General features: G+C 71.6%; 49 protein-coding genes and 2 pseudogenes (1 of these 51 only partly in view). 12 read left to right on the forward strand and 39 right to left on the reverse strand.

What is annotated here, in order from left to right:
- Positions 1-234 precede the first annotated feature (234 nt).
- On the reverse strand, positions 235-690 hold the full coding sequence (locus ABZT04_RS28085) for a PPOX class F420-dependent oxidoreductase (RefSeq protein ID WP_356059766.1): 456 nt from the start codon (positions 688-690) through the stop codon (positions 235-237).
- A gap of 74 nt (positions 691-764) precedes the next feature.
- Between ABZT04_RS28085 and ABZT04_RS28090 the strand changes: the two genes are divergently transcribed.
- The 3 genes and pseudogenes from ABZT04_RS28090 (at position 765) to ABZT04_RS28100 (ending at position 4,001) form a co-directional block, all read left to right on the forward strand.
- Positions 765-1,352 (forward strand): TetR/AcrR family transcriptional regulator, encoded by a 588-nt coding sequence (locus ABZT04_RS28090; protein WP_356059767.1) that lies wholly within the window; start codon positions 765-767, stop codon positions 1,350-1,352.
- Positions 1,349-2,706, forward strand: a pseudogene (locus ABZT04_RS28095) (MFS transporter). The gene ABZT04_RS28090 and the pseudogene ABZT04_RS28095 overlap by 4 nt, the downstream one beginning before the upstream one ends.
- A gap of 65 nt (positions 2,707-2,771) precedes the next feature.
- On the forward strand, positions 2,772-4,001 hold the full coding sequence (locus tag ABZT04_RS28100; protein ID WP_356059768.1) for a serine hydrolase domain-containing protein: 1,230 nt from the start codon (positions 2,772-2,774) through the stop codon (positions 3,999-4,001).
- A gap of 15 nt (positions 4,002-4,016) precedes the next feature.
- On the opposite strand, the gene ABZT04_RS28105 is transcribed toward ABZT04_RS28100, so the two are convergent.
- Genes ABZT04_RS28105 through ribA form a run of 5 tightly spaced genes read right to left on the reverse strand, consistent with a single transcriptional unit; the run spans position 4,017 to position 9,036 of the window.
- On the reverse strand, positions 4,017-5,171 hold the full coding sequence (locus ABZT04_RS28105) for a saccharopine dehydrogenase family protein (RefSeq protein ID WP_356059769.1): 1,155 nt from the start codon (positions 5,169-5,171) through the stop codon (positions 4,017-4,019).
- Positions 5,164-6,231: a saccharopine dehydrogenase gene (locus ABZT04_RS28110; protein WP_356059770.1), complete on the reverse strand. Its 1,068-nt coding sequence runs from the start codon at positions 6,229-6,231 to the stop codon at positions 5,164-5,166. Before ABZT04_RS28110 ends, ABZT04_RS28105 begins: the two co-directional genes overlap by 8 nt.
- A complete protein-coding gene (locus ABZT04_RS28115; protein WP_356059771.1) occupies positions 6,228-7,373 on the reverse strand; it encodes an FAD-binding oxidoreductase in 1,146 nt (381 codons plus the stop codon). Before ABZT04_RS28115 ends, ABZT04_RS28110 begins: the two co-directional genes overlap by 4 nt.
- Positions 7,357-8,340: an ornithine cyclodeaminase family protein gene (locus ABZT04_RS28120; RefSeq protein ID WP_356059772.1), complete on the reverse strand. Its 984-nt coding sequence runs from the start codon at positions 8,338-8,340 to the stop codon at positions 7,357-7,359. The genes ABZT04_RS28115 and ABZT04_RS28120 overlap by 17 nt, the downstream gene beginning before the upstream one ends.
- Before the next feature lie 33 nt (positions 8,341-8,373).
- Positions 8,374-9,036 carry a GTP cyclohydrolase II gene (ribA, locus tag ABZT04_RS28125; RefSeq protein ID WP_356059773.1) on the reverse strand — a complete coding sequence of 221 codons (663 nt, stop codon included), beginning with the start codon at positions 9,034-9,036 and terminating at the stop codon, positions 8,374-8,376.
- A 38-nt stretch (positions 9,037-9,074) separates the two neighbouring features.
- Here ribA and ABZT04_RS28130 point away from each other — a divergent pair, with 38 nt between their 5' ends.
- A complete protein-coding gene (locus tag ABZT04_RS28130; RefSeq protein WP_356059774.1) occupies positions 9,075-9,830 on the forward strand; it encodes a creatininase family protein in 756 nt (251 codons plus the stop codon).
- A 152-nt stretch (positions 9,831-9,982) separates the two neighbouring features.
- Here ABZT04_RS28130 and ABZT04_RS28135 read toward each other — a convergent pair.
- The 5 genes and pseudogenes from ABZT04_RS28135 to ABZT04_RS28155 form a co-directional block, all read right to left on the reverse strand.
- A pseudogene (locus ABZT04_RS28135) lies at positions 9,983-11,059 on the reverse strand (lysylphosphatidylglycerol synthase transmembrane domain-containing protein); the annotation flags it as partial.
- On the reverse strand, positions 11,056-11,991 hold the full coding sequence (locus ABZT04_RS28140) for a trans-aconitate methyltransferase (RefSeq protein WP_356059870.1): 936 nt from the start codon (positions 11,989-11,991) through the stop codon (positions 11,056-11,058). The gene ABZT04_RS28140 and the pseudogene ABZT04_RS28135, both read right to left, overlap by 4 nt.
- A 641-nt stretch (positions 11,992-12,632) precedes the next feature.
- On the reverse strand, positions 12,633-13,817 hold the full coding sequence (locus ABZT04_RS28145) for a glycosyltransferase family 4 protein (protein ID WP_356059775.1): 1,185 nt from the start codon (positions 13,815-13,817) through the stop codon (positions 12,633-12,635).
- A complete protein-coding gene (locus ABZT04_RS28150; RefSeq protein ID WP_355921855.1) occupies positions 13,814-14,212 on the reverse strand; it encodes a 6-carboxytetrahydropterin synthase in 399 nt (132 codons plus the stop codon). The genes ABZT04_RS28145 and ABZT04_RS28150 overlap by 4 nt, the downstream gene beginning before the upstream one ends.
- Positions 14,213-14,375: 163 nt before the next feature.
- Positions 14,376-15,356, reverse strand: a complete 981-nt coding sequence (locus ABZT04_RS28155; protein WP_356059776.1) for a dehydrogenase — start codon at positions 15,354-15,356, stop codon at positions 14,376-14,378.
- Positions 15,357-15,461: 105 nt separating this feature from the next.
- On the opposite strand from ABZT04_RS28155, the gene ABZT04_RS28160 reads away from it, so the two are divergent.
- Positions 15,462-16,223, forward strand: coding sequence for a CDP-alcohol phosphatidyltransferase family protein (locus ABZT04_RS28160; protein ID WP_356059777.1), 762 nt, complete (start codon positions 15,462-15,464; stop codon positions 16,221-16,223).
- Positions 16,224-16,301: 78 nt separating this feature from the next.
- Here the strand turns inward: ABZT04_RS28160 and ABZT04_RS28165 are convergent, their stop codons facing one another.
- From ABZT04_RS28165 to ABZT04_RS28190, 6 genes are all read right to left on the reverse strand, one after another.
- On the reverse strand, positions 16,302-17,042 hold the full coding sequence (locus ABZT04_RS28165; RefSeq protein ID WP_356059778.1) for a YcnI family protein: 741 nt from the start codon (positions 17,040-17,042) through the stop codon (positions 16,302-16,304).
- Positions 17,043-17,081: 39 nt separating this feature from the next.
- Positions 17,082-17,687 (reverse strand): hypothetical protein, encoded by a 606-nt coding sequence (locus ABZT04_RS28170; protein WP_356059779.1) that lies wholly within the window; start codon positions 17,685-17,687, stop codon positions 17,082-17,084.
- Positions 17,688-17,833: 146 nt separating this feature from the next.
- Positions 17,834-19,060, reverse strand: a complete 1,227-nt coding sequence (locus ABZT04_RS28175) for an MFS transporter (RefSeq protein ID WP_356059780.1) — start codon at positions 19,058-19,060, stop codon at positions 17,834-17,836.
- Entirely contained in the window at positions 19,057-20,796 is a 1,740-nt protein-coding gene (locus ABZT04_RS28180; protein ID WP_356059781.1) for an ABC transporter permease subunit, read from the reverse strand. The genes ABZT04_RS28175 and ABZT04_RS28180 overlap by 4 nt, the downstream gene beginning before the upstream one ends.
- 3 nt (positions 20,797-20,799) lie before the next feature.
- Entirely contained in the window at positions 20,800-22,308 is a 1,509-nt protein-coding gene (locus ABZT04_RS28185; protein WP_356059782.1) for an ABC transporter substrate-binding protein, read from the reverse strand.
- Positions 22,309-22,313: 5 nt separating this feature from the next.
- Positions 22,314-22,850: a GNAT family N-acetyltransferase gene (locus ABZT04_RS28190; RefSeq protein ID WP_356059783.1), complete on the reverse strand. Its 537-nt coding sequence runs from the start codon at positions 22,848-22,850 to the stop codon at positions 22,314-22,316.
- A gap of 124 nt (positions 22,851-22,974) precedes the next feature.
- Between ABZT04_RS28190 and ABZT04_RS28195 the strand changes: the two genes are divergently transcribed.
- Together ABZT04_RS28195 and ABZT04_RS28200 are read left to right on the forward strand one after the other, a co-directional pair.
- Positions 22,975-23,931, forward strand: coding sequence for an ATP-binding protein (locus tag ABZT04_RS28195; RefSeq protein WP_356059784.1), 957 nt, complete (start codon positions 22,975-22,977; stop codon positions 23,929-23,931).
- 52 nt (positions 23,932-23,983) lie between these two features.
- Positions 23,984-24,376, forward strand: a complete 393-nt coding sequence (locus tag ABZT04_RS28200; protein WP_356059785.1) for an SCO5389 family protein — start codon at positions 23,984-23,986, stop codon at positions 24,374-24,376.
- 50 nt (positions 24,377-24,426) lie between these two features.
- On the opposite strand, the gene ABZT04_RS28205 is transcribed toward ABZT04_RS28200, so the two are convergent.
- The 5 genes from ABZT04_RS28205 to ABZT04_RS28225 all read right to left on the reverse strand — a co-directional run bounded on the left by ABZT04_RS28205 (position 24,427) and on the right by ABZT04_RS28225 (position 30,991).
- The gene (locus ABZT04_RS28205; RefSeq protein ID WP_356059786.1) at positions 24,427-26,292 is read right to left on the reverse strand and encodes a discoidin domain-containing protein; all 1,866 of its coding nucleotides are present in this window, start codon (positions 26,290-26,292) and stop codon (positions 24,427-24,429) included.
- A gap of 128 nt (positions 26,293-26,420) precedes the next feature.
- Positions 26,421-27,779 carry a GH1 family beta-glucosidase gene (locus ABZT04_RS28210; RefSeq protein WP_356059787.1) on the reverse strand — a complete coding sequence of 453 codons (1,359 nt, stop codon included), beginning with the start codon at positions 27,777-27,779 and terminating at the stop codon, positions 26,421-26,423.
- Positions 27,780-27,817: 38 nt separating this feature from the next.
- Positions 27,818-28,678, reverse strand: coding sequence for a carbohydrate ABC transporter permease (locus ABZT04_RS28215; protein ID WP_356059788.1), 861 nt, complete (start codon positions 28,676-28,678; stop codon positions 27,818-27,820).
- Positions 28,671-29,666, reverse strand: a complete 996-nt coding sequence (locus tag ABZT04_RS28220; protein WP_356059789.1) for a sugar ABC transporter permease — start codon at positions 29,664-29,666, stop codon at positions 28,671-28,673. Before ABZT04_RS28220 ends, ABZT04_RS28215 begins: the two co-directional genes overlap by 8 nt.
- A gap of 8 nt (positions 29,667-29,674) precedes the next feature.
- Entirely contained in the window at positions 29,675-30,991 is a 1,317-nt protein-coding gene (locus tag ABZT04_RS28225; protein ID WP_356059790.1) for a sugar ABC transporter substrate-binding protein, read from the reverse strand.
- A 210-nt stretch (positions 30,992-31,201) separates the two neighbouring features.
- Here ABZT04_RS28225 and ABZT04_RS28230 point away from each other — a divergent pair, with 210 nt between their 5' ends.
- Positions 31,202-32,968, forward strand: a complete 1,767-nt coding sequence (locus ABZT04_RS28230) for a coagulation factor 5/8 type domain-containing protein (RefSeq protein WP_356059791.1) — start codon at positions 31,202-31,204, stop codon at positions 32,966-32,968.
- Between the two features lie 52 nt (positions 32,969-33,020).
- On the opposite strand, the gene ABZT04_RS28235 is transcribed toward ABZT04_RS28230, so the two are convergent.
- The 10 genes from ABZT04_RS28235 to ABZT04_RS28280 form a co-directional block, all read right to left on the reverse strand.
- On the reverse strand, positions 33,021-33,347 hold the full coding sequence (locus tag ABZT04_RS28235) for a putative quinol monooxygenase (protein ID WP_356059792.1): 327 nt from the start codon (positions 33,345-33,347) through the stop codon (positions 33,021-33,023).
- Positions 33,348-33,523: 176 nt separating this feature from the next.
- Positions 33,524-35,581: an elongation factor G gene (gene fusA, locus ABZT04_RS28240; protein WP_356059793.1), complete on the reverse strand. Its 2,058-nt coding sequence runs from the start codon at positions 35,579-35,581 to the stop codon at positions 33,524-33,526.
- Positions 35,582-35,828: 247 nt separating this feature from the next.
- Positions 35,829-36,671, reverse strand: a complete 843-nt coding sequence (locus ABZT04_RS28245) for an NlpC/P60 family protein (protein ID WP_356059794.1) — start codon at positions 36,669-36,671, stop codon at positions 35,829-35,831.
- Between the two features lie 155 nt (positions 36,672-36,826).
- Positions 36,827-40,633: a helix-turn-helix domain-containing protein gene (locus ABZT04_RS28250; RefSeq protein ID WP_356059795.1), complete on the reverse strand. Its 3,807-nt coding sequence runs from the start codon at positions 40,631-40,633 to the stop codon at positions 36,827-36,829.
- A gap of 237 nt (positions 40,634-40,870) precedes the next feature.
- The gene (locus ABZT04_RS28255; protein WP_356059796.1) at positions 40,871-41,248 is read right to left on the reverse strand and encodes a hypothetical protein; all 378 of its coding nucleotides are present in this window, start codon (positions 41,246-41,248) and stop codon (positions 40,871-40,873) included.
- A gap of 335 nt (positions 41,249-41,583) precedes the next feature.
- Positions 41,584-42,708: a lactonase family protein gene (locus ABZT04_RS28260; protein ID WP_356059797.1), complete on the reverse strand. Its 1,125-nt coding sequence runs from the start codon at positions 42,706-42,708 to the stop codon at positions 41,584-41,586.
- A 153-nt stretch (positions 42,709-42,861) separates the two neighbouring features.
- Positions 42,862-43,551 carry a response regulator transcription factor gene (locus ABZT04_RS28265; RefSeq protein ID WP_356059798.1) on the reverse strand — a complete coding sequence of 230 codons (690 nt, stop codon included), beginning with the start codon at positions 43,549-43,551 and terminating at the stop codon, positions 42,862-42,864.
- On the reverse strand, positions 43,548-44,864 hold the full coding sequence (locus ABZT04_RS28270; RefSeq protein WP_356059799.1) for a sensor histidine kinase: 1,317 nt from the start codon (positions 44,862-44,864) through the stop codon (positions 43,548-43,550). Before ABZT04_RS28270 ends, ABZT04_RS28265 begins: the two co-directional genes overlap by 4 nt.
- A gap of 78 nt (positions 44,865-44,942) precedes the next feature.
- Entirely contained in the window at positions 44,943-45,788 is an 846-nt protein-coding gene (locus tag ABZT04_RS28275; RefSeq protein ID WP_356059800.1) for an ABC transporter permease, read from the reverse strand.
- Positions 45,785-46,720: an ATP-binding cassette domain-containing protein gene (locus tag ABZT04_RS28280; RefSeq protein WP_356059871.1), complete on the reverse strand. Its 936-nt coding sequence runs from the start codon at positions 46,718-46,720 to the stop codon at positions 45,785-45,787. The genes ABZT04_RS28275 and ABZT04_RS28280 overlap by 4 nt, the downstream gene beginning before the upstream one ends.
- 297 nt (positions 46,721-47,017) lie before the next feature.
- On the opposite strand from ABZT04_RS28280, the gene ABZT04_RS28285 reads away from it, so the two are divergent.
- Complete coding sequence (locus ABZT04_RS28285; protein ID WP_356059801.1) at positions 47,018-48,130, forward strand: glycosyl hydrolase 53 family protein; 1,113 nt, start codon at positions 47,018-47,020, stop codon at positions 48,128-48,130.
- Between the two features lie 70 nt (positions 48,131-48,200).
- Here ABZT04_RS28285 and ABZT04_RS28290 read toward each other — a convergent pair whose 3' ends face one another.
- Positions 48,201-49,214 (reverse strand): glycosyl hydrolase, encoded by a 1,014-nt coding sequence (locus tag ABZT04_RS28290; RefSeq protein WP_356059802.1) that lies wholly within the window; start codon positions 49,212-49,214, stop codon positions 48,201-48,203.
- 317 nt (positions 49,215-49,531) lie between these two features.
- Here ABZT04_RS28290 and ABZT04_RS28295 point away from each other — a divergent pair, with 317 nt between their 5' ends.
- The gene (locus ABZT04_RS28295; RefSeq protein ID WP_356059803.1) at positions 49,532-50,509 is read left to right on the forward strand and encodes a phosphotriesterase-related protein; all 978 of its coding nucleotides are present in this window, start codon (positions 49,532-49,534) and stop codon (positions 50,507-50,509) included.
- A 156-nt stretch (positions 50,510-50,665) separates the two neighbouring features.
- Positions 50,666-50,836 (forward strand): hypothetical protein, encoded by a 171-nt coding sequence (locus tag ABZT04_RS28300; protein ID WP_356059804.1) that lies wholly within the window; start codon positions 50,666-50,668, stop codon positions 50,834-50,836.
- Here the strand turns inward: ABZT04_RS28300 and ABZT04_RS28305 are convergent.
- A complete protein-coding gene (locus tag ABZT04_RS28305; RefSeq protein WP_356059805.1) occupies positions 50,812-51,753 on the reverse strand; it encodes an AraC family transcriptional regulator in 942 nt (313 codons plus the stop codon). The two genes, ABZT04_RS28300 and ABZT04_RS28305, sit on opposite strands and share 25 nt — an antisense overlap.
- 188 nt (positions 51,754-51,941) lie before the next feature.
- On the opposite strand from ABZT04_RS28305, the gene ABZT04_RS28310 reads away from it, so the two are divergent.
- On the forward strand, positions 51,942-52,088 hold the full coding sequence (locus ABZT04_RS28310; RefSeq protein ID WP_356059806.1) for a hypothetical protein: 147 nt from the start codon (positions 51,942-51,944) through the stop codon (positions 52,086-52,088).
- Positions 52,089-52,118: 30 nt separating this feature from the next.
- On the opposite strand, the gene ABZT04_RS28315 is transcribed toward ABZT04_RS28310, so the two are convergent.
- The 5 genes from ABZT04_RS28315 to ABZT04_RS28335 all read right to left on the reverse strand — a co-directional run.
- Entirely contained in the window at positions 52,119-52,970 is an 852-nt protein-coding gene (locus ABZT04_RS28315) for a GNAT family N-acetyltransferase (protein ID WP_356059807.1), read from the reverse strand.
- A gap of 128 nt (positions 52,971-53,098) precedes the next feature.
- Positions 53,099-53,788 (reverse strand): alpha/beta hydrolase, encoded by a 690-nt coding sequence (locus tag ABZT04_RS28320; RefSeq protein WP_356059808.1) that lies wholly within the window; start codon positions 53,786-53,788, stop codon positions 53,099-53,101.
- A gap of 83 nt (positions 53,789-53,871) precedes the next feature.
- Positions 53,872-54,765, reverse strand: coding sequence for an alpha/beta hydrolase (locus ABZT04_RS28325; protein WP_356059809.1), 894 nt, complete (start codon positions 54,763-54,765; stop codon positions 53,872-53,874).
- 85 nt (positions 54,766-54,850) lie between these two features.
- Complete coding sequence (locus ABZT04_RS28330; RefSeq protein ID WP_356059810.1) at positions 54,851-55,819, reverse strand: sigma-70 family RNA polymerase sigma factor; 969 nt, start codon at positions 55,817-55,819, stop codon at positions 54,851-54,853.
- A gap of 217 nt (positions 55,820-56,036) precedes the next feature.
- Positions 56,037-56,745, reverse strand: the 3' portion of a protein-coding gene (locus ABZT04_RS28335; RefSeq protein WP_356059811.1) for a LacI family DNA-binding transcriptional regulator. It continues 305 nt past the right edge of the window; only the last 709 of its 1,014 coding nucleotides appear in the window; its start codon lies off the right edge, out of view — the gene reads right to left on this strand; it ends in the stop codon at positions 56,037-56,039.

The following is a 56,745-nucleotide window of genomic DNA, read 5'->3' on the forward strand; positions in this document are numbered from 1 at the left end:
CTGGTCCCACAGGACCGGGTCCGCGACACGCTCGGGCCGGCGGAACGGGGCGACCGGGACCGAGCGCAGCTCGGCCGATTTCAGGGGCGGCCGGTGCGCGCGGGCCCGGGGCCGACTGTCGTTGCCCGAACACTCCACGACGACTTCAGCGAGCTTCGGCGGTCAACTCCGGGCAGTTTCCGGCCTGCGCCCGACCTCCGAACTCCCCATCGAACGGCTGGCGCCAAGCGCGGCTCAGCCCCGGTTCTCCCCCGCCGGGATCCCGTACGCCCGCTCCACCCGCAGCCTCAGCACCAGCCGCCGGTCCCGCACCATCGCCGCCCGGTACTCGTCCCAGTCCGGATGCTCGCCGACGATGTCGCGGTAGAGCCGGACGAGTTCCTCCACCGTGTCGTCGTGCGGGTCCCGCGCGACCGGCGTGAGCTCGGCCGTGCCCTCGGCGACCGTGTAGGCGCGGCGGTCGGGGCTGGTCACGTGGTACGAGGCGCGGGGGTCGCGGCGCAGGTTGCGGGTCTTGGCGCGGTCGTCGGTGATCGAGACGCGGATGACGCGCTCGTCGGGGTAGTAGGCGTGGCCGACGTTCGACAACTGGGGCCGGCCGTCGCTCTTGAGGGTGACCAGCACTCCGCCGTGGCCGTCGGACAGCAGCCGGAGGAGTGGCGCGTCGTCCTGTGTCGTGTTCTGGGTCATAACCACGACAACGGGTACGAGACATCCACCATTCCCGGTAGACACTGTCTACGACCACCTGGTAGACAGTGTCTATGAGTGATGCGGAAGCAGTCGCGGGACTGCGGGACCGGCTCGTCGACGTCGGTGTGGAGCTGGTGGCGGGGGAAGGGGCGCAGGCCCTCACGCTGCGGGAGATCGCCCGGCGGGCCGGTGTCTCGCACGGGGCACCGCGCCGCTATTTCCCCACCCACCTGGAGCTGCTGTCCGCCATCGCGCGGCGCGGCTTCGCCGAGCTGGGTGAGCGGGCGGCGGGGGTGATCAGGGACGGTACGGCGAGCCCCCGGGAGCAGGTGGCGGCGCTGGGGCGGGTCTATCTGGAGTTCGCGCTCGGCAACCCCGGGATGTACGAGTTGATGTTCCGTCATGATCTGCTGGAGAGCGGGCATTTGGGGCTTCGGGACAGCAGCCTGCCGTTGTTCGGGGTCCTGGTGGATCTCGTCGGGCGGGCCCGTCCCGGCGCGGACGCCCGCCCGGTCGCGGGCGCGCTGTGGGCGAACCTGCACGGCATCGCCCAGCTCTGGAGCTGGGGCAGCCTCCAACTGGCCACCGGCGCCGAGGACTTCGTACCCCTGCTGCGGTCCGCTCTCGACGCGCACCTCGGTCCGGAGGGCGCCCTGTGACCGCGCGTCGGCGGTTGATCCTGGCGAGCAGTGCGGCGGGGGCGGCGATCGTCGCGCTGGACGGGACCGTACTCACCGTCGTACAGCCCACGGTGCAGGGGAGTTGGGGGCCTCGCTCGCCCAGGTCCAGTGGACCGGTACCGCGTATCTGGTCGCGGTGGCAAGTCTGTTGGTGTCGGCCGGGCGGATCGGCGACCGGTACGGGCATCAGCGGGTGTTCGGGCTCGGCATGCTCGGCTTCGGGGCCGCCTCGGCCGGGATCGGCCTCGCGCCGAACGTCGGGTGGATGATCGGACTCCGTGCCGTCCAGGGGGTGTTCGGCGCGCTGCTCCAGCCGGCCACGCTCGGCATGCTGCGTGCCGCGTTCCCGCCGGACCGACTCGGCATGCCGATCGCCGTACGGACGAGCGTGATCGGTCTCGCGGCGGCCGCCGGACCGTTGGTGGGCGGGGCGTTGGTGGGCGCGGTGGGGTGGCGGGCCGTGTTCTTCCTCCATGTCGTGCCCTCGCTGGTGTTCGGCGTACTGGCCCTGACAGTGCGGGGGCCCGAGGCGCGGGAGTCGCACGACGTGCGGCTGGATCTGCCCGGGGCCCTGCTGCTCGCGCTGTCCCTGGCCGCGCTCGTCCAGGCGCTGGTGGATCTGCCCGGCTCGGCCGGTGGGCTCATGGTGTCCGTGCTCGCCGGTGCCGCCTTCGTCCGGCACGAGCGCCGTACCGCGCATCCGCTGCTGCCACCGGACGTCGTCGGGTCGGCGGCGGTCCGCGGTGCGCTCGGCATGCTCCTCGCGGCCTCGGCCGCGTTCTCCGGGACGCTGTTCGTCGTCACCTACGTCCTCCAGGGTTCGTTCGGGCTCAGCCCCTTCCAAAGCGCCCTGCGGGGGCTGCCGTTGGCGGCGGCGATGGTCCTCGCCGCACCCGGCAGCGCGATCCTGCTGCGCAGGGCGGGGGCCCGTCGTACGGCCGGAGCGGCGACGGTGGTCCTGACCCTCGGGGTGCTCGTGCTGACGCGGGCCTCGGGCACGGTCGCGGTGTGCTCCGGATTCGCCCTGCTGGGGGCCGGGTTCGGGACGGTGATGGTGGCGACGACCCAGGTGGTGGTGCGGGCGGCCGCCGTGGAGTCGGCCGGAGTGGCGGGCGGGCTCAAGCAGACCGTGGCGAACGTGGGTCCGGCGCTCGGCGTCGCCGTAGGGAGCGCTCTCATGGCCGCGAGCGGCCGGGAGTGGGCGCTCGGGGTGCTCGCCGCGACGGCTCTGACCGGCGTTCTCGCGGGGCGCGCGCTGCCGGGCCGGACAGTCGCGTCGCTCACACATCCCCCGGTTACAGGAGACCGCGCAGGTGTTCCTGAGCGACGATGAGTTCCGAGGTGTCCGGGGCCGGGTATGCGGGACCCCACCTCGTGAACGTACTTCGGAGGAGAGCCATGGCACAGCTGCGACAAGAGGTCGACCCGGACGAGGTCGGACTGGATCACAAGGCGTTGGACCGCCTGGACCAGCACTTCGCCCACTATGTCGACGTGGAGCGCCTGCCGGGGTTCCTGGTGTCCGTGGCCCGCGGCGGCCGTGTCGCCCACCTCACCGCCCACGGGCACCGCGATGTCGCCGCCCAACTGCCGGTCACATCGGACACGTTGTACCGGATCTACTCCATGACCAAGCCGGTCACCGCGGTCGCCGCCCTGCTCCTGGTCGAGGAGGGCAGGCTCTCCCTTGACGACCCGGTCGGCGACCATCTTCCGGCCTTCGCCGACATGCGGGTCTACGACAGCGGCTCGGGCGCCGACGTGAAGACCCGGCCGGTGGAGCAGCCGATGCTGATCCGGCATCTGATGACCCACACCTCGGGCCTGACCTTCGCCTTCTACCACTCGCACCCGGTCGACGCCCTCTACCGGGAGGCGCACCTGGAGTCGTCGGTGCCGCCCGGCGCGAACCTGGCAGAGGCGATCGACGTGTACGCGTCTCTGCCGCTCCAGTTCGAGCCGGGCACGCAGTGGAACTACTCCGTCGCGTCCAATGTGCTGGGCCGGGTCGTCGAGGTGGTGTCCGGGCAGCGGCTCGACGAGTTCTTCGCTGAGCGGATCTTCCAACCGCTCGGCATGCGGGACGCCGGCTTCCAGGTCCCGGACGAGAAGGCCGACCGGCTCTCCGAGCTGTACGGCGACGCCGACGGCGGCGGGATCGAGCCGATCGCCGGGCTGCCGCTGCGGGGCGGCCGGCCGCGGTTCCTGTCGGGCAGCGGCGGGATGGCGGCGAGCCCGTACGACGTGCACCGGTTCGCCGAGTTCCTGCGGCGCCGGGGCGAACTCGACGGTACTCGGCTGCTCGCGCCCGAGACCGTCGACCTGATGACCAGCAACCACCTCCCCGGCGGCGCCGACATGCGCGCCTTCGGCAGCCCCGCGCACCAGGAACCCGGCAACGACGGCATCGGTTTCGGCCTCAGCGTCTCCGTCGTCATCGACCCCGAGCGCACCCAATCCCCCACGGGGCTGGGCACGTTCGGCTGGAGCGGGGCGGCGACGACGACGTTCTGGGTGGACCCGGGCCGCGATCTCACCGTGCAGTTCATGACCCAGCTACGGCCCAAGTCCTCCCTGAAGATCATCCCGGAGCTGAAGCAGTTGGTGCACGAGGCGATCGTCGACTGACCCCCGAGGGGCGGACTACGCGTCCACCCTCAACGTGAACTCCAGCCCCTCCCCCGCCAGTTCGCTCAGCCACTCCCTCGACCGCTCCGCCGTCTCCGCCGCCCGGTTCAGACCGGACGGCAGGTCGTCGGAGAGGATGTGGCGGACGGCGAGGGACAGGGGACGCGAGACACAGCGGGCCATCGCGCTCTCCTCCTCGTCGCCGACCAGGTCGAGGAGGTAGCCGCCGGACCACGTGCCACCCGAGTCGCTCCGGACATCCAGGGACACCGCGAGGACGACCCGGTCGTGGTCGGCCTCCGTGGTCGGGTAGGTGGCGGCCAACTCCCTTGCCAGCGCGGCGATCCGGGTGTCGTCGCCCGCCTTCAGCTCCTCGAACACCGCGTCCCAGGCCCGCAGCCAGCCCTCCAGGCGCAGCGTGCCACGCACGAACGTCCGCGGTGTCCAGGCCGCCGGCAGCCCGTACTGCTCGATGAACGGCACGCTGTCCCGGTTCGGATAGACCTCGAAGGTCTCACCGTCGACGACATGCGTCCGGGTCGCCTCCCACGGGCGTACGGCGACCGTCTCCGCCCCGTCCTCCAGGTAGCGGGCCGGCGAGCGCAGCGCGCCCAGCACTCCGGCCGGGGCCCAACTGAAGCGGTACCGGAAGTCGTTGGGCACCGCGGGGACGCCGCCGCAGTACGAGGTGAGGCTGTAGGAGGCCGCCGTGTCCGCGCCGATCGCCTCCCGCGCCCGGGCGACGAGGCTGTGCGCGAAGAGGTGGTCGATGCCGGGGTCGAGTCCGGCCTCCGTGAGGACGACGATGCCCGCCTCGGCTGCCGCCGGTACCTGTTCCAGTACGGCGTCCGAGACATAGCTGGAACAGGCGAAGTGCGCCCGCCTCCGCACACAGACCGCCAGCAGCGCGGCGTGTTCGGGCGCGGGCAGCATGGAGACGACGATGTCTCCGGGCGCCAGTTCGGCGGTGAGCGCGGCGAGTTCGAAGGCGCGCGGTTCGGCGCGCCCGGTCAGGCCCAGGTGATCGAGGGCCAGTGCCGCGCGCTCCTCGGTGCGGTGCCACAGCCGCACCCGCCGGGCGGCGTCGCAGAGCAGGGCGAGCCCGCTGCCGGTGGACAGCCCGGCGCCGATCCAGTGGACGGTACCGCTCGCGCGCACCACCTCAGACATGGTCCGACTCCCCTTCCGCTACTGCGATACCGAGTGCACGGGACGTCGTACGGAACAGGTCGAGGCAGCGCCCCCACGCCCCGCCGGTCCCGAAGTCCAGGAGTTGGGGCAGGAGCGCGGCCGAGAAGTCGGTGCTGGACTCCCTCGGCAGCAGGGACGGCAGGTTGTCGATCGCGATGAGGTCGAGCGGGGGCCGCCCGCGCAACTGCCGTACGGGGGACGTCCATTCGGTCGTACGGTCGTAGACCGGCAGCACGTTGAGGGGTGAGCCCACGTCGCAGGTGACGTCCGAGACAGTGCGCAGGCGGCGGGCGGGGTCGTCGAGGTCCTCGTCGCGGAGGAAGGGCGGGACGGGGCTGGTCGCAAGAACGCAGTTGACCAGTGCGTCGTGGGCCAACAGGGCGGGGCGGTCCAGGTTCTGGGTCTCGGCCAGGTCCCAACAGGTCGGGGCGATGCCGGCCGTGGCGAACGCGGCCTGTGCTCCCCGGCCGCTGCGGCCCAGCGCGCCGATCACCAGCGCGCTGAACTCCGCGTCCCCGGCGGTGGGTTGGAGCGTCTCGTCCAGCTCCTCCTTCGAGGTGGGGGTCAGCGGTGCGAGCAGTCGGCCCCGGTGCTGGAGCACGGCCAGGGCCGCGCCCAGGTAGCCGGCCCAGAAGCCGAACGCGGCGAGGCGGCGGCCGTCGTCGTCCACCAGGTATTCGAGGTCGAGCAGCGCACCGCCCCCGGCGCCGAAGCGTCGCAGCAGGTCCGTCGCTCCCGGCTGGTCCTTGTAGACGTGCCCGAAGAAGATATGACGGTGTCGCAACTCGGCGGGTTCGTCCGGGAGTTCCTTCAGGCCGAGGATCACCGCGTCGTCCGGCGCCGACACCCAGGAACCCGCGGGTGCCACTTTGGCGCCGACCGCCTCGTACTCCTCGATCGGGAAGATCCGCTGCGGGGACTCCTCGACGGTCAGGGCCACCCCGCTCTCGACGAGCCGGCGGGCGTCGGAGGGGACGACCGGGGTGCGGCGTTCGGTCGTGCGGGCCTCGTGGCGCAGCCACAGATGCAGCTCGGTCATACCAGGTTGTCCTCCGGGCGCGGGGCGTCGGCCGCGAACCGGCCGGCGCTCAGGGGGCTGACGTCCACGAAGGGTACGTGGCCGAGGTACAGGTCGCGGAGCACCTCGCCGACGGCCGGCCCCTGGAGGAAACCGTGGCCGGAGAAGCCGGTGGCGTAGAGGAAGCGGGAGACCGAAGTCGCCTCGCCGATCAGGGCGTTGTGGTCCGGGGTGTTCTCGTACAGCCCCGCCCAGCCGCCGGTGCGGCGCAGGTCCAGGAGGCCGGGGGCGCGCCGGCGCATGGCCTCGGCCAGGCGCGGGATCCAGCGGTCGTGGGTGTCGGTGGCGAAGCCGGGACGCTCGTCGGGGTCGGACATGCCGACGAGGAGGCCGGGGCCCTCGGTGTGGAAGTAGAGGCTGGTGGTGAAGTCGATCGTCATGGGGAGCGTGGGCGGCAGTCCCGGCACGGGTTCGGTGACCGCGATCTGGCGGCGCAGTGGCTGCACGGGCAGGTCCACGCCGACCATCGCGCCGATGCCCTTGGACCAGGCGCCGGCCGCGCAGATCACCGTGCCGGTGTCGATGCGGCCCAGGGTCGTCAGCACGGCGGTGATGCGGTCGCCGTGGGTCTCGATGCCGGTGACATCGGTGTGGCGCAGGATCGTCGCACCGTGGGCGCGGGCGGCGGAGGCGTAGCCGTGGACGACGGCTTCGGGGGTGCAGTGGCCGTCGTCGGGCGAGTAGGCGGCGGCGAGGAGGCCCTCGGTGCTGATGAGCGGGGAGAGGCGGCGGGCCTCCGCCGGGTCGATCATGCGGCTGGGCACACCGAGGGAGTTCTGCAGCCGGACGCCCTTCTCGAAGGAGGCGACCTCCTCGGGCGTCGACAGCAGGAACAGATAGCCGACGCGATGTAAGTCGATGTCGTACCCGGTGTCCTCCTCGAAGCGTTCGAAGGCCTCCAGGCTGCGGGCGCCCAGTCGCACGTTGAGCCCGTCGGAGAACTGGGCCCGCACTCCGCCGGCCGCCTTCGAGGTGGACCCGGCGCCGAGTTCGTCCCGTTCGACCAGGACCACGTCTCTGACGCCGGCGCGGGCCAGGTGGTAGGTGATGCTGGTCCCGATGACCCCGCCGCCGATGACGACGACCTCAGCCTGACGCTTCACGGGCGCTCCTTCTTGCCGCGTCGACGACGGCCCAGGCCGCGGCCGCGTCCTGGATGCCGAGTCCGACGCTGTTGTAGTGGACGATGTCGTCCGGTCGGGTGCGGGCGCGGCGGCGTCCGGTGAGTACGGCGCCGAGCGGGACCAGGTCGTCGGCGCCGAGCAGTCCCTCGCGCAGGGCGTCGATGATCGGTCCGGCGTGTCCGGCGGCGGTCTCCGGGTCGTCGACCACGACGGCCGCGGACCGCCGTAGGACCTCGGGGTCGACCTCGCTGCGGGTGGGTTCGAAGGAGCCCACGCTGACGACGGTGCAGCCGGGCGCCAGCCAGGCGCCGTGCACCACGGGTGTGGTGCTGAGGGTGCAGGTCGCGACCAGGGACGCGCCGGTGACGGCCGCCTGCGCGGTGTCCACCGCCTCGACGGGGAAGGGCAGTTCGGCGGCCAGCATCGCGGCGGCGCGGGTGCGGCGCTCGGGGTGCGGGCTCCACAGGCGTACGGACTTCAGGTCCCGGACCCGGGCGATCGCGCGGACGTGGGCGAGGGCCTGGGTGCCGGAGCCGAGGACGGCGAGGTGGGCGGCGTCGGGGGCGGCCAGGGCGTCGACGGCTACGGCGCTGCCCGCGGCCGTGCGCAGGGTGGTCACCGCCGTGCCGTCCATGACCGCCACCAGCTCGCCGGTGACCGGGTCCAGCGCACTGATCACCGCGTGCACGGTGGGCAGCCCGGCTCGGGCGTTGGCGGGGTTGACGCTGCCGAACTTCGCCACCGCCCCGGTGCCCGCCGACAGCCGGGAGACATAGGCGAAGACAACGCTGTCGTCGAAGCGGCTCGGGTACATGATCTTGCCGGGCACGTCGGCTTCGCCGTCGCCGAGCGCGGTGAAGGCCGCGCGCTGCGAGGTGATGGCCGCGTCGGTGTCGAGCAGGCGCCCGACCCGGTCGCCGGAGAGGAAGAGGACGTCGTCGGTCATTCCCTCTTCCTATCCGGACTCCGCCCGCCGGAATCAGGACCAGTGCGCCACCGCGTCCAGATGGGGCAGGCGGTGGTCGAGGCGTTCCCGCTTGGTGCGCAGGTAGGTGATGTTGTTCTCGCACGGCGGGATCAACAGCGGTACCTCTTCGACCACTTTGATGCCGTGGTCCAGCAACGCCTCGCGTTTGCGCGGGTTGTTGGACATCAGGCGGACGCTCGCCACGCCCAGGTCGCGCAGGATCTCGGCGGCGACGCCGTAGTCGCGGGCGTCGACCGGCAGGCCGAGGGCCAGGTTCGCCTCGACGGTGTCCAGGCCCTCCGCCTGCAATGCCATCGCGCGCAGCTTGGCGAGCAGGCCGATGCCGCGGCCCTCGTGCCCTCTCAAGTAGACGACTATGCCCCGGCCTTCGGCGACCACAGCCCGCATCGCGGCGTCCAACTGGTCGCCGCACTCGCAGTGCTGGGAGCCGAAGGCGTCGCCCGTCAGGCACTCCGAGTGCAGCCGGGTGAGTACGTCGTCCGTGCCGATGTCGCCGTGAACCAGGGCCACTTGCTCGTCACCGCGGTCGTGGTCCAGGTAGCCGATCGCCTGGAATGTGCCGTACACGGTGGGCAAGGGAGCATTCACGACGCGTTCCACGCCCGTGGGCTGTGGAGACTTCTTCTTGCCGAGTACGCCAATGTTTTCTGTCATGATCTGGTTCCTAAGCAGAGACGAAAGGCCGTGAAACAATGAATGGTTCGGGCTCACGGACGGCGGCAAACGGACTGGTGCCGGCGGACACCACACAGGACGTACGGGTCAGGGGGGCAGGTGTCTCAACGCAGGTCGCCGTCCTTCCGGTCGGCAGTTTCGAGCAGCACGGCCCGTATCTCCCGCTGGCGACCGACACGCTCGTCGCCTGTGCCGTCGCGCGGGAGATCGCCGCGGCGTACCCGGTGCATCTCCTCCCGCCGGTGACCATGTCCTGTTCGCACGAGCACGCGGCCTGGCCGGGGACCGTCAGCATCTCTTCCGTGACCCTTCATGCGGTGGTGCGGGACATCGCGGACTCGCTCCGCCGGTCGGGGGTCGAGACCCTGGTGGTGGTCAACGGTCACGGCGGAAACTACGTACTGGGCAACGTCGTTCAGGAGTCCTCCGCGCGCGGGGAGCGGATGGCGCTGTTCCCGGCCGCCGAGGACTGGGAGACGGCCCTGGAGCGGGCCGGGGTGCTGACCTCGCCGCTCACCGATATGCATGCGGGGGAAATCGAGACCTCCATTCTTCTGCACGCTCATCCCGAATTGATCCGTCCCGGATATGAGACCTCCGATTTCGTCGCCGACGACCGTCGCCATCTCCTGACGCTCGGAATGTCCGGCTATACCGAGTCGGGCGTCATCGGGCGGCCTTCCCTGGGTTCCGCAGAAAAGGGGAAGGCCTTGCTGGCGAGCCTCGCCGATTCCTTCGGCGCGTATTTCTCGCTGCTGACCGCCGACGAATGAGCGGCTGCCGGGTCCGGTACGGCGGTGCCGGGCCCGGTGGTGCGCAGTCCCGCGTACCAGCGGGCGACCAGGACCAGCAGGCCGGGCGCGGCGGCGGCGAAGCTGAGCACGCCGTAGATGACGGCGACGGACAGTCCGCTGCTCGCGCCGAGGCCGGCGGCGCCGAACGCCCAGGCGGTGACGCCCTCGCGGGGCCCCCAGCCGCCGACGTTCAGCGGCAGGCCCATGGCGACCAGCGCGAGGACCGCGATCGGCAGCAACTGGGCGACGGAGGCGGCCGATCCGGCGGCGTGCGCGGCGACCACGAACATCGCGAGGTGGCCCGCCAGGATGACCAGCGAGGAGAGGGCGACGCCGGGCCAGTTGGCGCGGGAGAACAGTCCGGCGCGGACCTCGTCGAGGGTGGTGCGCAGGGCACGGCTCCGACGGGTGGCGGTGGGCGGACGGTTCATCCGTACGGCGGCCACGACCGCGAGCGCTCCGACGGCGGCGAGCAGGACCAGCGGGGCGATGCTGCGCGCGTCGGACATCACCGGGGAGTCCAGGCCCAGCAGGACCGCCACCCCCACGACGGCCAGCGCGATCTGCCCCGCGACGCGTTCCAGGACGACGGCCCGTACGGCGCGGCCCATGTCGCCGGCGCTCTGTCCGTGGCGGACCGCGCGGTGCACGTCGCCGAGGATGCCGCCGGGCAGGGCCGCGTTGAGGAACAGGGCGCGGTAGTAGTCGGCGACGGCGGGGCCGAGCGGCAGCTTGATGCGCAGCCCGCGGGCCACCAGGGCCCAGCGCCAGGCGCTGAAGACGGTGGTGACCAGGCCGATGCCGAGCCCGATCAGCAGGGTCGGTACGTCGATGCGGCGCAGACCGTCCAGGAAGACGCCGGTGCCCAGGCGCCAGAGGAGGACGCCGAGGATGGTGATGCCGGCGACCGTGCCGAAGTGGGTGCGTACCGCGCGGGAGTTCACCCGGTTCAGGATCGCGCGCAGGACGCGGCGGGCGCGGGAGGCGGGCTCTGCGGCGGGGCGCGGGGCGGCGACGATCACCCCGATGCGGTCGCCGGAGACGGCCGCGCTGTGCAGCGGTGGGGTGTGCGCGGGGCGTTGGCGCACCTCCTCCACGGGGGCCTGGGCGCGCAGTTCGAGGGCGACCGGCGCGGGCCGGTCGACGCGCGCCCGGCGGGTCCTGGTGCCGGGTCGCGGTGCGACCGTCCGCATCGTCTCGACGCTCATGACGTCCCCCCTGTGGGCCGGGCCAGCGCCAGCAGATCGCTGTGGTGGACCAGCACGGTCAACTCCCCTGCCGCGCAGGCCGCGAGGCGCCGCGCGAGATAGCGGTCGGCGCGCTCCTTCAGTTCGGGGCGCTCCTCGACGGCCGCGCCGACCCAGCCGCGCAGCCACTCGGCGGTCAGCGCGAGATGGTCCGGGCCGAGCCGCCAGGTGCTGGGGTGGACGCGGACCGTCGCGCCGTGCGCGGCGAAGGCCTCGCAGGTGACGGTGACGGCGTCCGGGCCGAGGAGTCCGTCGCGCCGCTGGTGGGCGTTGAACGCGTCGGCGATCTCGGCGTCCATCGGGTCGGACGGAGTGAGTTCGACCCGCCCGGCGACGGAGAGGGTGAGCAGCGCGGGGCAGCCGGCGCCGACACAGGCGGCGACGAGGGCGTCGACCTCCTCGCGGGTGAGGACGTCGAGCAGGGCGGAGGCCGTCACCAGCGAGGCGCCGACCAGCGCGTCCGGGGTCAGCCGGGCCACGTCGCCGCGCCGGGTCTCGACCGTGACGCGGCTGCCGTCGGCGGCGGCGCGCGGGGAGGCCACGGCGGCGAAGTGCAGGAGGTAGGGGTCGCGGTCGTGCAGGATCCAGTGCTGGGCGCCGTCGAGGCGGGGGGCGAGCCACCGCCCCATCGAGCCGGTGCCGCAGCCCAGGTCGTGGATGACGACCCCGGACCGCCCCGGCAGATTGGCCAGCCGAATCCGCAGCGGGTCGAGCAGCTCGGGCGCCCGCGCAGCGGCGTCGGCCCCTTCCCTCAACTCCAGCCACTCGGGCGCGTACCGGGGCGGATCGTCGGGCCCGACGTCCCGCAGCCGTACGGTGGCCCGCTCACCGGACGGGTTCGCGGGACCGGCACCGGGGATCACGGCACCGGACGCGGCATCCGTCGACGGCACGGATCCGGCCTCCGCAGAAGCCTTCGCTGCCGCGGGCCCCGCTTCACTGGCGGCCGACGGATCTGGCGTGGCCGCCGAGGTCGGCACGACCGTTGCGTCAACCGCCGACACCACGGATCCGGCCTCCACAGAAGCCTTCGCTGCCGCGTGCCCCGCCTCACCGGCGGCCACCGCGGCCGGTACCGCCGGCCCACCAACCGCCGACACGACGGATCCGACCTCCGCAGAAGCCTTCGCCACCGGGCGCCTCGCCTCACTGGCGGCCACCGCGGCCGGAGTTGCGGGCCCGCCGACCGTCGGCAGCGCGGATCCGGTCTCGGCCGGTGTCTTCGCCGCCACCCCGTGTCCCGCCTCACCGGCAACCACCGGATCCGGCGCGGCCACCGCGGCCGGCGCCGTCGGCCCGCCGAGCGTCGGCAGAGCGGACCCTGCCGAGGCCGGAGTCTTCGCCGCCGCGGCCACCGCGACCGCCTCGTCCGCCGGCGCGGGGTTCGCCATCACGTCCTCCGGTCCCGGCTGCTGGGCCGTCGTGTCCATCGGTGCGGGCTGCGTCGGGGGCACCAGCATGCCCAGGGGGACGCCCCTGGGTCCCGGCTGCGCCGGAATGCGCCGGCCCTCGACCTGGGTGGTCGTCGTCTTCCTCATGCCGCCCTCCGGGATTCGCTGGGAAGCCGGGTGAGTACGCCGGCGAGGCTGCGGGCCGTGGTGGCCCAGCCGTCGAGGGCCGCGCGGCGGCCCCGGGCCGCCGCCTTCAGACGTCGGCGCACGTCGGCCTCGCCGAACCAGCCGCGCAGTTCGGCGGCGAGGGCGGCGGGGTCCTCCGGCGGGACGAGGATGCCGGGCACCCCGCCGTCGGGGGCGCGGCCGACCGCCTCGGGGAGGCCTCCGACGTCCGTGGCCAGCACGGGGATCCCGCGCGCGAGGGCCTCGGTGACGGCCATGCCGTAGGTCTCGGCGTACGACATGAGGACCATGAGGTCGGCGGAGGCGTAGCTGGCGTCGAGTTCGGCGCCGGCCTGCGGGCCCGCGAGGTGCAGCCGGTCCTGGAGGCCGTACTGCCTGATGAGGCCGCGCAGGTGGTCTACGTACTCCGGGTCGTGGCCGAGGCCGCCGACGCAGACGCAGGTCCACGGCAGGTCGGCGGCCGCGGCGAGGGCCTCGATCAGCCGGTGCTGGCCCTTGCGCGGGGTGACGGCGGCGACGCACAGGAGGTGGGAGACGCCGTCGGTGCCGGAGGCGAGCGGGGCGATGTCGGCGCCGGGGGTGGCGACATGGACGCGCTCGGGGGCGAGGCCGTGGTGGGAGACGAGGCGGCGGACCGCCCAGTCGCTGGTGCCGATGACCGCGGACACCGCGCGCAGGACGGTGCGCTCCTTGGCGTCCAGCTCCGCGGCGACGGCGGCGTCCAGGCCGGTCTCGTCGCCGAGCGGGAGGTGGACGAGGACGGCGAGGCCTAGCCGGTCGGCCTCGGGGACGACGATCTCGGGGACGCCGCAGGCCACGATCCCGTCGAGGAGCACGGCGGCGCCGTCCGGCAACTCGCGCAGCGTCCGGGCGAGTTCCGCGCGGGCGGCGGCGTCCGGCCGGGGCCACTCGCCGTCCACGGCGTGCTTGTGGACCTGCCAGCCGAAGCCGGGCAGGTCCAGGCTGACGCGCCGGTCGTAGGCGTTGCCGCCGCTCGGCGCGGCCGGGTCGTCGACACCGCCGGGCATCACGAAGTGCACGGTGCGCAGGGACATGGGGATGATCTCGGTATTCCGGGAGGCCGCGCGCTGCGCGGGCAGGAATCCCAGCGAGGGGGCGCGGTCGATGGTCACGTCGCTCACAGGGCACGCTCGTAACTCGCCCAGGCGACGTGCGACTCGTGCAGGGTGACCTGGAGGGCGGCCAGGCCGCGGGCGCCCTCGCCCAGCGCGCCCTTGTCGATCCGCTCGGCGAGCCGGTCGGCGATGACCTTCGCGAGGAACTCCGTCGAGGTGTTGACACCGGCGAAGTCGGGCTCGTTGTCGAGGTTTCTGTAGTTCAACTCGCTGACCACTGCGCCCAGTTCCTGGGTGGCCAGTCCGATGTCGACGACGATGTTGTCGTCGTCCAGCTCTGCGCGGCGGAAGGTGGCGTCCACGAGGAACGTGGCTCCGTGCAACCGCTGCGCGGGCCCGAACACTTCGCCGTGGAAGCTGTGGGCGATCATGATGTGATCGCGGACGGTGATGCTGAACAACGGACGACCCTCCAGGTGCGGCGCGTCTGGTCCCCTGGCTGATCCCTGCCGGGGGATGCCGTGTAGTACGGCTGCACGCCTCCCCCTGTTCAGCCCTCTCTCACTCTTTTCTCAGGTCAGACGCTCTTGTCGTAGGGACTGGTGGTACGGAATTGAACGTTTCTCAGCCGAGGTCGGTGTAGCGGACCCGGTGGCACAGGGCCGGAAGCTCTCCTGAGGCGAGTCTCGGCAGCAGCTGAGGCAGCTCCTCGAAGTCGCTCTCGCCGGTGACCAACGCGTCGAGCGCGGGGTCGGCGAGCAGGTCCAGGGCGAGGGCGAGCCGGTCGGCGTAGCTGCGGCCGGCCCGGTTCGGGGAGACGGTGCCGACCTGGCTGCTGCGGATGACCAGGCGGCGGGAGTGGAAGGCCTCGCCGAGCGGGAGGCTGACCTTCCGGTCGCCGTACCAGCTCAGTTCGAGGACCGTGCCCTCCGCGCTGAGGAGTTCCAGTGCGCGGGCGAGGCCCTGTTCGGTGGCGCTGGCGTGGACGACGAGGTCGCACTCGCCGAGCGCGTCCCCGGGCAGCGCGAAGCCGACGCCGAGGGCCTCGGCGGTCTTGGCGCGCTCCGGGTCGGCGTCCACCAACTGGACGCGTACGCCGGGGAAGCGGGCCAGCAGCGCGGCCACCGAGCAGCCGACCATGCCGCCGCCGACCACGGCGATCCGGTCGCCGATCAGCGGCCTCGCGTCCCACAGGGCGTTGACGGCGGTCTCCACGGTTCCGGCGAGGACGGCCCGCCCGGCGGGCACGGAGTCGGGCACCGGTGTCACGGCGCTCGCGGGGACGACGTAGCGCGTCTGGTGCGGGTAGAGGCAGAAGACGGTGCGGCCGAGCAGCGCGTCCGGGCCCTCCTCCACCACCCCCACATTGAGGTAGCCGTACTTCACCGGGCCCGGGAAGTCGCCCTCCTGGAAGGGGGCCCGCATCGCCGCGTGCTGGCTCTCGGGCACGCCCCCGCGGAAGACCAGGGTCTCGGTGCCGCGGCTCACGCCCGACCACAGGGAACGGACCAGCACCTCGCCCTCGGCGGGGTCCGGCAGGTCCACCTCGCGGACCTCGCCGTGACCCGGAGCGCCGATCCAGAACGCCCGTGCGGTGCGCTTCATCGGAATCCTCCTGAACGATCGGGAAGCTGTTCACGTACGGGTAACCACAGGCCGCGCACAGTACGCGGCGTTGATCGACTCTGTCATCTGGCCGGAGGGTGTGCGGTGGCCCTGAACAACACATACGAAGCAAGGCTGGTCCAGCAGGAGACCGCTGTGGGAGCGGGCGTGCAGATCCTGTTGCTGGCTTTGCTCGGCACGGCGATCGGGATGGGCCCGGCGGGCTGGCTGACCGGCCTGGCGTTCGCGATCGCCACCTGGGCCGTGCTCTCCCAGGCGCTGCACCGGACCCGGACCCGTTCCTTCGGCCCGGCCAACCGGGTGACGCTCGGCCGGGCCATCCTGGTCGGCGGGGTGACCGCGCTGGTCGCGGACTCCTTCGAGAGTTCGCCGCCGGTCACGCTGCTCGTCGGACTGACGGCGGTGGCCCTGATCCTGGACGGCGTCGACGGCAAGGTCGCCCGGCGCACGGGTACCTCGACCGCGCTGGGGGCGCGCTTCGACATGGAGGTCGACGCGTTCCTGATCCTCGTGCTCAGCGTCTACGTCTCGACGCGGCTCGGCCCGTGGGTCCTGCTGATCGGCGCCATGCGCTACGGCTTCGTCGCGGCGGCCCGCGTCTGGCTGTGGCTCAACGCCCCGCTCCCGCCGAGCACGGCCCGCAAGACGGTCGCCGCGATCCAGGGCATCCTGCTGCTCCTCGCGGGCGCGAACCTGCTGCCGCAGGCGGCCAACATCGGCGTGGTCGCGCTCGCGCTGGGCACGCTGGTGTGGTCGTTCGGCCGCGACATCCTGTGGCTGTGGCGGACCTCGCGGGTCGAGGAGATCCCGGCGGAGGAGAAAGTGCTGGAGTTGGTCGCGCAGTAGGGGCGATCGCCCCGAAGGGCCCGGACCACCAGGCGGTGGATCCGGGCCCTTCGTCATGCCGTACGTACTCCTTCGGTGCTACGACCGCGGCGACCGGCTGCGGACGACCGCGAACGCGCCCGCCGCGAGGCCGAGTACGCCCACGATCAGCCCGGCGATGCCGAGCCCCCGGGCGGTGGAGTCGCTGCTCGACGCGGAGGCGGCGGAGGTCGACTTCGTGGCGGTGGCCGCCGTCGAGGCCGAGGCGGTCGGGGTCTCGTCGCCGTCCTCGCTCTCCTTCGCGGTGAGCTTGAGGACGGGCGCCGGGTTCTCCGGCTCGTCGCCGCCGGCCGTGGTCTCCTCGATCCAGCGGACGACATCGCCGTTCGAGTAGGTCTGGAGCGTCTTGAAGGACAACTGGTCGGCGTCGTCGGGCAGTTGGCCGAAGGCGACGTTGAAGTCCTCGAACTGCCCGGCGCCGATCTTCCCGCCGGTCCAGGTGATCTCGGAGACGGCGTCGGTGATGGTGCCGTCGTCGGTCTTGACCGGCGTCTTGAGCTTGCTGGTGGTGACCTTCGCCGTCCAGCCGTTCTGCGGGGTGACCAGTACGCCGAGGACGGGGTGGTCGGTGGGCAGATAGACCTGGACCTTGGTGGTGGAGGCCTTGTCCTCCTCGTTGGGGACCCGGAAGGTCAGCACGCCGTCCGTGGCGCCCTTGGCGTAACTCTCGGGATGGACGGTGACATGCGCGGAGGCGACACCCGCGGCGGCCAGGACCGAGGCGGTGGCGAGCGCGGCGACGGTGCCTGCGCGGCGCAGGGTGGTGCGGTGTGCGGACATGGTGAGGTGATCTCCGTACGGGAAAAGGAAGTTGGGGGATCAGACCGGGTACGGGACCGGTTCCGGGGGTCCGCGACGGCTCATCGCGTGCCGGAGAAGGAGTTGACGCAGGGGGGCGGCGTCGGCGGTGGTATGCCCGGGTGCCGCCGTAGGCGCGGCGGGCAGGGTCGCGGGGCTGTCCTGCCACCAGGCCACCAGCCCCGGTACGAAGGCGACGGCCCAGCGCAGCAGCGACCACAGCGCGACCTCCCCGCGCCGCAGCCACCAGGCCGCGACGAGGGCGGCGAGGACGTGGGCGGCCACCGCGTGCGGGGTCATCGCCTGGGTCTCGCGCATCGGAGCCATGCTGTGCGCCGACATGTGCGCCATACCGGCCATCGCCATCCCGGCCCGGGGCCGCGCGAGGTCGAAGCCTAGGTGGAGCCCCGCCTGGGTGACGAGCATCGCGGCACCGATACCGGCCAACGACCGCTCCCGGCCCCCGAGCAGACACCCCATGAAGAACACCACGCCGCACCCGGCACCGTCCGCCCACAGCGGAGGCGTCGCCCCGGTGGCGAGCCCGTGCCCGGCGGCAGCCAGCAGCACACACACCGCGGCGAACACCGCCGCGCGCAGACTCCGTACCGCCGGGGAAGCGCTCATGGTGACGGATCCTCCCACGGGCCGCTGCCGCCGCAGCCGTCGATGGCTGTTTAGGGGGCAGCTCATATCTGGTTCATGGCTTGGTACGGAGTGAGGGGTTGGGGCGTTCAGTCGGGGTGGGCGGACTCGGGCGGGGATGGGGCTATTTACCGGGATACGGCATCGGTCCGGCTGCGCGGCAGCGCCACCATCGCTGCGACCGGCACGGCGGCCAGCGCCAACCACGGGACGGGTGCCGGGAGTTCGGTGTCGAGGAGGATGCCGGTGGTCGCGCTGCCGAGGAGGACTGTCAGGCCGGAGACGGAGGAGAGTGCCCCCGTGTAGAGGCCGAGGCGGCCGGGTTCGGTGAGGTCCGGGAGCCAGGCGCGGGCGACGGGGGCGATGAGCATCTGGCTGAGGGTGAGCAGGACTACGAGGTTGGTGGCTGGCAACAGGCCGGTGGTGCCGGTCAGTTGGGCGGGGCGGGTCGCCGCCACCGCCGCGAAACCCACGGCGATCAGGGCCAGCCCGGCCGCCATGGAGCGGCGCGGGTCGAGCCGCTCCCCCGCCCACCGGGTGACCGGCAACTGCGTGGTCACCACCAGCAGCGAGGACAGTGCGAACAGCCAGGCCAGCGGCGCCTGCGAACCCGTCGCGCGCTCCACCTCCTCGGGGAGGGCCAGATAGAGCTGGTTGTAGGCGAGGAGACAGGCGCCGTAGGCACAACACAGCGCGAGGAAGGGCCGGTTGCGTACCAGGGTCCGCGCACCTCCCTTCTCCGTGACCCGGGTGCGGCCGGGGATGTGCTGCGGCAGCAGCCACGCGTGGCCCGCGAGGACCAGCACGAAGATCCCGGCTCCGGCGAGACACGTCACCCGGAAGTCCACCGCGAGCAGCAGCGCACCGAGCAACGGCCCGACAAACGCGCCGAGTTGGCCCGCGACGGTGAACAGCGCGAGGACCCGCGTCCGGGACCCGCCGCCTGCCTCCTCCCACTCGACCGCCTGCCGCACCACCTCCGACTCCACCGCCGGTGAGAACAGCGCGGCGGCGAACCCGATGAGCAGGACCGCGCCGATGACCGTCGAGGTCCGTTCGGCGTACCCGAGCCAGCCGAACCCTGCGATCCGCAGCACGCATCCCGCGAGCACCACGGGCCGTACCCCGTACCGGTCGGCCAGCGCCCCGCCGACCACGAACAGCCCCTGCTGGCTGAAGGTCCTGAGCCCGAGCACCAGCCCGACCAGCCAGCCCGCCATGCCGATCACCTCCGCGAGATGCTCGGCGAGAAACGGCAGTACGGCGAAGAAGCCGAGGTTGAAGGCGAGTTGGGTAAGGATCAGCAGTCGCAGGAGTGGCGAGAGCGGGGTCCGTACGAGGGTGGCCGCGCTCACCGCGCCGCCAACTCCCGTCGCCCGGCGCCCCGCACGCTCCCGGCCGCCGTCACCGCGAGCGCGCCGAGCAGGGCGAGTACGGCGGCGGGGGCGAGGACGGCCCAGGGGGCTCGCTCGGCGTAGGGCTGGTTCTCGGCGAGGAGCAGACCCCATTCGTGGGAGGGCGGTTGGGCGCCGAGGCCGAGGAAGCCGAGCGAGGCGACGGCGAGGGCGACACCGGGCAGGCGGAGCAGGGCGTGCCGGGTGACGGGTGGCAGGACGGCGGGCAGCAGTTCGCGGCGCAGGATGTACCAACTCCCCGCGCCCAGGCCTCGGGTGGCGGTCACGTGCGGGGTGGCGCGTTCCTGCCGCAGCAGCGCGGAGGTGTGCGCCGCGAGCGGGGTCCACGCGAGGACGGCCACGGCGAGGGCGGGCGTCCCGCTCCCGCCGCCGGCCACGGCGGTGACCAACAGCGCGGCGAGCACCGGCGGTACGGCGTTCACCGTGTCGACGAGCGGTCCCGACAGCCGGGGCAACATACCGAGCAGGAGACCGGCAGCGAGCGCGACGGCACTGATCGCGAGGGCGAGTAGCAGGGTGTCGACCGCACCGTGGGCGACCCGCGCGAGGAGATCCCGGCCGAGCGCGTCGGTGCCGAACGGGTGGGCCCAGGTGGGGTGTTGGAGACGCAGTCCGGTGTCGAGCGCGAGGGGATCGCGGGGCAGCCCGAGCGCGATGACCGCGAGGAGCAGAACGCCGTACACAACAGGCAGGGCCCGTCCGGGCGTTGGGGCCGGCCCGTGGAGGGACGGCAGCGCACCCGCCCGGAGCGCCGGTCCGACGAGCAGGCGGGTCGCGAGGCGGGCGAGTCCGGCGGCGACGGCGGCGAGCAGGAGGAGGGCGAGGGTGCCGGCCTGGAGGACGGGCAGGTCCTGGGCCAGGGCCGCCTGGAGGGTGGTGCGCCCGAGTCCCGGGATGTCGAAGATCTGCTCGACGGCGACGGCCCCACCGGTCAGCCCGACGACGAACAGCCCCGTGTTCGGCAACAGCCCCGGCAGACAACGCCGTACGGCCTGCCGCGCGATGGTGCCCTCCGTCAGCCCCCGCGCGGCGGCGGCCCGCGCCCACGGCTCGGCGAACGCCCCGGGCAACAGATCGTCGAGCAGCCGCCCGAGCACCGCCCCGGCGGGCAGCCCCAGCGCGAGCGCGGGCAACACCATCCACCGCGGCCCGTACCACCCGAGAGCGGGCAACCACCCCCACTGCACACCGACAACGGTGGCCAGCACGGACGCGGTGAGGAACTCGGGAAGCGCGGCGACGACGGCGGAGCCGCTGCCACCGGGAGGACCGGTCTTTCGTACGGCGCGCCGACCCGTCCACAACGTGCGGGCGCACGCCACCCCGGCGGTCCCCACGGCCACCACCATCGCCGCGCCCATCAACAGCAGGGACGCGCCCAGGGCTTGGAGGACCCCGGGCAGGACCGCGTCGCCGGAGACCCATGACCGTCCGGCGTCGCCGCGGGGCAGGCCGCCGAGCCAGTGGACGAGGAGGCGCAACGGGCCGTGGTCCAGGCCGAGTTGGGCGCGGATGGCGGCGAGTACCTCGGGATCGGGGTCGCGTTCCGCCGATCGTGCCTTGAGGACGGTGAGGGCCGGGTCGGTGTGGGAGAGCCAGGGCAGCAGGCCGATGGCGCACACGAGGGCGGCCGCGAGGAAGGCGCGCCACAGGTGGGCGGTCGTGCGGTGCGGCATGGTTCAGCGCCGGGTTTCGGTGCCGACGAGGGTGCGCTCGTACGGGTCGAGGAGGACGCCCTCGACGGAGGTGGCGACGCCGGTGAGGACCCGCTGGTGGACGAGCGGTACGACGGCGTCGGTGCCGAGGATCCCGGCCTCGGCCGCCAGCGCGGCACTCTGGCGCGCGGAGGTGTCGGCGGTCCGCTCGGCCTTCGCCACCGCCCGGTCGACGTCCTTGTCGCACAGCAGGGCCAGGTTGTAGCCGCCGTCGCAGGTGTAGTCACTGGCGAGCACGGCGACCGGATCGCCGGTGTCCACCAGGGTGTTGCGGGCGACGACGAACGCGTCGAACTTCCCGGCCAGCGCGTCGCCCTCGATCCGCGCGTACTCGCGCACCTCCAACTCGACCTCGAATCCCGCCTTTTCCAACTGCTGCTTCAACACCTGTGCGGCTTCGGGGAGTTCGGGTCGGTTGTCGTACGTCGCGAGGGTGATCGTCGTCCCGCGGGGCGCCGTCGGCTTCGCGCGCCCGACCGGCTGCTCGCGCTTGCCCGCGGCCCAGGTGACGGCGGGGCCGTAGATGCCCGAACCGGCGTCGGCGTGGCTTTCGTAGACGCCCTTGGCGAGTGCTGCGGTGTCGACGGCCTCGCGGGCGGCGGCGCGGAGCTTCGGGTCCTTGAACGGGCCTGTACGGGTGTTGAGTTGGAGGCTGGTGGTGCGGGTGGTGGCGGTCTCGCGGCGGGTGGCCGCGTCGAGGGTGGCGGCCTGGGCGACGGGTATCGCCTCGGCGATGTCGACCTGTCCGGTGCGCAGGGCGTTGGTGCGGGCGGTGCCGTCGGCGATGAACCGTGCGTCGATGCCCGGGGCGTGGGCGAGGCCGCCCCAGTAGTCGTCGAAGCGGTCGAGGGTGGCCGCCGTGGAGCCGGTGACCTTCGTCAGTTCGAAGGGGCCGGTGGCGGTGCCGACCGGATCGGCGCGGCCCAACGCGCCGTAGGCCTTCGGGGAGAGGACGGCGAGCGCGGGGCCCGCCAGCCGCAACGGCAGTACGGGATCAGGGGAGTTGGTCGTGACGCGCAGGCGGTCGCCGCCCGCGGGTTCGGCGGTGAGGGTGACACCGGAGAGGGCGGCGGGGGCGGGCCTGGCCTCGGTGGCGTGGGTGAGGGCGGCGGCCACGCGGGCCGGGGTGACGGCGGTGCCGTCCTGGAAGGTGGCCTCGCGCAGGGTGAAGAGCCAACTGCGGTCGCCCTCCCGCTGCCAGGACCGGGCGAGCGCGGGGGTGGCGGCGCCGTTGGCGTCCAGGGCGGTCAGGCCCTCGGTGACACCGAGGCGGCTGAGGATGGTGGCGTCGGCACCGTACGGGGAGAGGTTCTCGGCGGGCGGGAACGCCAGGGCGACGCGCAGCCGGGAACCCCGTTCCCCGGTCGCGTCCCCGCTCTCCTCACCGGCGGAGGCGAAGCAGCCGGCGAGCAGCGGGGTGAGGGTGAGCGCGAAGAGCAGTCGGGCAGGTCGGGTTCGTCGTCGGAATCGCATCACGCCTACCGCCCCGTCGCCAGCTCGAAGTGCACGATGCCCTGCCCGCCGCCCGCGTCGTCCCGCTCGTCGTGCACGACTTCGCCGAGCGACCGCCAGAAGGCTTCGGCGCCGGGCACAGCGGGATCGGTGTGCAGATATACGGCGCGGTATCCGCCGTCGGCCGCGGCGAACGCGAGGAGTTCGGCGACGAGGTGCCGGGCGAGACCGCGGCGCCGGTGCTCGGGGCGGACGTAGACGCGGCGCAGTTGCGCGGTCTCGCCGGAGGGGTAGCGCTCGGCGAGGTGGCGCGGGTTCGGGGGGTGGGCGGGGCCGCGGGAGTCGAGGGCGGCGGTGGCTACGACGGCGCCGTCGGCGGGGTCGAGCGCCACGAGGAGGGTGTGGCGGGCCGGGGCGAGATAGGCGGCGGCCGGGTCGATGATGTCGCCGTGCCAGCGGGGCACATAGCCGGTGTCGAAGTCGCGGTAGACGGTATCGAGCATCACGGCACGCGCACCGTCGAGGTCGTCCGGGCCCGCGGCCCTGATGCAGTAGTCAAGCACTTGCACATCATATGCATTAAGACTCCGATCCTTGATCGCTCTCGATTTGACAGCCTCGCGGCCACCCCCTAAAACCTAGCCACATGACATTCATTTTCAAAACTGCGAACGCGGCGGACCGGTAGTGCGCGTCGCGTTCGTCGGCAAGGGCGGCAGCGGCAAGACCACCCTGTCCGCCCTCTTCGCCCGCCATCTCGCCCGCTCCGGCGCCACCGTGCTCGCCCTCGACGGCGACATCAACCAGCATCTGGCCGAGGCCCTGGCCCCCGACACCGAACCGGTCACCGCCCCACCCCTGAGCGCCCACCTGGGCGAACTCAAGGACGTCCTGCGCGGCACCAACCCGCGCATCGCCTCCCGCGAGGCCATGATCAAGACCACTCCGCCGGGGCGCGGCTCACGCCTGCTGCGGCTGCTCGGCGACGACGAGGTGCACGCCCGTCATGTGGTCCGGGCGGGTGATGTGCCGCTGATGGCGACGGGCGAGTTCGAGGAGAGCGACCTCGGGGTCGCCTGCTACCACTCCAAACTCGGCGCGGTGGAGCTGTACTTGAACCACCTGGTCGACGGACCCGGCGAGTACGTGGTGGTCGACATGACGGCGGGCGCCGACGCCTTCGCCTCCGGCCTGTTCACCCGCTTCGACCTGACGTTCCTGGTGGCCGAACCCACCCGCAAGGGCGTCTCCGTCTACCGCCAGTACCGCGACCACGCACGGGAGTTCGGCATCCGGATCGCCGTGATCGGCAACAAGGTGACCGGCGAGGACGACCTGCTCTTCCTCAAGGAGGAGGTGGGCGACGACCTCCTCACCCACCTGGTCCACTCCCCCTGGGTCCGCTCGGCCGAACAGGGCCGCGCACAGGCCGGCCTGGACGCCCTGGAGCCCCACAACCGCCACGCGCTGACCGTCCTCCGCGAGGCCGTCGACACCCACCCTCGGGACTGGCCCACCCTGCACCGCCACGCCGTCGACTTCCATCTGCGCAACGCGCGCGCCTGGGCGGACCGGGCGACGGGCCTGGACCTCGCCGCCCAGGTGGACCCGGACTACGTACCGGGCCCGCCGGGCCTGACCTGACCACCACCACCTGCTCACCACTCGTCAACTACCCGACAGGACACCCCTTTTCATGTCTCTCGACGTCTCCCCGAAGCTCCTCGCCGAAGCCGAACAAGGTGACATCCGCGAGGCGGACTTCGTGGACACGGTCCGTACCTCCCTCCCCTACGCCTACGACCTCGTCGCCGGCCTCGCCACCGAACTCCACGACAGCAAGGCCGAGTTCACCGACAACCGGACCCCGCCCCCGTCCGAGACGGAACGCGGCCAACTCCTGCGCGCCCTCGCCAGCGACGCGATCCGAGGCAGCCTGGAACGCCACTTCGGGGTGACCCTGGCCTTCCAGAACTGCCACCGGGTGGCGGCGTTCCGGCCGGGGGCGCGGGAGGGTGAGACCTATGCGCGGTTCACGTCGCTGCGGTCCCAAGTGCTGAATCAGTCGCCGGAGTTCAGGGACTGCTGACGCTCGGCGAACGGGCCGGTCCGGTTCCGCGCTCCGGACCGGCCCAGTCCTCACGGTTTCTGTTCCACCCGCACCCAGTCCACCTCGGCCTGCACTCCCCCGCCCGCAATCTTGTCCACGCTCGACTGGGGCAACCCCCAGTACGGCGAGGTCACCTGGTTCCAGCCGGCCGGGTACGCGCCGCCCAGGGCGAGGTTGAGGATGACGTACTGGTTGTGGTCGTAGACCCACTGGCCGCGGGTCGATTCGAGTTTGTTGCGGGTGGTCTCCTGGACGAGGCTGTCGTCGACGTAGAAGCGCATCGCGGTCGGGGTCCATTCGACCGCGTAGGTGTGCCACTGGTCGGCCGTGCCGCCGGCGGGGTACGTCTGGCGGGCGCCGATGTTGCCGTCGGCGGAGTAGCCGGGGCCGTGGAGGGCCGTGCTCGTCCAGGTCGGGTAGCCGATGTTCTCCATGATGTCGGTCTCGCCGGAGGCGGGCCAGGAGACCGACGGGTTGTCGACGTTGCTGCCGAGCAGCCAGAAGGCGGGCCAGAATCCGTCGCCGACCGGGAGTTTCATCCGGGCGCTGACCTTGCCATAGGTGAAGTCGAAGTGGGTGTTGGTGTCGATGCGGCCGGACGTGAAGTCGTAGGTGCCGCCGCCCGCCTGGGTGCAGCCCTTGCAGTACTTGGCGGCGAGGATCAACTCGCCGTTCTGCGTGCGGACGTTGTCCGTCGAGTCGACGTACGCCTGTGACTCGCCGTTGACCGGGCCCATCTCGGTGCCGGTGCGCACGACCCGCCACTTGGAGCGGTCCAGGGCGGCCGAGGTGAAGTCGTCGAAGAACGTCGTGCGGTACGCGCCGGACGAGTCGCCTGGGAGTGCCGGGTAGGCGGCGGAGGCGCTGCCGCCGGTGCCCCAGACCTGGAACTCGTAGAGGGAGTAGCCGAATTGGGCGGTGGAGGGGGCCGGGTTGTAGAAGGAGCGGCGTTCCTTGCCGAGCATGCGCACGTAGCGGCCGGTGGCCGGCTGGGGCAGGGTGACCGTGTCGTGGCGGCCCGTCGCGTCGGCCGGTGACTTGATGTCGGCCCTGCGGGCGGCGATCTCGGCGGCGGTCGGTTCGTAGACCGTGCGCCAGGTGGTGTTGTCGTCGGAGACCTGGACCAAGTAGTCGACGGCGTAGGCCGATTCCCAGTAGAGGTCGACCGTGTCGATCGTCGAGGTCGCGCCGAGGTCGACCGAGACCCAGCGGTCGGCGTTCCAGTCGCTGGACCAACGGGTCGCGTCGTCCTTGAGGTTGGCGGGCCAGCCGCCGTCGGTGACGTACGCCGGTGACGTGCCGTTGTGCTGGTAGTAGTTGGAGTACGCGGGATGGTTCAGGGCGAGGTTGGTGCGGGTCGTGGACGCTGGGGCCGGTTCGCCGCCGTAGACCTTGAAGGAGTAGAGCGAGTAGCCGTAGGGCGTGGCCCGTTCCAGGCCGCGCAGGCGGATGTAACGGCCCGTCACCTCCTGGGGGTAGGTGCTCGTGGTGATCGAGCCGCCGGTGCCCGCCGTCTCCGTGTAGAAGGGGGTCCAGTCGGTGCCGTTCTTCGAGACCTCCAGGACGTATCTCTTGCCGTAGGCGGCCTCCCAGTCGAGGGTGACGCGGTCGATGCGGAGGGTGGTGCCGAGGTCGAGGCGGATCCAGGCGTCGTCGGCGAAGTTGCTGGACCAGCGGGTCGAGCCGTCGCCGTCGAAGGCGAGGCCGGGGGTGGTGCCGGCGTTCTCGCTGCCGGAGGCGGTGACCGCTGCCGGGTTCACGGCGTAGGCGGCGGCCGCGCGGTCGGTGTCCCAGGTCGCCGCCGCGGCGGCCTGCGGGGCGGGGGCCGCGAGGGCCGGGGTGGCGGAGAGCAGGGCCAGTGCGGTGAGGGCGGTGAGCAGGGTGCGGGAAGGCATGCGGGTCTCCTTGAGGGGCTGATCTCCTTCTGGGGGTGATCGTTCTGACGTGCACATGACATACATGGAGTTGATGGGGCTCCGGTGGGTGCGGGCTCCCCCGCCCGCACCCACCGGAGCGGTCTTCGTCAGGCCGCGCGCCGGGCCCGGCTGCGGTGGTCGCGGATGATCTCCGCGTACCGGTGGCCGGAGCCCTTGATCGTGCGGACCTGGGTGTCGTAGTCGACGTGGACCAGTCCAAAACGCTTGTCGTAGCCGTACGCCCACTCGAAGTTGTCGAGCAGCGACCAGGCGAAATAGCCGGCCAGCGGGGCGCCCTTGCGGGCCGCCGAGGCGCAGGCGGCGAGATGCTGGACCAGGTAGTCCTGGCGTTCCGGGTCGTCGACGGTACCGTCGGGGCGTACGACGTCGGGGAACGAGGAGCCGTTCTCGGTGACGTAGATCCGGCGGGGGCCGTACTCCTCGGTGAGGCGGAGCAGGAGGGTCTCGATGCCGGAGGCGTCGATCTCCCAGTCCATGCCGGTGCGCGGGACGCCGAGACGGCGGACGGCGCGGGTGCGGGGGGCGGGGGCGGTGGGGTCGTCGGCGACGGTCGCCGGGAAGTAGTAGTTCAGGCCGAGCCAGTCGAGGGGTGTGGCGATGGTCGCCAAGTCGCCTTCGCGCTCCGGGAGTTCGACGCCGTAGGTCTCGACCATGTCGGCCGGGAAGCCGCGGCCGTGGACCGGGTCGAGCCACCAGCGGTTGACGTGGCCGTCCTGCCGGCGGGCGGCCCGGACGTCCTCGTCGCGGTCGGTGGCGGGGTACACGGTGGAGAGGTTGTTGACGATGCCGATCTGCGCGGCGGGGGCGGCGGCGCGGATCGCCTGGGCGGCGAGGCCGTGGCCGAGGAGCAGGTGGTAGGAGGCGCGGACGGCCGCTGTCAGATCGGTCCAACCCGGGGCCATCTTGCCTTCGAGATGGCCGATCCAGGCCGAGCAGGAGGGCTCGTTGAGGGTGGTCCAGAGGGTGACGCGGTCGCCGAGGCGTTCGGCCACGGCCGAGGCGTACGCGGCGAAGTGCTCGGCGGTCGCGCGCTCGGGCCAGCCGCCGCGGTCCTGGAGCGCCTGGGGCAGGTCCCAGTGGTAGAGGGTGACGGAGGGGGTGATGTCCGCCGCCAGCAGGGCGTCCACCAACTCGTCGTAGAACGCGAGGCCCTTGGGGTTCACCGGGCCGTCGCCGCCGGGGACCACCCGGGGCCAGGCGATCGACAACCGGTAGGCGTTCGCGCCTAGTTGGCGCATCAGGCCGATGTCCTCGCGCCAGCGGTGGTAGTGGTCGCAGGCGACGTCGCCGTTGTCGTTGTTCGCGATCTTTCCGGGGGTGTGCGAGAAGGTGTCCCAGATCGACGGCGAACGCCCGTCCTCGGCGACGGCCCCCTCGATCTGGTACGCCGCTGTGGCCGTGCCCCACAGGAAGTCGTGCGGGAGTGCGGCGAAGTCGATGGTCACTGAAGTCCCTTTACGGTCAGCGGAGTTGGTCGGACGGTTCACTTGACGGCGCCCGCCGTCAGCCCGGCGACGAGATAGCGCTGGAGCAGCAGGAAGCCGGCGACCACGGGCACGCTGACGACCAGCGAGGCGGCCATGATCTGGTTCCAGTACACGTCGTTGAGCGTGGAGTAGCCCTGGAGTCCGACGGCGAGGGTGCGGGTGGCGTCGTTGGTCATGACGGAGGCGAAGAGGACCTCGCCCCACGCGGTCATGAAGGCGTAGACGGCGACCGCGACGATGCCGGGGATCGCGGCGGGTACGACGACCCGCAGCAGCGCGCCGAGCGGACCGCAGCCGTCGACCAGCGCGGCCTCGTCCAAGTCCCGTGGCACGGAGTCGAAGTAGCCGATCAGCATCCAGATGGAGAAGGGCAGCGAGAAGGTCAGATACGTCAGGATCAGACCGCCGCGCGAACCGAACAGGGCGATGCCGGTGGCGTTGCCGATGTTGACGTAGAGGAGGAACAGCGGGAGCAGGAAGAGGATGCCGGGAAACATCTGGGTGGACAGCACGGTGACCGTGAAGACACGCTTGCCGCGGAACTCGTAGCGGCTGACGGCGTATGCGGCGAAGACCGCGATCACCACCGAGCAGACCGTCGCGGCGACGGACACGATCAGCGAGTTCATGAAGTACTTCGCGAGCGGGACCGTCGACCAGATGTCGATGTACGGACGGATCGTCAGGCCGCTCGGCAGCCAGCGGAACTTGCCCGTGACGTCCGAGAGCGGTTTCAGCGAGCTGGAGAGCATGACGTACACCGGCACCAGGACGAAGCCGGTGAGCAGGGTGAGGAAGATCCGCCGCGACCAGAGGAAGGACCTCGGCGGGGCCATGGGTGAGGTGGGGCTAGACATCGGCCGTCCTCCGTCCGCGTGAGGTGAGCACCAGGTACACGCCGGTGACGACGAGCAGGAACAGCAGCAGCAGGACCGACATCGCCGAGCCCGTACCGAAGTTCCAGGTGACGAACGACGCCTGGTAGATGTGCACCGAGATGAGGTCCGCGGCCTCCGGTGCCGCTCTGCCGAACAGGACGTACGGCGTGTTGAAGTCGTTGAACGTCCACAGGAACAGGACGAGGACGAGGACCTGGTTGACCGGGCGCAGTGACGGCAGGGTGATGCGGCGGATCTGCTGCAACATGCCCGCGCCGTCGATGGACGCGGCCTCGTACAGCTCCTTGGGGATGTTCTGCAGGCCCGCCATGACGATGAGGAAGGCGAACGGCCAGCCCTTCCAGACGTGCACGATGAGCAGCGCGTAGAAGCTGTTGTCGCCGATCAGCCAGAACGACGGCTTGCTGGTGAGGTGCAGTTGGTCGTGCAGGACGTGGTTCACCAGGCCGTTGTCGTGCTGGAACATGAAGACCCAGGTGATGACGGCCGCGTAGACCGGCAGCGCGTACGGGATGAGGAAGAGCGCTCTCAGGAAGCCCCGGCCGCGGAAGTTGTCCTGCATGTAGATCGCGGTGACCGTGCCGAGCAGCCAGCAGAAGGCGACCGACAGCAGGGTGAAGACCACCGTGACGAAGAAGGAGTGCAGCAGCGCCTTGCCCACGGGGGCGCTGAAGTCCACCGAGACCTTGTAGTTGTCGAAGCCGGACCAGGGCGCGGTGCCCCAGTCGCGGATGTAGAACTGGGTGAGCTCCTTGAAGCTCATGACGATGCCGATGACCATCGGCACCAGGTGGACCAGGAGTTCGAGGATCAGTGCGGGCAGGAGCAGCAGATACGGCAGTCCGATACGGCGGATCCGGTCGCGGCTGCGGCGGCGCGGGCCGGGGGCCGCCGGGTCGGAAGGGGTCTTCCGCACGGCGGCCTCCGGGGTGACAGTGCTCGTCACAGTCGCACTCACTTCGCCGGCATCTGCTGCTGGGCCTTTTCGAGCTCCGCCTTGACCGAGGCGGTGGTCACCGCGCGTCCGGCGGCGGCGTCGGCGAACAGGTTCTTGACGGCCGTGCCGACCGCCGTCTCGAACTGCGACTCGTCGGCGACCTGCGGCAGCGCGGCGGCGCTCTTGGCGAGGGTGTCCTTGAGGACGGCGTTCGCGGGGGTGTTGAACGCGGTGTCCTCCTGCGCGGTCTTCACCGGCGGGATGGAGCTGTACGCCGTGTTGAGGATCTTCTGCTCGGCGTCGCTCGTCATGAACTTCACGAACTTGGTGGAGCCGTCGAGGTTGTCGGTGTTCTTGAAGACGGCCAGGTTGATGCCGGCCACCATCGAGTTGACCTGCGCGCCCGTACCCGGGGTGCCGGACTGCACGGGTATCGGGGCGATGCCGTACGAACTGTCGCTCATGCCCTGGGACTTGAGGTTGGCGGACGCCGACTGCCACATCAGCATCGCGGTCTTGCCCTTGGCGAAGTCGCTGACCGACTGGTTCTGCGCGTACTCGGCGTTGCCGACCGGGATGACCTTGTCCTTGGCCATCAGGTCGACGTACTGCTTGACCGCCGCCACCACACCGTCGTTGGTGAAGTCTGCCTTGCCGTCGGCGGTGAAGAAGTCGGCGCCGTGCTGCTTGGCGAAGACGAAGGTGTGGTGGATGTTCTCCGAGACGTTGGCGCCCTCGGCGCCGAGCACCTGCTTGCCCTTGGCCTGGATCTTCTTTCCGTCGGCGACCAACTCGGCCCAGGTGGCCGGAGGTTGGGAGATGCCCGCGTCGGCGAAGATCTGCTTGTTGTAGTAGAGCGCGTACGCCATCGAGTACAGCGGGACGGCGGCCGGGTCCTTGCCCTCGGCGCCGGTCGAGCCGAGCGCGGAGTCGACGAAGCGGTCCTTGCCGCCGATCTTCGCGAAGTTGGCCGTGTTCCACGGCAGCAGCGCGCCGGTGGCCTGGAGGGAGGCGCTCCAGGTGTTGCCGATGTTCAGCACGTCGGGGCCCTGGCCCGAAGTCGTCGCCGTCAGGATGCGGTTGAGCAGGTCGGACCAGGGCACGACCTCCAGCTTCACCGTGATGCCCGTCTGCTTCTTGAACTTGTCGAGTTCGGGCTGGAGGACCTTCTTGTCGATCGCGATGCTGGCGCCCTGGTTGGAGGCCCAGTAGGTGAGCGTCTTGGGCGAGTCGTTGGACCCTCCGCCCGTCGACGAACCGCCTCCGCAGGCCGTGGCCGCGAGGGCGAGTGACATGGTGACGGCGCCTACGGCCGCGGCTCGGATGCTGCGCATGCTCCGGGTGTCCCTTCAGGGAATGCACTCACGACTTAATTTAGGACGTGAGTTAAACCTCGGAAGCCAGACGCGTCAAGAGTTTGGACGCCCCTCGTCGAACTCGGTCGTATCTCTTGACGGCCGCGTTCACGGACCTGAAGCATTCCTCCGCGAGAGAGCGCTCCCAACCCCACCGGCGTTCATTTCATGAACAAGGAGAGCCGCCACATGTCCTCAGTTCCACGCAGAACCGTCCTCGGCGCGGCAGCCGCCGCCTCAGCCCTGGCCGCGCTGCCGACGCCCGCCTCAGCCGCCCCGGCCACCCCCACCGCCGTGAAGCCGCGTGCCCTGCCCGGCGGCGGTGACCTCGGCCCGAACGTCATCGTCTTCGACCCGTCCACGGCCGGTATCCAGGCGAAGTTGGACCAGATCTTCGCCCAGCAGGAGACGGCCCAGTTCGGCACCGGCCGCTACGCGCTGCTGTTCAAGCCGGGCACCTACTCCGGGCTCAACGCCCAACTCGGCTTCTACACCTCGATCGCGGGCCTCGGCCTCTCCCCCGACGACACCACGATCAACGGTGACGTCACGGTCGACGCCGGCTGGTTCAACGGCAACGCCACGCAGAACTTCTGGCGTTCGGCGGAGAACCTCGCGCTGGTCCCCGTGAACGGCACCGACCGGTGGGCCGTGGCTCAGGCGGCCCCCTTCCGTCGGATGCATGTGCGCGGCGGCCTCAACCTCTCGCCCACCGGCTACGGTTGGGCCAGCGGCGGCTACATCGCGGACAGCCGGATCGACGGGCAGGTCGGGCCGTACTCGCAACAGCAGTGGTACACCCGCGACAGCGTGATCGGAAGCTGGCTCAACGGCGTCTGGAACATGGTGTTCTCCGGCGTCCAGGGCGCGCCCGCGCAGGGCTTCCCGAACCCGGTGTACACCACCCTCGCCACGACACCCGTCTCCCGCGAGAAGCCCTTCCTGTACCTCAACGGCACCGAGTACCGCGTCTTCCTCCCCGAGAAGCGCACCAACGCGAGCGGGGTGACCTGGGGCAACGGCACTCCGCGCGGTACCTCGCTGTCCCTGTCGCAGTTCTACGTCGCGAAGCCGGGCGTCACGGCCGCCACCCTCAACCAGGCGCTGGCACAGGGACTTCACCTGCTGCTGACGCCGGGCATCTACCACCTGGACCAGCCGATCCAGGTGAACCGCGCCAACACCGTTGTGCTGGGCCTGGGTTACGCGACCCTGGTCCCCGACAACGGCGTCACCGCTCTCAAGACCGCCGACGTCGACGGCGTACGACTCGCCGGTTTCCTGATCGACGCGGGCACGGTCAACTCCAACACCCTGCTGGAAGTGGGCCCTTCGGGCACGACGACGGACCACTCCGCCAACCCCACCACCGTCCAGGACGTGTTCGTCCGGATCGGCGGCGCGGGCGCGGGCAAGGCCACCACCAGCATGGTCATCAACAACCGCCACACCATCGTCGACCACACCTGGGTCTGGCGCGCCGACCACGGCACGGGCGTCGGCTGGGACACCAACCGGGCCGACTACGGCGTCGTCGTCAACGGCGCCGACGTGCTGATCACCGGGCTGTTCGTGGAGCACTTCAACAAGTACGACGTCCAGTGGAACGGCGAGCGGGGCCGCACGATCTTCTTCCAGAACGAGAAGGCGTACGACGCCCCGAACCAGGCGGCGATCCAGAACGGCTCGGTCAAGGGGTACGCGGCCTACAAGGTCGCCGACAACGTGACCGTGCACGAGGGCTGGGGGCTGGGCAGTTACTGCTACTACAACGTCGACCCGACGATCGTGCAGCACAACGGCTTCGCCGCGCCGAACCGGGCGGGCGTGAAGTTCCACGACCTGCTGGTCGTCTCGCTCGGCGGCCAGGGCCAGTACGAACACGTCATCAACGAGACGGGAGCGGCGACTTCGGGCACGTCGACGGTCCCCTCCACGGTGGTGTCGTACCCCTGAGGTCGTGGCGGGTGCGGGCCGGAGCTCCCCCTCCGACCCGCACCCGCCACCGTCACCCCCGAGGCGTGATCTCCGCCATCGGCGACCAACCCCCGCCCGCCACCTCGACGTTGATGATGTCGGGCGTGGCGGCGACGACGTCCGGCATCCACGCCATGGCCGCCTTGAAGTGCTCGGAGCCGACATGCGCGGCACCCGCCTCCGGCGAGGCGAACGCCTCCAGCAACACGAAGCGGCCCGGGTCGGCCACATCGACGGACCACTCGAAGAACAGATTCCCGGGCTCGGCCCGGGTCGCCGAGGTGAAGTCGGCGACGCGGTCGAGCCATTGGTCGCGGTACTCGGGGCGGACGAGAAAGCGTACGGCGATGAAGATCATGCGGGGCTCCTGGGCTGGGGGTGGGTGCCGTCGTGCTGAGAGTGCCCTGGCTGGGCGGGCGGCGGGAGGTGGCTCGCCGTGGATGCTCTCGCGACCAGGGCCGGCACATGATCGGTCCCCGGCGTACCCGGCGGCTGGAGGCGTCCTACGTGGAGACACCTCCCGCGCCTGCACCGCTACCGAGCCGTCACCACCCCGCCCGGCACCCGCGCGTACCCCGTCGGCCGGGCCGCGAACGTGCCCCGGCCCTGGGTTCTGCTGCGCAGTCTCGTTGCGTAGCCGAAGAGTTCGGACAGGGGGACGGTCGCCGTGACGAGGGTCGTACCCGGGCGGGTCGTCGTGCCGGTGACGTGGCCGCGGCGGGCGGACAGGTCGCCGAGGACTCCGCCGAGCGCGTTCTGCGGGACGGTGACCGTGACCTCGACGACCGGTTCGAGGAGGACCGTCGTGCAGGCGCGCAGGGCGTTCCGGAGGCCGAGGCGGCCCGCTGTGCGGAACGCCTTTTCCGAGGAGTCCTTCACGTGGGTCGAGCCGTCGGTCAGGGTGACGCGCAGCCCGGTCACCGGGAACCCGCCGATCGGCCCGTCGGTGAGGGCGTCACGGCAGCCGGCCTCGACCGAGCGGACGTACTCCTGCGGCACCCGTCCGCCGACGACCGTCGAGCGGAACTCGAAGCCGGGGCCGTCCAGCGGTTCGACGTCCAGCACCACATGCGCGAACTGGCCCGCACCGCCGTCCTGTTTGACGTGCCGGAACACGAACCCCGACACCCCGCGCACGACCGTCTCCCGGTGGGCGACCCTCGGGCGGCCGACGTCGACCTCCACGCCCGTGGCCAGGCGGATCTTCTCCACCGCGACCTCCAGGTGCAGTTCGCCCATGCCGGACAGGACCGTCTGTCCGGTCTCGGAGTCGGTCCGCACCACCAGCGAGGGGTCCTCCTCGGCGAGGCGCGCGAGGGCCGACGTCAGCCGGTCGGTGTCGGTGCTCCGCCGTGCCTCGACCGCCACGGAGACCACCGGGTCGGCGACCGTGGGCGGTTCGAGGACGAGCGGGGCGCCGGGTGCGCACAGGGTCGAGCCGGCGCGGGCGGACGTCAGTCCGACCACGGCGACGATGTCCCCGGCGACCGCCCGGTCCAGGCGTTCGTGCCGGTCGGCCTGCACCCGCAGGATGCGCCCGATCCGCTCGCTGCGCCGCGCGCCCGAGTCCCACACCGTGTCTCCCTTCTCAATCGTGCCCGAATAGATCCGCAGGTACGTCAGCCGGCCGGTTGCCGTCGCGCTTACCTTGAACACCAGTGCTGCGAGGGGCAGTTGGGGGTCCGCCCGCCGTTCCTGCTCGGTGCCTTCGTACGTTCCGCGGACCGGTGGAACGTCCAGCGGCGACGGCAGGTAGGCCACCACGGCGTCCAGCAGTGGCTCGATGCCGCGGTTGCGGTAGGCCGAGCCGCACAGCACGACCACACCGTCCCCGGTACGGGTCAGGTCGCGCAGCGCCGTGCCCAACGTCTCGGCGGACAGGGCGGATTCGGCGTAGAACTCCTCCAGGGCAACCGGATGCAGCTCCGCCACCGCCTCCTCCAGAAGTCGCCGACGCCGCAGCGCCTCCTCCAACAGGGCGTCGGGCACCGGGAGTTCCGTCATCGTGCCGTCGCCGTCGACCCACACCAGTGCCCGCATCCGCAGCAGATCGACGACTCCGGTGAAGCCGTCCTCCGTGCCGATCGGCAACTGCACGACCAGTGGCGCCGGGTGGAGCCGTTCGCGGATCGACGCGACGGCCGTGTCGAGGTCGGCGCCCGCGCGGTCCAGCTTGTTGACGAAGGCGATGCGTGGCACGCCGTACCGGTCCGCCTGGCGCCACACCGACTCGCTCTGCGGCTCCACGCCGGCGACGGCGTCGAACACGGCGATCGCGCCGTCGAGGACGCGCAGCGAACGCTCGACCTCGTCGGCGAAGTCGACATGGCCGGGGGTGTCGATCAGGTTGAGGCGGTGACCGTCCCAGGCACAGCTGACGGCCGCGGCGAAGATGGTGATGCCGCGGTCGCGCTCCTGGGGGTCGAAGTCGGTGACGGTGGTGCCGTCGTGGACCTCACCGCGCTTGTGCGTGATGCCGGTGAGGTGGAGGAACCGCTCGGTGACGGTGGTCTTGCCGGCGTCGACATGGGCGAGGATGCCCAGGTTGCGGACGGCGGTGAGCGGGTTGACGCGAGGGCGTTCGGTGCGCACGGCCCGTGGCCTTTCGAGAGTGATTCCGTGCAGGGCGGCGCGATTCCCGTACGAGAGAATAGAACTGACGTGACGTCAGGGACTGTCAGAGACTCGTCACGGGTGTCCGGTGCCGGCCGCGCGGCGGGCACCGGAGGGACGAGGACACGAGGATCACTGCGGTGCGGTCACGCACGGCGGACTCCCCTCACTCGTCAACGGATGTGGCGAGTGTAGGGAAGCCCGGAGTGCTGAGGCACGTGATTTATCAGGCGCAGGTGGGCACGCCGTCCAGCCAGGCCGGGCCCTTGATGTAGATGTTGGTCATCCAGGCCCTGTAGTCGGGCAGATAGGCCCAGGCGTCGTTGGTGTAGCCGTCGGAGGTGACGACCTCCGCGTGCTTCTGGCACTCGACGCGGATGGTGGTGAAGTTGGGGAAGGCGTACACGCGGGTGGCGCTCACCGAGGGAGCCGTCTTCGTCCAGACCCCGGTGCCCCAAGTCTGGAAGACATGCCCGGTGACCGCACCGGTGTTGACGCGCACGGCGCCGAAGTAGTCGCCGCCCAGGCGGACATCACTGACCATCAGATGGGTGCCGGACTGCTTCGCCTCGACCATTTTGCCCGCGCCGAGGAAGATCGCGATGTGGTGCAGGCTCTGCGAGGTGCCGTAGGCCAGCAGGTCGCCGGGGAGCAGCGGGGCCTCGCCCTGGGCGGCGGTGAAGCGGGCGGCGGCGCGGACCGTGTAGTACTGCTGGCTCGCGACGCCGCTCAGGATGTCGGAGCCGGTGGCCTGCGCGTAGGCGTACCGCACCAGGCCCGAGCAGTCGAAGCCGAGCCGCTCGGGGTCGTGGTCGCTGGCCGGGTCGGTGGGGTCGACCTGGCCATGGGTGGCGCCGGGCTGGGCGCCGTGGCCGCCGCCCCAGGTGTACCAGGTGCCCGCGTCGACCTGGGCGCAGGCGGCGGCGATCGCCCGCTCGGCCGTGGCGGAGCCGCCGGATGCGAGGACTCCGCAGCCGCTCGCCGCCGTGGCGGCGACGGCCGCAGGTGCCCAGAGGAAGAGGACCAGCAGCCCGATGAGTGTGCCGATGATTCCGGTCCGCCGGAGCATGCCGGGACCCCCGATTTCTGTGTGCGGCGAGTGGTCGTGCATCAGCCTGCCGAGCGGGCCCCGGCCGGTCGAGGACCCTGCGTCACCCCACCCGGAAGGGCAACGGGAAACCCTGGGGAAACCCCCTCCCACCAGGGGCACTTGGCCGCCCGTGGTCATGGACGCGCACATCCGGGGGTGAGGGGCACCGGCAGTGCGGGCAGCAGCGTCCTGCGCTCCTGCGGCCCGATCGCCCTGCGCAGTCGGCAGATCCGGGTGAGCCGGGCGCCGAGGTCCAGGTTCCACAGTCGTACGGTCCCGTCGTTGCTGCTGCTGGCGACGGTCCGGCCGTCCGGGGCGAACGCGACGCCCCACACCGCGTTCGTGTGCCCGGTGAGGGTGGCCCACGGCCGCCGTCCGGGCACGTCCCAGAGCCGTACCGTACGGTCGCTGCCGCTGCTCGCCAGGAACCGGCCGTCCGGGGAGAAGGCGATGCCGCGCACGGATCCGGTGTGGCCGGTGAGGGAAGCCTCGGGGCGGCGGTCGCGGACGTCCCACAGGCGGACGGTGCCGTCGTTGCCGCTGCTGGCGAGGGTGTTCCCGTCGGGGCTGAAGGCCACGCCCCGGACGGCGCCGGTGTGTCCGGTGAGGGTGGCGAGCGGGCGGTGGGTCGCGATGTCCCACAGGCGGACGGTCAGGTCGTCGCCCGCACTGGCCAGGGTGCGGCCGTCGGGGCTGAACGTGACATCGTTGGCGTAGTCCAAGTGGCCTTTCAAGACGGCGAGTTGGCGATGGGTCGGCAGGTCCCAGAGGCGGACCGTGCGGTCGGCGCCCGCCGAGGCCAGGGTGCGGCCGTCCGGGTCGAAGGCGACCGAGAACACGTCCCCGGTGTGGCCGGTGAGAGTCGCGAGGGGGCGGTGCGAGCGGACGTCCCAGAGCCGGACGGTGCCGTCCGAGCCCGAGGAGGCGAGGGTGCGGCCGTCCGGGTCGAACGCCACCGAGAACACGCTCTCGCGGTGGCCGGTGAACGTGGTCACGACCCTGCGCCGGACCGCGTCCCACAGGCGTACGGTGTGGTCCGCGTCGGCGGTCGCGAGGAGTTTTCCGTCCGGGCTGTAGGCGGCCTGCGAGACCTCGGTGAACGGGCGGGCCGTCAGGACCGGTCCACGCAGGTCCCACAGCACCACCGACTGGTCGAACCCGCCGGTGGCCAGGGTCGTCCCGGTGGAGTTCACGGCCACCGACATCACATAGTCGGTGTGCCCGGCGAGGACCGCGGCCGGCCGTCCGGTGCGCACGTCCCACAGGCGGGTCGTACCGTCGCCGCCCCCGCTGACGACCGTGCTGCCGTCCGGTGTGTAGGCGACCGCGTTGACGTCGTCGCTGTGTCCGGTCAGGGTCGCCGTGGACCGGTCCGAGGCCACGTCCCACAGGCGTACGGTCCGGTCGACACCGCCGGAGGCCACGCTCCGCCCGTCCGGCGCGAACGCCACACCGAGCACTTCGTCGGTGTGCCCCCGCAGGACGGTGAGGGGGCGGGCCCGGTCGGTGTCCCACAGGCGTACAGTCCGGTCGGAGCCGCCCGAGACGAGGGTCCGTCCGTCGGGGGCGTAGGCCAGCGCGTTGACCCGGCCGGTGTGTCCGACGAGCCGGGACTCGGACGGGTGGGCGCCGCCGAGGTCCCACAGTTGGACCGTTCCGTCGGCGGCGGCGACCGCGATGCCGCCGCCTCGGGGGTCGAAGGCGAGCGCGCGGGCACCCTTGGTGCTCGCGGGCAGCAAGGTACGCACCCGGTGGTCGGCGGTGCCCCAGATCCGTACCGGCCCGTCGGTGGAGGTGGCCGCGACCGTGGTGCCGCGGGGGCCGAAGGCGACCGACCGGACCCGTCCGGGAACGGGGAGCGTGGCGGTCGTACGGCGGCCGGCGGTGCGGCGCAGTTGTACGGTGCCGTAGGAACCGGCCGTGGCCAGCAGCTCGCCGTCGGGTGCGAAGGCGACCGCGTTGACCGGCCCACGGTCGCCGACGAGGCGGGCGGAGAAGGCCTGGGACTGGGTGCTCAGCAGGGCACCTCGGGCCTCGGGGGTGTGGTCGGCGCGGTAGGCCGCCTCGGCGAGCAGCATCGACGCCTCGGGCCGGCCGCCGGCCAGCGAGGTGGACTGCACGGCGAGGGCCTGGGAGCGGGCGACGCGTTCCTGGTCGAGGGCGCTCGCGCGCTGCTGGTAGGCGAGCCCGCCGGCGGTCACGGCGAGGCCGAGGAGGACGGCGAGGGCGGCGAACAGGGCCTGCCTGAACCGGATCTGACGCTTCGCCAGGTGTCGGCGGATGTCCTCCTCGGCCTGACTGGCGTGCAGGAAGGCCACTTCGCGGGGGCTGAGGCGGCTGCGGCCGTCGAGTTCGTCGACCCAACTGCGGACGGTGTCGAGGCGGGTGCCGCGGTAGAGGGCGGACGGGTCGTGGTGCTCGCGCTCCCATTCGGCGGCGGCGTGGGCGAGTTGCTGATGGATGAGGAGTCCGGCGCGGTCGGCGTGGATCCAGTCGCGCAGCCGGGGCCAGGCGTGCAGCAGGGCCTCGTGGGTGATCTCGACGGTGTCGCGGTCCACGGTGATCAGGCGCGCCCGCACGAACACGTCGAGAGCGGCAGACGCGGCGTCCGCGTCGGCGAGTTGCTCCATGAGGGCGCCGCGGCCGGCCCGGCGCCGGGTCGCGACGGTCCCGTCGTCCGACACCTGGACGAGCCGGGACAGGACGCGCCGAATGGTCTTCTGCTCGGCCGGGTAGAGCTGGGCGAACACGGTCTCGGCGGTGCGGGCGACGGCGCCCTGGATGCCGCCGGTGCGCTCGTATCCGGCAACGGTGAGGGTGGTGTCCTCACGCTGCTGCCAGGTGGCGAGGAGGGCGTAGGAGACGAGGGGCAGCGCACCGGAGGGGGTGGCGTCCGGGGCGGTGGTGTGGAGCGCGGTGCCGGGTTCGTCGCGCAGGCCTGCGTCGCGCAACAGCAGGGGCACCAGGCCGGGTTCGAGGGTGACGGCGGCGAGTTCGGCGGGGCGGGTGATGGATTCGCGCAGCTCCGCCACGGACATGGGGAGCAGGACGAACAGGCCGTCGGTGAACACCGGGGCGAGTTCCGGGAGTTCGAGGCAGCGTCCGGAGAAGTCGGCGCGGACTCCGAGCACGACGACAGCGGCGGCTTCCGGTGCGGTGGACAGCGCGCGCAGGACCCGTACGAAGGTGCGTCTCTCGTTGTCGTCGGAGCAGAGGGTGAAGAGTTCCTCGAACTGGTCGACGAGCAGCACCGGGCGGACCGGGAGCGGGCGGCGGCCGTCGGGGCCGGGCGGGGCGTCGTCCGAGCGGGCGCGGACCGCCTCCAGCAGGGCCTCGGGACGGTCGGCCAACTGCCGTGCGGTCAGGTCGAGATCGCTGCCGAGGACCTTCGCCGTCCGTTCGAGGAGTTCCTCCAGCGGATGGGCGGTGGGGGTGAGCGCGACGACCGGCCAGCGGTCGGCGCCCGGCATCGGGAAGCCGCCGGGGCGCCCGAGTGCCGGTACGAGTCCGGCGTTCAGCAGCGAGGACTTGCCCGCGCCCGACGGGGCGACCAGCAACAGCGGTCCGCCGCCGACGCGTTGGAACACCCGCTCGACGAGGGCGGCCGTGGCCCGCTCCCGGCCGAAGAACCAGCCCGCGTCGGCCGGGGTGAACGCCGCCAGTCCGCGATACGGACAGGCGGGTGCCCCGGTGTCGGCGGACGGTCCGCCGCCGCGCTCCGCCGGGGCGGCCTCCCGCACCAGCCGGAGCAACTCGCCCTCGGCGCGCAGAATGTGGTCGCACTGACGGGCTACGTCGACGGTCGCGCGCTTGACGCCGGTCTCGATCTTGCTGAGATAGCCCTTGCTGTAGTGCGTCCGACGTGCGAGGTCGGCGAGCGACAGTCCGCGTTCCCGGCGCAGCCGTCGAAGCTGCGCGGGAAAGGACGGTGTGGTCTGCACGGGGCTTTCCGGATGGTCGGTCCGGTCCGCGCCCGCGTGTTCTTGTGCCTGGTCCCCCAAGGCGTCCCCCCTGGCACTGGCCTGTCCGGATCGTGAGACGGCGGATGCCCAGGTTACTGCGGGGGTCGGACAGGGAGCCAAGACTTTCACCCGAGTGGCGAAAACGGGACCGCCGGGACCGGCGTGGACCGGTCCCGGCGGCGGCTCCCCCGTGGTCTGCCCGTGGCGGAGGATCCGTTACGGCCGGTTGAGCTTGATGGAGTTGATGGGGGTGAGGTTCGTGTAGGTCCACTGGTCCTGCGCGAGGTGCTCGACGCAGTTGGTGCCGCCGTAGTTTTTGCACAGGTCCGCGCCGGCCCCGCCGTACTGGTTGTTGAGGACCCAGTGGTACCCGAACTGGTTGCTCAGGTTGTGGGCGCCGTAGCTGGCGTACTGGTTGGTCGGGTGCGGGTTGTCGACCGGGTTGACGCCCTCGGCCCAGATGCACACGTTCCCGGACGCGCATCCGTACACCGTGCTGTTGCCCGCCGGCGCGGCCTGGGCGGCGCCGGTCATCGCCACCACCGCGGTGGCCGCGGTCACGATCGCCGCGGCGGCACTCAACATCTTGCGCATGTTTCCCCCTAGTGGGTCTCCTGCGTGGTCGCAGGCCGTGCTTCGTGCTGACGGGGATCAGCCTGTCCCGGCGGATGGCCGGGGTCGACGGGTTTCCTGTTGCCCGTCCGGGCGGGGCCCGGGAAACCGTGTGTGACCTGCGGTGTTACGCGGGGGCGGTCAACGCGGCCGCGTCGGCCGTCGTGGGCCGAGGCCATCGCCACGCTCTCGCCACCTATGACATCGGGGACGGCCGGCGGGCCGTGGTGGCGGGGCAGCCTCGCCCCCGGTGCGGCGCCGGATCAGCCCCGTCCCTTGCCGCGCGGGATCGATGTTCAATCGCGCGCGGCGGGACCTCAGTGTGCGCAGACAGTGACGGAATCGGGGTTCGGCAGGGGCAGGGAGGTTCCGGTGGCGGTGAGCAGGCCGGAGTGGGGGTCGATGGCGAAGAGGTCGAGGGTGCTGCTCGCCTCGTTGGCGACGAACATCCAGCGGCCACTGGGGTGCACGGTGAAGCTCCAGGGTTTCAGTCCCCCGCTGGGGATGCGCTGGAGGAGGGAGAGCCGCCCGGTCCCGCGCTCGACCTCGTGGACGACGAGGGTGTTCTCGCCTCGGCTGGAGGCGTAGACGAAGCGGCCGTCGCGGCTGATGGCCAGTTCGGCGCCGCTCTTGGTGCCGGTGAAGTCGGGTGAGTCGACGGCGAGACTTTGACGGAGTGTCAGCTTCCCGGATCTGCCGTCCCAGTCGAGGAGTTGGAGTTCGGCCGTCAGTTCGGTGAGGAGATACGCCTTGCGTCCGTCGGGATGGAAGACGAGCCGTCGCGGCCCCGCACCGGCGTCGGTGGCATAGGCGCCGGGGCCGTCCTCGCCCGCGGACAGCGCACCCGTCGTACCGTCGAAGCCGTAGACGAAGACCCGGTCGGCGCCGAAGTCGGCGACCAGGGCGTGGCGGCGGCCGGGGGCCACGACGACATGGTGCGGGTGCGGGCCCAACTGCCGTGGGCTGGGCCCCGATCCGGTGTCCGTGACGACCGACACCGGTGCGCCGAGGGAGCCGTCCCGGTGAATCGGGAGGGAAGTGGCCTGGCCTGCCTCGAAGTTGGCGACGAGCAGGGTGTCCGAGGGCCGGTCCACGCCGAGGTGGGACAGACCACCGCCGGCCGTGCCGCCGCCGTCCGTGTTCACCTGACCGGTCTGTGTCAGCGCGCCGGTGGTGCGGTCTATGGCGAACACGGTGACGATTCCGCCGTCGAGCTGGCTGCCGACGTAGAGCACCGGACGGTCCGGATGCGCCGTCACCCAGCCCGAACTCACCTGCGCCACCGGTCCGATGGACGTCAGGAGCCCCTGCGCGGGGTCGAACCGGACCCCGTAGACCTGCCCGCCGTTCCAACTGCCGACATAGAGAAGATTGCCTCTCGCCTGCGGCGCGGCCTCGGCTGACGGCGCTCCCACGGCGACCGCGGTCGCGGACACCGCCATGGCACCCAACATCGTTCTGCGGGACACAGCCCTTTTGATCTCGACCATGGAAAGCAACAGTCGTCCCCGATCGCCGCACCGTCCACAGCGCGCACGAAGCTGTGCGTGCGACCGGCGCAAGCTTAGGTTTCAGGATCGGGGCAGCCGGTCGGCCTACTGGTCAGGGGCGTTGGGGCGGGCGAGGCCGAGGTCGTAGGCGAGGATGACGGCCTGGATGCGGTCGCGGGCGCCGACCTTCGCCAGGACGCGGCCGACGTGGGTCTTGACCGTGGACTCGGACAGGAACAGGCGCTCGGCGATCTCGCCGTTGGTCCAGCCCCTGCCGATGGCGACGAGGATCTCGCGCTCGCGTTCGGTGAGGGAGCGGATGCGGGGGTCGTCCGTCGCGGGCGTCACGGGTCCCTCCGGTGAGCTTCTCGGCAGGTGCTGGGCGTAGGCGTCCAGCAGGCGGCGGGTCAGTGCGGGGGCGATCACGGCGTCGCCGGAGGCCACCGCGCGGATACCGGCGAGGAGTTCCTCGGGGTGGGCGTCCTTGAGGAGGAAGCCGCTGGCTCCCGCGCGCAGTGCCTCGTGGGCGTACTCGTCGAGGTCGAAGGTGGTGAGGATGAGGACGCGGGAGCGGTCGCCGGCCGCGACGACCCGGCGGGTGGCCTCGATGCCGTCCATGCCGGGCATCCGTACGTCCATCAGGATCACGTCGGGGCGCAGCTCGGCGGCCATCCGCACCGCCTCGCCGCCGTGCGCGGCCTCGCCAACCACCTCGGTGTCGGGGGTGGCCTCCAACAGCATGCGGAATCCGAGGCGTTGCAGGGGCTGGTCGTCCACGATGAGCACGGTCGTCATGCCGCTCCCCCGATCGCGTCGGGCGGGGTGAGGTCGAGGGTGGTCCGTACCGTCCAGCCGCCGCCCGGAGCGGGGCCCGCGGTGACGGTGCCGTGGTAGAGGGCCGCGCGTTCTCTCATGCCGGCGAGTCCGTGTCCTTCGTCGTGGCTCGGTGCGGGTCCGGTGCCGGCCTCGCCCGGGCCGGTGTCGTGGCAGTCGATGGACACCCGCGCGTCCTCGACCGTCACCGCCAACTCCACGCGGGTGTCGTGGCCCGCGTGCTTGAGGGCGTTGGTGAGGGCCTCCTGCACGATGCGGTACACGGTCAGTTGGACCCCTCGGTCCAGGGCGGCCGGTTCGCCGCCGGTGCGGTAGACGACCTGCGGGCCGGCGGCGCGGATCCGGGCGCACAGCGCGTCGAGGTCGGCGACCCCGGGCTGCGGGCTGAGTTCGGGGGCGTCGGGTGTGGGCGTCTGGACGCGCAGCACGCCCAGCATGCGGCGCAGTTCACCGAGCGCCTGGCGGCCGGTGTCGCCGATGAGGAGCAGGGCCTGCTTGCCGCGCTCGGGGGCGAGGTCGGTGGCGTAGGCGCCGCCGTCGGCGAGGGTGATGATGACGGAGAGGTTGTGGCCGATGATGTCGTGCATCTCCCGGGCCACCCGGGTGCGTTCGGCGGCGGCGGCGAGCCTGCTGCGCTGGTCGCGTTCGATCTCCAGGCGGGCCGCGCGGTCACGCAGCACGGCGAGCTGGGCGCGCCGGATGCGGACGACGAAGCCGAGCGCCACGGCCGCGGTGATCGTGCTGAACAGGACGAACAGGGCGTCCAGGACCGGCACTTGGGACGGCAGCCGGAGGGCGAACAGTCCCAGCGCGGCGAGGGTGACGGCGCAGGCGGCGGGCAGCCGCCGCAGTTGCCCGTGCAGGACGAGGCTGTAGAGGGAGATGAGCAGCGCGACGTCGGCGCGCAGCCACACCCCCAGTCCCGCCTGGACGAAGAACACCGCGGCGATCAGCGCGAAGGCCAGGGTCGGCCTGCGGCGCCGCCACAGCAGCGGCAGCACCAGGCCGGCCTGGAGGGCGAGCGTCGCCGGCCAGGGCAGATGTATGAAGCTGTTGTCGAAGCCGCGCCGCCGGCCGTCGTCGTCGTCCACCAGATCCGGCAGGCAGAACATCAGCGCGACCACGACGATCAGGGCCGTGTCCAGCACCCACGGACGCTTCCGGTCGCCCTGCTTGATCCGTCGCCCGAGCCGGGACAGGCCGCCGACCAGGGGGTGACTCCCCGGAAGGTCGGCCTCCGCGAACGGCGCGTGGACGGGGTCGTCGAGGCTCATCGGTGTCACCTGTCCATTGTGGGGCCCCACACGGACGCGGCATCCGACCGATGACCAGGCCGGATGCCGCGTCGCGCCTCAGGCGTCGGTCCGCACCAGCCGGTAGGCGGCACCGGCCAGCGCGAGCGCCGTCCAGCCGAGGAAGACCAGCAGCCCGGCGCCGGGCGAGAGGGTCGTCGCGTCGTGGGTCAGCGCGAACATGGCCTGGCCCGCGTTGCTCGGCAGGTACGGGCTGATGTTGTCCTGCCAGGAGCTGGGCAGCAGCGAGATCAGTCCGGGCACCAGCATCAGCGTGGCGACCAGGACGGAGATGCCGCCGGCGACCGAACGCAGCAGCGCGCCCAGCGCGGTGCCGATCACTCCGACCAGGCCGAGGTAGAGACCGGCGCCGAGCAGACTGCGTACGACTCCGGAGTGGGAGAACGTGAGGGCCGCGGGGGTGCCGGAGACGATGCCGCTCACGATCGGGAACGCGACGAACACCCCGACGAGGGAGACACCGAGCGCGACCACGCCGAACACGGCGGCCTTGGACCACAGCACCGGCAGGCGGCGCGGTACGGCGGCCAGCGTGGAGCGGATCATGCCGGTCGAGTACTCGCCGGCGGTGACCAGGACGCCCAGCACCCCGAGGGCGAGCTGCGCGAAGTTCGTACCGAACAGGGAGAGGTCGAGCGCGGTGGCGTTGGCGTCGTCGGGCCGCAAATGCCCGGAGCCGTAGGAGGACTTGTAGTGCGCGGCGGCGATCAGGCCGAACGCGATCAGGAACAGCAGGCCGAGGCCCAGGGTGATCCAGGTCGAGCGCAGGGACCACAGCTTGGCCCACTCGGAGCGCAGCACCCGGCGCCCGGTGACCTTGTACGGCGGACGGGACTGCTGGACGGGTGCGGGTGCGGCGCTCTCGGTCGCGACGGCGGTGCTCACGCGGCCCTCCCGGGGGTCTCGACGGTGGTGGAGCCGTGGTACTCGACGGCGTCCCGGGTCAGGTCCATGAACGCCTGCTCCAGGGAGACGGACCGTGCGCTGAGTTCGAACAGCGGGATGCCGTGTTCGGCGGCCCTGCGGCCGATCTCCCGCGCGGTCAGCCCGGTGACGTGCAGTTCCTCGGAGCCGACCTCGCCGGTGATCTCGACACCGGGACCGGCGAGGACCTCACGCAGTCGGGCGGGCTGCTCGGAGGCCACGGTGACGGTGTCGCCGCCCGCGTTCCGGACCAGGTCCCGCACGGTGGTGTCGGCCAGCAGCCGCCCCCGTCCGACGACGATCAGATGGTCGGCGACCAGCGCCATCTCGCTCATCAGGTGCGAGGAGACGAAGACGGTACGGCCGTCCGCCGCGAGCCCGGTCAGCAGGTTGCGGATCCACAACACACCTTCGGGGTCGAGGCCGTTGACCGGTTCGTCGAGCATCACGGTCGCCGGGTCGCCGAGCAGCGCGGCGGCGATGCCGAGCCGCTGTCCCATGCCGAGGGAGAAGGCTCCCGCCCGCTTCTTCGCCACGGACTGCAGGCCCGTCAGCTCGATCACCTCGTCGACCCTGCGGCGCGGGATGCCGTGCGTGTAGGCCTGCGCCATCAGGTGGTCGAACGCCGAGCGGCCCGGGTGGATCGACTTGGCCTCCAGGAGCGCGCCGACCTCCTGGAGCGGTGCGGTGTGCTCGGCGTAGGGCTTGCCGTTGACCGTGACGGTGCCGCCGGTGGGCGCGTCCAGGCCGACGATCATGCGCATCGTGGTGGACTTCCCGGCGCCGTTCGGGCCCAGGAAGCCGGTGACGGTGCCGGGTTTGACGACGAAGTCGAGCCGGTCGACCGCCGTCTTCTCCCCGTACCGCTTCGTCAGTTGCTGCGCCTCGATCATGGTCTTCCCTCGCTCACGTGCCACGGCCCCCACTGGACACGATCAACGCTACGAGCTCAGGGGGTGCGAACCCGTCGTACCGAGGGGCTGTTGCGGGAAGCGGCGTAGTACCGCGGTACCACCCTGTGCGGGTGAGTGTGTACGTTCCCATCCCGACATGGCGAGCACCACCACCGCCCAACTGCACGAAATACAACTGACACACATATTTACAGCGCCTGTCACCTCTCCTACTGTGAACGTTCTCAGAACCACCCGCATGCGCATGTCAGTCGACCCAAGGAGGTCGGGTTTCCCGTGAAATTCCCGGGCCGCATAGTGAAGGCCGCCTTGCTGCTGGCCGCAGTCGCCCTGCCGGCGGCGACACTCACCCCCACGAACGCCGCCGCCGCCAACTCGCTCACCATGCTCGGCGCCGATGTCTCGTCCGCACAGCGCGCGATCGACCTCGGTGCCAAGTACTACGACTCCAGCGGGACCGCCAAGGACCCGCTGGACATCCTCAAGGCCGCCGGCGTCAACTACGTCCGCCTGCGGATCTGGAACAACCCCGCCAGCGGCTACAACAACAAGGCGAAGGTGCTGGCGTACGCGAAGCAGGTCAAGGCCAAGGGCCTGAAGCTGCTGGTCGACTTCCACTACTCGGACACCTGGGCCGACCCGGGCAAGCAGTACAAGCCCGCCGCCTGGTCCAGCCACGGCATCAGCGCGCTGCAGACCGACGTCTACAACTACACCTACGACGTCTGCAACAGCCTCAAGTCCCAGGGCACCACCCCGGACAGTGTGCAGATCGGCAACGAGATCAACGTCGGCATGCTGTGGGACGACGGCAAGGTCGTCAACAACAGCTTCACCAACCTCGCCCTGCTGCTGAAGTCGGGCTACAACGCGACCAAGGCGTGCAACAGTTCCACCCAGGTGATCATCCACACCGCCGACGCGGACAGCGACTCCAACGCCCGCTGGTTCTACGACGGCATCAAGGCGCAGGGCGTCAACTGGGACATCACCGGGCTGTCGTACTACTGCATGTGGCACGGCACGCTGGCCAACATGGGCAGTGTCGTCTCGGACATGAAGTCGCGGTACGGCAAGGACGTCATCATCGCCGAGACGGCCTACCCGTTCACCACGTCGGACGCCGACTCCACGGCGAACTCGGTGACTTCGGGCTGCTCGGGCTATCCGCTCACCTGGGCGGGCCAGGGCGCGGAGTTCACCGCCGTGCAGAACACGGCCCGCAGCGCGGGCGCGATCGGCGTCTTCTACTGGGAGCCGACCTGGTACGCGGTCGCGGGCAACGGCTGGGACCCCGCCAACATCAGTGGCAGCGGGGACGGTTGGGACAACATGGCGATCTTCAACTGGACCGGCCAGGTGAACCCGAACGTCAAGTGGACGCCCTAGCAAGGTAGTTCGACGACCCATCCGCGGGGAACGGCACCGCCAGTGAGTGTGGCGGTGCCGTTTCCCGTGTTTACGACTGATGGCCCGTCAGGGCACGGTATACGGCCGAGGACTTGGGGTTGGCGCCGCAGCGCCACACGCCGTGCGGGCAGTAGTCGCTGATGGTCTGGTAGAGCGGGCGCTGTCCGGCCATCCAGGTGAGCATGCCGCGCATGTAGGTGGGGTTGTCGCCGTTCTCGTACAGGCCCCACTCGGGGTAGGCGAGGGGTTTGTGGTGGTCGCGGGCGAAGGCGGCCTGCGCCAACAGGCCGTAGGGCTCGGTGAGTTGCTCGGTGAAGGGGGTGCCTCGGGGGGCGTCGTAGGCGTCCATGCCGATGACGTCGACATAGTGGTCGCCGGGGTAGCAGTCGGTCCAGGGGATCGCGTCCCGGCCGCGGTTCGGGGTGAAGTCGAAGCGGAAGCGCTGTCCGGGCACGGAGCGCATCGTGGTGACGATGCGTGTCCAGTAGCGCTTCCAGGAGGCGGGGGCGGGGGCGCAACGGTGGCTGTAGGTGGTGCCGTTCATTTCCCAGCCCAGGACGATCTCGGTGTCCTGGGCGCCCTGTTGGACCAGTCGCCGGGCGAGCGCGGCGAAGTGGTCGTCGTAGCGTCCGTCCGCGCCGTCCGCCAGTTCGGCGCGGACCACGGAGTCGGGGAGGTGGTCCTCGTTGCGGTCCAGCATGGGCACGTTGAGGACCAGCAGACGGTCCTCGCGGGCCCGGCGCCACTCGGTCCACTGGTCCAGGTCGCTCGAACCGCCCTCGATGCCGCTCCAGTTGTCACCGGGCAGATACGCGTGTCCGACGCGGGGCTCCGGCCGACCGAGCCAGGCGCCGAACTCCGCGACCCGCCGTACGGCGTCGGCGCCGTAGCCGACGTAGGCGCCGTACGCCGTCGGCGGTCCTGACGGCCGGGCCGGGGCCGACTTCGCGGGCGGGGGCGGTGACTCGGCGCCGGGTACGCAGGCCGGTCCGGCCAGCAGGACGAGCGCGAGGGCGAGGATGAACAGGGCCGGCGAGGTGCGGCGCGTCCCGTGCGAGGCCACTGGACGGCTCTCCTTCTTCCCGGGGTGCGTGGGGCGGCGGACGACTCCGGCGCCCGAGCAACGTACCAGCGCAGGGCAGAAGATGACGTAGCACGCTATTCACGACATGCCCGCCACGCACGGAACGCGCTCTGGCGAAAGGACTGCGCGCCGGGGCGAAAGACGGGAGCGGGCCGACTCGGAAGAGTTGTGTCAGTCCCGGACGCCGCGCCGAAGCTCGACTCCCGACATCCGGCAGGCGCTCGGCCTGTGTCTCAACATCCCACCCCGGACGTCCTGTTGACGGGCGATCCGGAAATCAGTGACTAAGGATCAGCATGAGCCCGACCCCGCAGGTGCAGACCGTCCGTGGCTCCGTGGCGGTGAGCGACCTCGGTTGCGTCCTGATGCACGAGCATGTCTTCGTCGTCAGTGAGGAACTCCGGCAGAGCCTCCCGGAGACCTGGGACGAGGAGGAGCGGGTCGAGGACGCCGTGGCGCGGCTGAAGGCCCTCGCCGCGACCGGTGTCTCCACACTCGTCGACCCCACCGTCATCGGACTCGGGCGGAACGTCGAGCGCGTGGCCCGGGTGAACGAGCGGGTCGACCTCAATATCGTTGCCGCGACCGGCATGTACACGCTGGCCGACGTCCCCGACTTCTTCCGCTACCACGGCCCGGGCACCCTGCTCGGCGGCCCCGAGGGCATGACCGACCTGTTCGTCCGCGAACTCTCCGAGGGCATCGCGGACACCGGCATCAGGGCGGCGTTCCTGAAGTGTGCCATCGAGGGCGAACTCACCCCGGGCGTCGAGCGGGTGATGCGCGCGGTGGCGCAGGCGCATCTGCGGACCGGCGCCCCGATCACGGTGCACACCAACGCGGGCGCCCGCACGGGACTCGTCGCGCAGGACGTGCTGCGCGACGAGGGCGTGGACCTCGGCGCGGTCGTCATCGGACACAGCGGCGACAGCGCAGACCTGGACTATCTGCACCAGCTCATCGACAACGGCTCGTACGTCGGCATGGACCGCTTCGGCCTCGACGTCCTGCTGCCGGAGGACCAGCGGGTGGCGACCGTCGCGGCCCTCGCGCGCGAGGGCTTCGCGGAGCGGATGGTCCTCTCGCACGACGCGTCCTGCCACATCGACTGGTTCCCGCCGGGCGTAAGGGAGCAGATCGCACCGAACTGGCACCACACCCATCTCCACGACCAGGTACTCCCGGCGCTGCGCACCGCCGGCGTCACCGAGGCACAGCTCACCACGATGCTGGTCGCCAATCCGCGCCGCTACTTCACCCCGGCCGAAGCCTGACCGGCGTGGCGGGCGCCGGCCCGGGCCGTACGCGGGGTCACCACCACGCTCATCGACAACCTGCGCCGCTACTTCACCGCGGCGGAAGTATGACCAGCGTCGCGGGCACCCACCCCGGGCCTCACGCGGGGGGCTGCCGAACTCCGCGCGGAACGGGTGGCGAAGGCGGCATGGCTGCCGCCCGGCATACGGGAGCAGACCACACACCACACCCGTCCCCGCGTCCACCTGTTCCCGGCTCTCTGCAACACCTGCGTCACCGACGCACAACTCACCACCACGCTCATCGACAACCTGCGCCGCTACTTCACCCCGGCGGAAGTCTGACCGGCGTCGCGGGCACCACCCCGGGCCTCACGCGGAGTCATACCGAACTCCGCCCGGAACGCGGTGGCGAAGGAGGCGTGGCTGCCGAAGCCGCAGGCGTGGGCGATCTCCGCGATCGAGTACGTGGACCAGCTCGCGCCCGTCAGGCGGGTGCGGGCCAGGGTCAGCCGCTCGCGGCGGATCAGGTCGCGCGAGGTGGTGCCGGCCGCCTGCAACACCTGCTGGATATAGCGTGCGGACCAGCCCAGGGCCCGTGCCACACCGGCCACGTCCAGGTCCGGGTCGCCGGCGTGGCGGCGGATGTAGCGCCGGACCTCGGCCTCGACCGTCGCCCGCTGCCCGAGGGGTGCCGAGTCGCCGCCGCCGTCCGCGACCAGGCACACCAGGTCGAGGAGCCGGTCGCAGGCGATGTCGAAGGCCGCCCCGCTGAACCCGGCGCGCTCCTCGTGCAGGGTGGTCGCCAACTGCCGGACGACGCGGCCCAGTCCGGAGCCCGCGTCGAACAACTGCGGCCCCGCGGCGGCGACCCGGCTGCGGGCGGCGACCTGATGGCCGGACACGATGAAGGAGATCCCCCGGAGATCGTCGCCGTGCGCGAACGACAGCGGGCGGTCCACGTCGCAGAACGCCATCATCCCGGGCCCGATCTCACCGGCGTCCCCGCCCTGCTCCACCCAGGCCGTCCCGGCGAGCGGTACGAGGAGTTCGTAGGCGCCCCGGGGATCGGACCGGATGTGCCGGCTGTCCCGCCTGACCACTTCCTCCCCGCCGGAGCAGAGGACCAGCGCGAAGTCCTTCGACCGCCGGAACTCCAGGCGCCCGGCGAAGGGGGCGCGCCGGTCGGGCACGCTGATCCGGCTCCTGCCGTGCAACTCCGTGAACACCTCGTCCCAGGCGCTCGCCGAGGACAGGGTCAACGATTCGCTCCCTGAAGACACACCTCACCCTATCCACCGGCAGAATGTCGCCAACCGACCCATATGACTCGGTTCACACCGTTCGGATCGAACTCCCGTACCGCCCCCGCGTCTTGTCCGCGTCGGCCCCACTCGCCGACGGCGAGCCCGCCCGGACTCCGCCCGACGACCCATAGGACCCGCGCCCCATGCCAGTCGTACGACGCCTCTTCGCCGCCCCCGTGGTTCCGCCGGCCGACCCGTCCTGTTCCGTTTCCGTGCTGCGCGACGCGGTGGCCGGTCTCGGACCGGACGGCCTCGTCGCCCCTCATGGGGCGGCCTGCGCGACGCGCTGACCGGCCCCGTGACGTGACGGTGCCGACTGCTCAGTTCCCGTCGGGGGCGAACCGCCAACTCCAGTTGGGGCGTTCGTAGGCCACCTGGAAGCCGAGGCGGAGCATGTTGTGGAGGGAGCTGTTGTGGGTGTCGGGGGTCTCGGCGCCCGTCTCCGCGACCAGCACCCGGCACCCGAACCGCTGTGCCGCGCGGGCCCGGGCAGCGAGGAGGGCGGTCTGGCCGCCGCGTCCCCGTGCGTGGGGCAGTACACCGCCGGCGAAGAACTGCGCTGTGTCACCGCGCACGAGCAGGGTGCCGGTGCCGACCAACTCCCCGTCCAGCCAGGCCCCGTAGGGGTGCCAGCCCGGGCTGGTCACGGTGGCGGCGCTCATCTCGGCGTAGTGCTCCACCGGCGTTCCGAAGGCCCGCATCATCACCGTGCCCCATTCCAGGGCGTGTTCGGCCTCCAGCGGGGCGACGCGGATGCCGTCGGGCGGTACCTCCAGGGCGTCGGCGTGGGCCACGGCCTCGTCGGTCGGGCACACGAGTTTGACCCAGGACGACGCGCGGACGATGCCCTCCCGGGCGCAGATCTCGGCCCAGTCCTCGGGCAGGAAGGCGGGCGCGATCTGGAGGGTGGCCTGCGGGGTGCGCGCGGCCCGGTAGAAGTCGCGGACCTCCGCGACGAGTTGGGCGGTGACGGGGCTGGTGACCCCGAAGCCGAGGGCCTTGCTCCAGAAGTGGGTGCTGTCCTCGCGCATGGACAGCACCACACCGCCGCCGATCCGCGTGGCGGTCATACCGAGCGCGGTTCGGACGGACTCGGGAGCCTCCGTCTGGAATCGGTGGAGCGCTTCCGCCTCGGACTGCTCGGCGACGGACGGCTGGACGACGGTCGTCATGGAGCTGATTCTCTCTCATGTTCTCTCGGAGGTACGCGGACAGCCCGCCTGGGGGGAACAGGCGGGCTGCTGCGGGGAGTTGGCCGCGATCTGCGGAGCGGACCAGGGACTTCGCAACAGGCCCTAGGTCACGCCCGACCGGCCGCCGCCTGCTTGATCAGGTCCGCCACCGCCGCCGGCTGGGAGACGTAGACGGCGTGGCTTCCAGCGGCCTCGGTCACGGTGGCGCCGGCGCGCTCGGCCATCTGGTGCTGGACCGGCGGCGGGATCATGTGGTCGTCACTCGCCACCAGGTACCAGCTCGGCCTGGTCAGCCAGGCGGGCTCGGTGATCGTCCCGCCCAGCGCGTCCAGGCCCCACGGGACCTGGGCGTCGGCCAGGAACGCTGCGTCCTCGGCGGGCAGGTCACCGGCGAACGACGCGGCGAACTTGTCCCGGTCCAGGAAGAGGAAACCGTCCTGGGGCGGCAGGATCGGCGGCACGGGCGCGCCGGGCGCCGGGTCAGCGACCAGGGTGCCGACCGACTCGTCCTTGTCCGGCGCGAAGGCCGCGATGTAGGCGAGCGCGGCCACCTTGTCGTGGCGGCCGGCCTCGGTGATCACGGCCCCGCCGTAGGAGTGTCCGACGAGCACCGCGGGACCGTCCAGGGCGTCGAGGGCACGGTGGGTGGCCGCGACGTCGCCTTCGAGGGACAGGGTCGGATTCTGTACGACGCTGACGTGGAAGCCGTCCTGGGTGAGCAGGCGGTACACGGACTGCCAGCCGGAACCGTCGACGAATCCACCATGCACGAGAACGATGTTCTTGACGGCAGTCATGCCGTTGCTCCTTGTTCTGTCGGAAGCCCTCCGGACGGGTCCACGCTAGGCCGGTCCGTCCGCCGGGGCTTCGACCAAATGACCTAGTCGACGAACGCCGTCACGGCCGAGACGAAGGCCTCCGGCTCCTCCAGGTGGCCGAAGTGCCCGCTGTTCTCCAGGATCACCAGCTCCGATCCCGGGATGAGCCGGTGCAGTTCCTCGGCCCAGCGCACCCCGCAGATGAAGTCGTGGCGGCCCACCAGCACGAGGGCCGGCACGCTGAGCGAGCCGAGGTCGGCGCGGTCGTCGATGACGTCCGGGATGAGGTCCTCGTCGAGCCCGGAGACGTAGGTGGCCACCACGGCCTCGCGCGCGGGGGCGAACTCCCGCTCCCGGCCCCAGAAATCGGCGAAGTAGGCGGGGAACAAACCACGTGCCACACCGGTGATCCCGGCGTCGTCGGAGACGGTGGGAATGTTCTGGAACGCCTCCACGACCTCGGGCAGTCCCGGGTGGTCGGCGTGCCGCTCGGCGAACGCCCGCACCTGGCGCATGGCCTCGGCCCCGTGTTCGGGACCGGTCACCGGAGCGCTGTCGTAGAGGATCACGCCGGCGATCCGGTCGGGGTGGTGCAGCGCGTGGTACTGGGCGACGAAACCGCCGTGCGAGTGGCCCAGCAGATACACCTCGCCGGCGCCGAGGTGCTCGATCAGTGCCGTGAGGAAACGGCTGTAGCGGGCCCGGGTATAGCCGTGCGGGTGGGAGGGCAGACGGCCGGAGGCGCCGGTGCCGACCGGCTCCGGGTAGACGACCGTGAGGTGCTCCTCCAGCGCGGGCATGCGCAGGTACTCCCAGTGGATGCCGGGTCCGCCGGAGTGCGCGACGCACACGGGCCCGGTGCCGTGGACGTGATAGCGCTGGGTGACTCCGTCGATGTCGACGGTGTGCGTTCCGGCGGCGAGCGGGTCGGTCGAGGTGGTGATGCTGCTGGTCATGGGATCTCCGTGTCCGGCCTGTGGTGGTGACACGGACAGGACGCGTGCAGGAGAGGGAAGTTCGATCGCGTCGGCGTGATGGCCGTCACACGAGAAGGAGCCGGTCGGCCCGCAGTGGACTGGGGTGGACGAGCCGCAGCCGGTGCGCCCGCCCGGCGTCGTCCAGACTCATGAGCCAGGCCACGGCGGGCGGGCAGTGCTCGGGGTCGTCGTCGGGGTTGGTGATGTCCATCTCCCAGACGACGAGCGACCGCCCGGCCACGGCGTGCACGAGATGCTGCCGTACGCCGGCCTCCAGGTCGCACTCCATACCGCGCACCAACAGGTCCCGCCCGCCCACCGGTTGGTTGCCCCGGACCAGCGCGGCCTCGGGCGACCAGCGCTCGGCGAGCAGTTTCCCGAACTGTCCGCTCTCGGCGGCGAGCAGGGTCTCACGCGCCTCGATCCGGCTGGCCCGGGTACGGCGTCCGGCGTCGCCGTGCGGGGCGTCCGCCGTGGCGGCGAGGGCGAGCGCGAGCTTGGCCCGCGCCTGGCTGAGCCGGCTGCGGACGGTACCGACCGGGACCCCGCAGGCCTCCGCCAACCGCTCGTACGACGTGACGCCGACGCTGAAGTGCCGCAGCACCAGCGGCAGTCGGAGCGTGGGAGTCAGTTGCTCGATGGCCTCCCAGATCCAGTCGCGCATCGCATGATGCTCCAGCCACCGCTCCGGCCCGGAGTCGGCGGCGGGCACCCGCACCTCGTCGAGCGGCCGATGCTCGGCGGCCCCCCGCAGCAGCGAACGGGCCGCGTTGCGCACGATCATCCGCAACCACGCCCCTACGGCCTCCGGGTCCCGCACGTCTCCCACCCGCCGGAGCGCGGTCAGCGCAGCGTCCTGGACCACGTCGTCGACATCGGGCCCCGGCCCCAGCACACTCACCGCGACCGCACGCATCCCCGCCCGATGCCGCTCCAGCAACAACCCCAGCGCGGACACATCACCGGCCTGCGCGGCAAGCGTCAGCCCCGCGTCCTCGACCCGCGCGACCTCACCCGCGTTCCGGCTGCTCATGCTGTCCTTCTTCCGGCGTTCCCGGCGTTCCCGGCGTTCCCGGCGTCCGTACGACCGTAGTGGGCGGGTTGAGCGGCGTCACCTCGCGGGGCGCCCGTACAGGGTCGCGCACGGTGTCGACACGCCCCGGACCGAGCCCAACAACCGTTGCGGGCAAGCATGGTTGGCCCTGTGCACGCGAATCGCGCCGAGCGGCACCCCGACCCGGGACGAGTCGCTACGACGTCCCGGTCGCGGGCGGTGGTCCCGTGGTGCCGCGCACCTCCAGGGTCGGCGCGGACAGGACGGTCTCGGCCGGGCGTCCCGGGTGTGCCATCCGGTCGAGGAGGAGGTGTGCGGCACGGCGGCCGATGTCGTGGCTGGCGTTGTCGACCGTGGTGAGCCACAGGTGTCGCAGACGCGCCAGATAGGTGTTGTCGTAGCCGACGAGGGAGAGGTCGCGCGGCACCTGGAGGCCGGACTCCTCGGCCGCCGACAGGGCGCCGACGCAGGCGATGTCGTTGAAGGCGAGGACGGCGGTCGGCGGAGCGGGGGCGTTGAGCAGCCGGACCATCGCGCGGTAGCCGCCCTCCTCGGTCAGGTCGCCCTGTTCGACCGTGGCGAGGTCACTCAGCCCGTGTTCGCGCACGACCGCCTCGAAGCCGCTGCGGCGCAGTGCGCCGGCGACGCCCTGTCCGGCGATGTGGGCGATGCGGCGGTGGCCGAGGTCGACGAGGTGCTCGGTGGCCAGCCGTGCGCCGTGGGCGTCGTCGCCCGCGACGACGTCGACGTGCGGCAGCACCGGCTCGCGCGCGCCGGCGACGACGGTCGGAACGCGGGTCGCGGCGGCGCGCAGTTCGTCGGAGGCGGGCAGTGTGCCGACGGCGATCAGTCCGTCGACGCGCAGTTCGGTGAAGGTGCGGGTGAGATCCTCGCCGAGGCGTCGG

The organism is Streptomyces sp. NPDC005492 (genome assembly GCF_040605995.1).
Taxonomy (GTDB): Bacteria; Actinomycetota; Actinomycetes; order Streptomycetales; family Streptomycetaceae; genus Streptomyces.

Coding starts and splice junctions, on each gene's coding strand:
- ABZT04_RS28085 (WP_356059766.1), bottom strand. CDS start 690: ATGACCCAGAACACGACACAGGACGACGCGCCACTCCTCCGGCTGCTG.
- ABZT04_RS28170 (WP_356059779.1), bottom strand. CDS start 17,687: ATGAGCGCTTCCCCGGCGGTACGGAGTCTGCGCGCGGCGGTGTTCGCC.
- ABZT04_RS28230 (WP_356059791.1), top strand. CDS start 31,202: ATGTCCTCAGTTCCACGCAGAACCGTCCTCGGCGCGGCAGCCGCCGCC.
- ABZT04_RS28130 (WP_356059774.1), top strand. CDS start 9,075: ATGAATGGTTCGGGCTCACGGACGGCGGCAAACGGACTGGTGCCGGCG.
- ABZT04_RS28100 (WP_356059768.1), top strand. CDS start 2,772: ATGGCACAGCTGCGACAAGAGGTCGACCCGGACGAGGTCGGACTGGAT.
- ribA (WP_356059773.1), bottom strand. CDS start 9,036: ATGACAGAAAACATTGGCGTACTCGGCAAGAAGAAGTCTCCACAGCCC.
- ABZT04_RS28260 (WP_356059797.1), bottom strand. CDS start 42,708: ATGGCGGTGTCCGCGACCGCGGTCGCCGTGGGAGCGCCGTCAGCCGAG.
- ABZT04_RS28255 (WP_356059796.1), bottom strand. CDS start 41,248: ATGCGCAAGATGTTGAGTGCCGCCGCGGCGATCGTGACCGCGGCCACC.
- ABZT04_RS28280 (WP_356059871.1), bottom strand. CDS start 46,720: ATGATCGAGGCGCAGCAACTGACGAAGCGGTACGGGGAGAAGACGGCG.
- ABZT04_RS28320 (WP_356059808.1), bottom strand. CDS start 53,788: ATGACTGCCGTCAAGAACATCGTTCTCGTGCATGGTGGATTCGTCGAC.
- ABZT04_RS28235 (WP_356059792.1), bottom strand. CDS start 33,347: ATGATCTTCATCGCCGTACGCTTTCTCGTCCGCCCCGAGTACCGCGAC.
- ABZT04_RS28165 (WP_356059778.1), bottom strand. CDS start 17,042: ATGTCCGCACACCGCACCACCCTGCGCCGCGCAGGCACCGTCGCCGCG.
- ABZT04_RS28155 (WP_356059776.1), bottom strand. CDS start 15,356: ATGAAGCGCACCGCACGGGCGTTCTGGATCGGCGCTCCGGGTCACGGC.
- ABZT04_RS28295 (WP_356059803.1), top strand. CDS start 49,532: ATGAGCCCGACCCCGCAGGTGCAGACCGTCCGTGGCTCCGTGGCGGTG.
- ABZT04_RS28225 (WP_356059790.1), bottom strand. CDS start 30,991: ATGCGCAGCATCCGAGCCGCGGCCGTAGGCGCCGTCACCATGTCACTC.
- ABZT04_RS28270 (WP_356059799.1), bottom strand. CDS start 44,864: ATGAGCCTCGACGACCCCGTCCACGCGCCGTTCGCGGAGGCCGACCTT.
- ABZT04_RS28310 (WP_356059806.1), top strand. CDS start 51,942: ATGCCAGTCGTACGACGCCTCTTCGCCGCCCCCGTGGTTCCGCCGGCC.
- ABZT04_RS28245 (WP_356059794.1), bottom strand. CDS start 36,671: ATGCTCCGGCGGACCGGAATCATCGGCACACTCATCGGGCTGCTGGTC.
- ABZT04_RS28090 (WP_356059767.1), top strand. CDS start 765: ATGAGTGATGCGGAAGCAGTCGCGGGACTGCGGGACCGGCTCGTCGAC.
- ABZT04_RS28315 (WP_356059807.1), bottom strand. CDS start 52,970: ATGACGACCGTCGTCCAGCCGTCCGTCGCCGAGCAGTCCGAGGCGGAA.
- ABZT04_RS28265 (WP_356059798.1), bottom strand. CDS start 43,551: ATGACGACCGTGCTCATCGTGGACGACCAGCCCCTGCAACGCCTCGGA.
- ABZT04_RS28120 (WP_356059772.1), bottom strand. CDS start 8,340: ATGACCGACGACGTCCTCTTCCTCTCCGGCGACCGGGTCGGGCGCCTG.
- ABZT04_RS28180 (WP_356059781.1), bottom strand. CDS start 20,796: ATGCCGCACCGCACGACCGCCCACCTGTGGCGCGCCTTCCTCGCGGCC.
- ABZT04_RS28330 (WP_356059810.1), bottom strand. CDS start 55,819: ATGAGCAGCCGGAACGCGGGTGAGGTCGCGCGGGTCGAGGACGCGGGG.
- ABZT04_RS28110 (WP_356059770.1), bottom strand. CDS start 6,231: ATGACCGAGCTGCATCTGTGGCTGCGCCACGAGGCCCGCACGACCGAA.
- ABZT04_RS28185 (WP_356059782.1), bottom strand. CDS start 22,308: ATGCGATTCCGACGACGAACCCGACCTGCCCGACTGCTCTTCGCGCTC.
- ABZT04_RS28325 (WP_356059809.1), bottom strand. CDS start 54,765: ATGACCAGCAGCATCACCACCTCGACCGACCCGCTCGCCGCCGGAACG.
- ABZT04_RS28215 (WP_356059788.1), bottom strand. CDS start 28,678: ATGTCTAGCCCCACCTCACCCATGGCCCCGCCGAGGTCCTTCCTCTGG.
- ABZT04_RS28105 (WP_356059769.1), bottom strand. CDS start 5,171: ATGTCTGAGGTGGTGCGCGCGAGCGGTACCGTCCACTGGATCGGCGCC.
- ABZT04_RS28205 (WP_356059786.1), bottom strand. CDS start 26,292: ATGCCTTCCCGCACCCTGCTCACCGCCCTCACCGCACTGGCCCTGCTC.
- ABZT04_RS28200 (WP_356059785.1), top strand. CDS start 23,984: ATGTCTCTCGACGTCTCCCCGAAGCTCCTCGCCGAAGCCGAACAAGGT.